Genomic DNA, 56,130 nt, shown 5'->3' with positions numbered 1-56,130 from the left:
GGGCACTGCCGGATACATCCGGCCGCCATTATGACTTCCTCCTGGAGACGCTGGACGAGTTGAGCCAGCAGCTGTGTGCGCTCGGTGCGCCGCTCGTGGTCAAGACCGGCGAGGCGAGGGACGTATTGTCGGCCCTGTTTGCGGCTTATCCGGACTGCCGGCTGCTCTCGCATGAGGAGACCGGCAATCAGTGGACTTACCAGCGCGATATTGCGGTTGGCGCGCTGGCGCGTGAAGCAGGGGTGGAGTGGCTGGAAGTGCCGCCGGGCGGTGTCATCCGCCGCATGAAGTCGCGCAATGGCTGGGCCGCGCGCTGGGACAAGGACCGCGCCGGGCCGGTGTCCGGCGCACCGGCGTTTTGCGGCGTTGATTGGCCGGCCGATCCAATCCCGGATGCAGAACAGCTTGGGCTTAAAGCCGATGCTTGTCCGCAACGCCAGACCGGCGGCCGCGCGGCGGGACTCAACGCTCTCAACAGTTTCCTGACCGAGCGCGGGGCGCCTTACCGAAAGGCGATGTCTGCGCCAGATGCGGCCGCCCGGCACTGCTCGCGCATCTCGCCCTACCTGGCGCTGGGCTCGCTTTCAATGCGCGAGGTAGCCCAGGCCGGCTGGGCACGGCAGGCGGAAATCGAGACAGCGGGACAGCGCGGCGGCTGGTCGGGGGCGATGCGCTCCTTCATGTCGCGCCTGCATTGGCGCGATCATTTCATGCAAAAACTTGAGGATGAGCCGGAAATTGAATGGCGGGACATGCACCCCGGCCTCGAGGGGTTGCGGCCGCGCAGCGCCGACCCGGAGCGCCTTGACGCCTGGGAGAGAGGCGAGACCGGCGTGCCTTTCATCGATGCCTGCATGCGGTGCCTGAACCAGACCGGGTGGATGAATTTCCGCATGCGCGCCATGCTGGTCTCCTTTGCCAGCTATCATCTCTGGCAGCCCTGGCAGGCGACCGGTGAGCGTCTGGCGCGATTGTTCACGGATTACGAGCCGGGCATTCACTGGTCCCAGGTGCAAATGCAGTCAGGCACGACGGGAGTAAATTCGATCCGCATCTACAACCCGGTGAAACAGGGGCTGGATCAGGACCCCGATGTCCGCTTCATCCGGCGCTGGCTGCCCGAGCTGGAACCGGTCCCGGCGGACTTCATTCATGAAGTCTGGCGGTGGCCGGGCTTTGAGGCCGCGCTGGAGGGGCGCTACCCCCGACCGGTCGTGGATGTGATGCAAGCCGCGCGGGAGGCGCGCGAACGGGTCTTCGCGGCGCGCAAACAGCCCGGCTTCAAGGATGCCTCGCGCCGGGTGCTCGCCCGCCATGGCAGCCGGGCGCCCATGCGCCGGCGCTCCAATCCGCCGCCGCAAGCCAAACCCGACAATCAGCTCCAGCTGGATCTTTAAGCCATGGCCCGCCACGCTTCACGCAAACCCAAGCCGACCAAAACCTGTGCCACCTGCGGCCTGCCGTTCGAGTGGCGCAAGAAGTGGGAGAAGGTCTGGGACGAGGTGAAATACTGCTCCGAGCGCTGCCGCCGCAGCCGCTAGAGCTTGGCCAGCACGTCGCGGGCGCGGGCCCGATAGGCGTCCTGCTTGTCTTCGCTCATCCGGTCCCAGTTGCGATAGACCGGGCCCAGCCGGGGGTTGCCGCGCAAGGCTCCCTGATTGCGATCAAGAAAATCCCAGTAGAGCGAATTGAACGGGCAGGATTGCGGGCCGGTCTTGTCCTTCACCTTGTAACCGCAAGAGCCGCAATAATCCGACATGCGGTCAATATAGGCACCGCTGGCCGCGTAGGGTTTCGATCCGAGCAGGCCGCCATCGGCAAATTGCGACATGCCGATCACATTGGGCGCTTCGACCCATTCATAGGCGTCGGTGTAGACCGCCAGATACCACTCGTGCAGTTCGAACGGATCGACACCGGCGAGCAGGGCGAAAGTGCCGGTGACCATCAAACGCTGGATGTGGTGGGCATAGCCGTGCTCAAGCGTCTGGCCGATGGCGGCCGACATGCAGGCCATGTCCGTATCGCCGGTCCAGTAAAACTCCGGCAGGGGCCGATCGGCACCGAGCGCATTGCGGCGGACATAGTCCGGGCCCTCGCGCCAATAGATGCCGCGCACATATTCGCGCCAGCCGATGATCTGGCGGATATAGCCCTCGACCGCGTTCAGCGGTGCCCGCCCGGCCCGATATTCTGCCTCGGCCCGCTTGCACAGATCGAGTGGATCCAGCAGGCCGGCATTGAGATAGGTCGACAGCAGGGAGTGATAGAGGAAGTCCTCGCCTGACAGCATCGCGTCCTGGTAATCACCGAAGGCCGGCAGGGCTCGGGCGATGAAATGATCGCGCGCGGCCTCTGCGTCCTTCCGGGTGACCGCCAGCACAAACGGCTCGAGCTGGCCGATATGATCGGCGAAATGGGTGCCGACGAGATCAAGCACTTCGCGGGTGAGGGCATCAGGCCGATAGCGCGGGGCTTGTGGCATGAAGAGGTCGCCGACAGCGGGTTTGCGATTCTCGGCGTCGTAATTCCACTTGCCGCCAGCGGGCTTGTCGCCCTCCATCAGGAGCCCGGTTCGCCGCCGCATCTCGCGATAGAAATACTCCATGCGGAGCTGTTTGCGGCCGTCCGCCCAGCGCTCGAACTCACCATGTGAGGCGAGGAAGCGAGTGTCCTCGCAGATCAACACGTCCACACCGAAGCGCGCCTGCCAGGTGTCCATCTCCTGTTTCAACCGCCACTCGCCCGGCTCGGTCACGATCAGCCGGTCATAGCGCGTTTGCTCCAGCCGCTCCGAAACCGCGGAGGCCAGATCCGGGCAGGGGGATGTCGGGTCATAGCGGGTATTGTGAACCGTCCAGCCGGAAGCGCGCAGCTCCTCGGCGAAATGGCGCATGGCCGCGAAGGTGAAGGCGATTTTCTTCTTGTGATGGCGGACATAGCGGGCCTCGGCTGCGACCTCCGCCATGACGATCTCGGCGCGCTGTGGTGAGCTGGCTGCCAGGCTGGCGAGGTCGGGGGAAAGCTGATCGCCGAGAACAAGAATGAGATCGGTCATGCCGTGTGCCTTTTTCCAGACGCTGGTTGGATTACGTCTGGCGTGAACAAACGGACCTGCGAGACATGGACGGGCAAGAAATGAACAACAGTCGTGCGATTGTGGTCGGAGCTACGGGCGGGATCGGTGCGGCGATTGCGTCGGCGCTGTCGGCGCGTGGGGGCATCGAGGTGGTGGAGCTGTCTCGCGCCAACGGGTGCGACCTGACCGATGAGGGCTCGATCGAGGCGGCGGCCCGGCGCTGCGCCGAGGCGGAGAGCCCGATTTCGCTCGTGTTCGATGCGACCGGCGTCCTGCATGGCGAGGGCTTCATACCGGAACGCTCCTGGCGCTCGCTCGACCCGGAGCACATGGCCTGGAGCTATGCCGTCAATGCGATCGGCCCGGCGCTGCTGATGAAACACTTCCTGCCGCTCCTGCCGCGCAAGGGCCGCAGCGTGTTCGCCACTCTTTCGGCGCGCGTCGGATCGATCGAGGATAACCGCCTGGGCGGCTGGCACAGCTATCGCGCTTCCAAGGCGGCGCTGAACCAGTTTGTGCGGTCGAACGCGATTGAGCTCGCCCGCAAGGCGCCTGAAGCGATCTGTGTTGCCCTGCATCCGGGCACGGTGGAGAGCGGTCTGTCCGAACCATTCGCAAAGTCGGGCCTGAATGTGCGCCCGCCGGAGGAAGCCGCCGAAGATTTGCTGAATGTCATTGACGGCCTGAGTTCCGCCGATAGCGGACAGCTGTTCGATTACAAGGGGGAGCGTATCCCGTTTTAGCGCCACGGCGCAGTCTGCGCCGCAAGCGCGACTGCGCGCCGGGCTCTAGCCCGCCCCATCGGAGCGGTTCGCAACGCGAACAAGCATGAGATCAAGGAGGTGGAGGCACCGCCCGGAATCGAACCGGGGTACACGGATTTGCAATCCGCTGCGTAGCCACTCCGCCACGGTGCCGAAAAATGCAAGACGGGTTCTATAGCCACCGCTCGCGCGATGGGCAATCGGGCCCGGCAGATAGACCTGCAGTTTTTGATAATTCCCAGCAATGTGTCGCGGGCGCAGTGAGGTGCTTGCCGCAGCGAGGCGGCACAGGATATATGGCTGCTCATTCATCCCGCCGTGCGGCAAGGAGATTCCCGTGAGCGATTTCGCAGAAGCCCGCCAAGCCATGGTCGACAGCCAGATCCGTCCGTCCGACGTGACCGATCGCCGTTTGCTCGCTGCTTTTGAAAGCGTGCCGCGCGACTTGTTCACGCCGCGCTCCAAGCATGCTTCTGCCTATGCCGATGCCGAGGTGGCAACCAGTGACCAGCGCCGCATGATGCGTCCGCGCGATCTGGCCAAGCTGATCCATGCTGCCGATGTAAAGGCTGACGAGTTGGTGCTCGATATCGCCTGCGGCCGGGGCTACTCCACCGCCATCCTGGCACGCATGGCCGAAACCGTCGTCGGTGTCGAGAATGATGAGGACGGCCTGTCCCGAGCCAGTGACATTCTCAGCCAATGCGAAGCCGATAACGCGGTTGTGATCGATGCCGACCCAAAGAACGGCATGCCGGATCAGGGCCCGTACGACGTTGTTTTCGTCAATGGTGCGGTCGAGGAAGTTCCGCAGACCTGGCTCGACCAGCTTGCTGAAGGCGGCCGCCTCGCTGTGGTCGTTCGCAAGGGCCCGGTAGGCAAGGCAACGATTTTTTCCCGCTCTGCTGCGGGAATCGGCGAGCGCGTCGTGTTCGACGCCGCAGTCTCCCCCTTGCCGGGCTTCGAGCGCGAACAAAGCTTCTCGCTGTAGCCCGCCTTTTCAGGCTGCGACGGTTTTGCCTATGGAAAACCGTTCCAAGCCCACGTAAGGCTCATTACGAAAAAATCGGAGTGAACAGTGTTCACTTTTAATGTCGCCATGCCTATATCCACGCCAGCCGGCTTTTGGATGGGGTGCGGCGGTATTTGTGCTAGACAGTAATTTGTGGACAGGGGCCCAGCGCTCCACTCAGTGCGAGGAATGATCATGCTGCGTATGTCGAAATGGGCGATCGCCCTGGCCGGGGGTGTTTCGCTGTTCGCAGTGGGTGTCGATGCCAATGCGCAAACGCTGAGCGAAGCGCTGGCGCAAGCCTATAACTCGAACCCGACCCTGCAGGCCGAGCGCGCCAGACTGCGGGTGACGGACGAGGGACGGGTCCAGGCCCGTTCGGCACGCTTGCCGTCCATCTCGGCCGATGCGTCGATCTCTCGCAACAGCACGGAGAGCGAAAGCACCTTCGTTATCAACGGGACGCCGGTCTCCTCCAACAGTGAAACTGACTCGACCCCGAAGAATTATTCTATCTCCGCCAACCAGGCGCTGTTCCGCGGTGGACGGACCTCCGGCGCCATCGACCAGGCCACGGCCCAGGTCATGGCCGGCCGCGAAACCCTGCGCATTGTCGAGCAGAGCGTGCTCGTTGACGCCGTGACCGCCTTCATGGATGTGCGTCGCGACAGCGAAGTGGTCTCGATCCGCCGCAATAATGTGGAAGTCCTGAACCAGCAGCTGCAGGCCGCCCGCGACCGTTTTGAAGTGGGTGAGATTACCCGCACCGACGTCGCCCAGGCCGAGGCGCGCCTGTCGGGCGCCCAGGCCCAGCTGTCCGCGGCCCAGTCCCAGCTGGCCGCCAGCCGAGCGGCCTATGAGCGTGTCACCGGTCAGCCGGCCGCAACACTGCAGGAGCCGCCGGCGCTGCCGGATCTGCCGCAAAGCCTCGCCTCCGCCGCTGAGCTTGCCTATGCCAACAGCCCGCAGCTCCTGGCCGCACAATATGGCGAGGAAGCCGCACGCTACGGCATCCGTGTCGCGCGTGGCGCCATGCTTCCTGAAGTCTCCCTGTCCGCGTCGGCTTCTGCCGCACGTGATTCGCAGTTTTCCGGCGATAGCCGCGACACGACCTCGGTGACGGCGCGGGTTTCGATGCCGATCTTCACCGGTGGCCTGAACCGCTCGCGTGTCCGCGCCGCCGTGGCGCAGGAGGACCAGGCGCGCTTCCAAGTCAATGAAGCCCGCCGCCAGGTCACCGAAGGCGTGACCAATGCCTGGAGCGGTTATGTCGCCTCCCTGGCTGTGATTGAATCCTCCTCGCAGGCGGTCCGCGCCAACGAGATCGCCCTCGACGGGGTGCAGCAGGAAGCCTTTGTGGGCTTGCGGACAACGCTGGATGTGCTCAATGCCGAACAGGAATTGCTCGATGCCCGCCTGACCCTGGTGACTGCGGAACGCGACAGCTATGTCGCGGGTTTCCGCTTGCTCCAGGCCATGGGGCTCCTGTCCGCTGAAGCGCTCGGACTGAATGTCGACAGCTATGATCCTGCAGCTGGGGATAACTCCCGTGGGCTCTTCAATAACTTTGACTTAACGCCCTGGAATTAACCATATTGGCGAATCTGAGGGGTGGACATGCCCTGTTCACCCCGGTTTATTCGCGTGTAGCGAGAAGAAACCGCCAAAGGATCTGCTGTCATGGCTGAAGCCGCCGAAAACGAACCGTCAATGGAAGAAATCCTGTCCTCGATCCGCCGGATCATCAATGAGGACGAGGACGAAGCCCCTGCGGAGGAGGCGGAAGCTGCTGCCGAGGCTCCGGCCGAGGACGACACCAATAGCCAGGACGACATCGATTCGATGTTTGACGCGGCTCCGGTCGCCGAGGAAGAACCGGCGGCGGACGATGTGCTTGAGCTGACCGACATGGTCGACGAGCCGGACACGGGCACCGACCCGCTGGCGGTTGATGATGATCTGATGATCGTCGACCGCGAGGAAGAGGCCGTTGCCGAAGCCGAGCCGATGGTCGATTTCGACGCAATCGAAACGGAAGCCGCGGACGGCATTATGTCCGACACGGCCGCGACGGCTGCGATGGGCTCCTTCCATACCCTCGCTGACACGATCCGGATTTCCGAAGAGGAAGGCCGCACGCTCGAGGGTGTTGTGCGCGCCATGCTGCGTCCGATGCTGAAGGAATGGCTCGACGCCAACCTGCCGTCCATCGTCGATGAAAAGGTACAGGCCGAGATCGACCGGGTATCCCGTCGCCGCCGCTAATCCTTTCGTCGAAGACTCAAATCATTTAAGGGCATCGACGGAAACGTCGGTGCCCTTTACTTATGCGCGTATCATGATGGACAAGACCTTTAATCCTGCCGAAGCCGAAGCCCGCATCTATGCGGACTGGGAAGAATCCGGAGCCTTCAAGCCGAAGGACGATCCCAATGCCGATCCGTTCTGCATTGTCATCCCGCCGCCCAATGTGACCGGCCGCCTGCATATCGGCCACGCGCTCAATAATACGCTGCAGGATGTGCTGACCCGCTATAAGCGCATGCTCGGCGACAGCGTGCTCTGGCAGCCCGGTACTGACCATGCGGGCATTGCCACGCAGATGGTTGTCGAGCGGCAGCTGGCCGAGCGGCAGGAGCCGTCCCGCCGGGATATGGGCCGGGAGAAATTCCTCGAGCGCGTCTGGGAGTGGAAAGAGGAAAGCGGCGGTCAGATCATGACCCAGCTGCGCCGCCTCGGTGCCTCCTGTGACTGGTCGCGCGAGCGTTTCACCATGGGTGAGAAAGACGCCGAGAACGACCAGATGCAGGCCGCCGTGATGAAGGTCTTCGTCGAGCTCTACAATCAGGGCCTGATGTATCGCGGCAAGCGGCTGGTGAACTGGGATCCCAAGTTCGAGACGGCGATTTCCGACCTCGAGGTCGAGAATATCGAAGTCGACGGCCATATGTGGCACTTCAAATACCCGCTCGCCGGCGGCAAGACCTATACCTATGTCGAGAAGGATGCGGACGGGAATGTCGTGCTGGAGGAAGAGCGCGACTACATCTCCATCGCCACCACGCGCCCGGAAACCATGCTCGGCGACGGCGCTGTGGCCGTGCACCCCGATGATGAGCGCTATGCGCCGATCGTTGGCGAGCTGTGCGAAATACCGGTCGGCCCGAAAGAGCATCGCCGCCTGATCCCGATCATCACCGATGAATACCCGGACCCGGAATTCGGATCGGGTGCGGTGAAGATTACCGGGGCGCATGACTTCAATGATTACGAAGTCGCCAAGCGCAACAATATCCCGCTCTACCGTCTGATGGACACCCAGGCCGCCATGCGCGCCGATGGCGCGCCTTACGCGGAATGTGCCCAGCAGGCCATGGCGCTGGCCAAGGGCGCGGACCTGCCCTCCGAGGCCGAGGTCGACGCCATCAATCTGGTGCCGGAAGATTATCGCGGGCTCGATCGCTTCGAGGCGCGCGAGAAGATCATCGCCGATATCTCCGCTGAAGGCCTCGCCGTCATGGTGACGCCGGACGCCAAGGAGGGTGATAAAGAGCCGCCGCAGCCGGTTCCTTACGTCGAGAACAAGAAAATCCAGCAGCCCTTCGGTGACCGCTCCCATGTCGTCATCGAGCCGATGCTGACGGACCAGTGGTTTGCCAATGCCGGCGAGCTGGCCAAGGAGGCCATCGCCGCGGTTGAGGACGGGCGCACCACCTTCCATCCGAAAAACTGGGAAAAGACCTATTTCGAATGGATGCGTAATATCCAGCCCTGGTGCGTCTCGCGCCAGCTCTGGTGGGGCCACCAGATTCCGGCGTGGTATGGGCCGAGCTATCATGTTGAAGAACGTGATGGGCAGCGCCATGTCGAGACAGATTTCCTGAAGCCGCAGGTTTATGTGGCGGAGACATTCGAGGATGCTGCTAGGCAGGCGCGCGAATATCACAAGGGCTTCGGGCTGGAACCGGAAGAGGTTCTCGAGCTTGGTGGGCCGGATGAGGCCGAAAAGAGCCGAGGGTTGGCTCCGCGAGCGATCGGCCTCTATCGAGACCCCGATGTCCTCGACACCTGGTTCTCTTCCGCCCTGTGGCCGTTCTCGACCCTGGGCTGGCCGGAGAACACCAAAGAGCTTCAGCGCTTCTATCCGAACGCGGTTCTGATCACCGCCTTCGACATCATCTTCTTCTGGGTCGCCCGCATGATGATGCAGGGCCTGCACTTCATGAAGGATGAGAACGGCAAGCCGCAAATCCCCTTCAAGGACGTCTACATCCACGCCCTCGTCCGTGACGAGAAGGGCCAGAAGATGTCCAAGTCGAAGGGCAATGTCATCGATCCGCTCGAACTCGTCGACGAGTTCGGGGCCGATGCCGTGCGCTTTACGCTCGCCTCCCAGGCCGGGCAGGGGCGCGATATCCGCATGTCCAAGCAGCGGGTTGAAGGTTATCGCAATTTCGGCACCAAGCTGTGGAATGCGGCGCGTTTCTGCGAGATGAATGAGTGCGCGGTGCCAGACGGCTTTGATCCCAAGACCGTCAGCCAGACGGTCAATAAGTGGATCCTGTCGGAAGCCCAGGCGACGGTCGCCGCCGTCGAGAAGGGCCTCGCCGAATACCGCTTCAACGAGGCGGCTGCGGCAGCCTATCGCTTCACCTGGAATATCTTCTGCGACTGGCACCTGGAATTCGCCAAGCCGCTGCTGCAGGGCGATGACGAGGCCGCCAAGGCCGAGTGCCGGGCCACCACGGCTTATGTGCTCGATATCGCGCTGAAAATCCTGCACCCCTTCATGCCGTTTGTGACCGAGGCGCTGTGGGAGCAGACCGGCAAGCGTGACACGCATCTCATCGTCGCAGACTGGCCGCGCCTTGAGGGTCTCGACGATGCCGAGGCCCAGTCCGAGATGGACTGGCTGATTTCCGTCATCACCGATATCCGCCGCGTCCGCGCCGAGATGAATGTGCCGGCCGGTGCCCAGCTCAATGCGGTCGCTGTTGGCGCGTTCGACGAGATCGCCGGCTGTATCGAGCGCAATCGTCCGCTGATCCAGCGCATGGCGCGCCTGGCCGAGATCACCCTCGGCGACAGCGTCCCGCCGGCCTCGGCCCAGACCGTGATCGGCGAGACCACCTTCGCCCTGCCGCTGGAAGGCGTCATCGATTTTCGTGCCGAGCGCGAACGCATCGCCAAGGAGCTGAAAAAGATCGATGGCGAGATCACGCGCCTGGAGAAAAAGCTCGGCAACGAGAAATTCGTTGCCAATGCGCCGGAAGCCGTGGTCGCTGAACAGCGTGAAAAGCTGGGCGATTACACCGCCCAGAAAGCCAAGATGGCGGAGGCCCTGTCCCGGTTGGAGCAGGCCTAGGTCATGGCCGGGGATCGCTTTGACACCCTTTGGGAAGACAAGCTCAAGCCCTGGCTGCAATCGGTCGAGGGGGATCGCAAGAAGGCCTTGCGGAACTTCTGGACCTACAGCCTGCTGGGCGTGGCGATGTTTATCGCCGCCCTGATCGCGCTGGAAGTGCTCAATGATGATCTGGGGGGGCTCGTCCTGATGGCCCTGGCGCCCTGCGCCATTGTTTTCATCATCGGCCTGACCAGCCTTGAAAATGTGCGCAAGCGGGTCAAGGCAGAGCTCAATACCCAGATCGCCGAGGTCTGCGGCATGTCTTACTCGGCGAAAGTCTATGAGACGCCGCGCTTCGACGTGTTTCGCGATCTGGGCATGCTACCGGGGCATACGCGGCGCACGTTCGAGGACTCGTTCTCCGGTACGGTGCGGGGCTGCGATTTCGAGCTTTATGAGGCGCATCTGGAACAGCGCCGCCAAAGCGGCAAGCGCAGTTATTACGTCACCGTCTTCCATGGCGCGCTGATCCGCGTCACCTTTCCGCGCCGCGTTGAGGGCGTCACGGTGATCACCCGCGACCAGGGCTGGTTCAATGGGCTCACCGCGCTCGGCCGGTCCTTCGGCTCGCAGAAACTGGAGCGCATCGGCCTCGTCGATCAGCGCTTCGAGCGCGCCTTCGAGGTCTATGGCTCTGACCAGGTGCTGGCGCGTTACATGGTGACGCCGGACTTCATGGAAAAACTCCTGGCGCTGGAGACCGCCCTCAAGGGCAAGAGAATACGCGCCGCTTTCGACGAGAATTCCGGGCAGGGCGAGCTGTTGATCGCGGTCGAGACCGGCGATCTGTTCGAGGCCGGATCCATGTTCAAACCCTTGGCCGATCAGGGCCGGGTGATGTACATCGTCAAGGAAATCCAGCTGGTCACGGAGATTATCCGCGTGCTGGTTGAGCGTGGCGAGACGGAGCTGCAGCGGTAATCCGGTCAGCAAGGTCGTCCAAGGACTGATCGTCCAGCGCGTCTGTCTTCAGGATGGTTTCCGCCCCACCCCGCTGGTGTCGTTGCCGGGCCCGGTCATAGGCCGGGTCGTAGTGCGCCTCAACCAGCTCGGCCGCCAGCGATTCGAAGTCATCGGCATCGCCGAGTTCGAGCCACCGGTTGATCGTTTCGCCGCCGTGAAAGCGTTTAAGGCCTTCAATGGCTTCACGAAGCTGGGCCGAGTTGTCGGCCAGGTCCGGATAGGCCGTCAGCAGGTATCGTGCCCGGGCCTGGACCGGGGCGTCGATTACCAGTCGCGGTGCAGCCTGCATCGCGTCCCAGAGGCCTTGTGGCACGCGCCTTCGGCCGACCAGGCGGCTCTCGGCCTCGACATAGATAGGTCGCTGAAGATCCAGCTCCCGCATCTGCGTCCAGAGCCGGGTGTCGAAGGCTTTCTGGCTCGGTTGCTCGGCCCTGGCGAAACCGCCGAAGACCGAGCCGCGATGCCGGGCCAGGCCTTCCAGATCGATTACCTGCTCGCCGCGGCTGGCGAGAATGTGCAGAAGTTTGGTCTTGGCCGTGCCGGTCTGACCGTCGATCAGGACGACCGGCCAGGGCGTCTCGGCCTCAAGCCCGGCCGAGACCTGCTCGCGCCAGGTCCGGTACCCGCCCTTGATCAGCGTCGCCCGCCAGCCGACGGCGCCGAGCACCATGGCCATGGAGTTCGAACGCATTCCACCGCGCCAGCAATAGATCAGCGGTTTGAAATCCTTGGGCCGGTCGGAAAGGGCCGTCTCGACATGGTGCGCAATATTGCGCGCTGTCAGTGCCGCGCCCATGCGTCGGGCCTCGAAAGGCGAAACCTGTTTGTAATGGGTGCCGATCCGGGCCCGTTCCTCATCGCTGAGGACCGGCAGATTGATCGCGCCGGGCAGATGGTCTTCTGCAAATTCGGCAGGCGATCGCACATCGATAATGCAATCGAAGCGTTCCAATCCGGCCGCGGATAGGTCATCTGTGGTGGCGATGCTGTTCATCGGCAGATCCTGTCTTATCTGAGAGATAGGACATCAGCGGAGATTTTGGGATGATGGATGACACTGCACCGGTCCGGCTCAGCGCCCTGGCCCATGGCGGCGGTTGTGGCTGCAAGCTCGATCCGGCGGTGCTGAGCGATATTCTCAGTGGCGCACCAGCGCTCCCCATGCCCAGCAATCTCATTGTCGACGCCGCAACCCGTGACGACGCCGCGGTCTGGCATATCAATGACGACACGGCCCTTGTTGCGACCACCGATTTCTTCACGCCCATTGTCGATGATCCGGAGGTGTTCGGACGTATTGCCGCGACCAATGCGCTCTCGGACGTCTATGCCATGGGCGCCACACCGATTTTCTGCCTCGCCCTCGTGGGCATGCCGGTCAGCAAGCTGCCGCGCGAGACTGTGCGCGCGATCCTCGCGGGCGGGCGGGCCGTTGCCGAAGCCGCTGGCGCGCCGGTTGCCGGTGGACATTCCATTGATGCCGCGGAGCCGATCTACGGCCTGGTCGCGCTGGGTCTGGTTCATCCGGACCGTTTGAAGACCAATGCCGGTGCCCGGCCCGGCGACAAGCTCATACTCGGAAAACCGCTTGGTATCGGCGTGTTCAGTGCCGCGTTGAAGCGGGGCGAGCTTAGCGAAACGGCCTATGCCCAGATGGTCGCCTCGACCACGCGCCTGAACACGCCGGGCGCGGCGCTCGCGCGGCTTGATAGCGTGCACGCGATCACGGACGTGACCGGGTTCGGTCTGCTGGGTCATCTCAGTGAAATGTGCGAAGGCGCGGGCGCCACCGGGACCGTCGAGCGCGATCGGGTGCCGGTATTTGACGAGGCGCGCACGCTGGCCGAGGATGGCATGAAAACCGGGGCCTCGGGCCGCAATTGGGCCTCGTTGCAGGGCAAGGTCGAAACCCCGTCGGACTGGTCCGTAAAAGACGAGATCCTGTGGTGCGATCCGCAGACGTCAGGGGGGCTTCTGGTCAGCTGCGCACCGGATAGTGTCGATGAGGTTCTGGCGGTCTTTGCCAGTGAAGGACACAGCGATGCGGCGGTGATTGGGGAGGTCACCGCCGGCACGCCGGGAGTGCGCGTCGTTTAGCGCTCTAGCTGTCCCTGTCCGCGAGGAATTCAGCGTCCAGCTCATACACGTCACTGGCCAGGTTGAAGCGGGTCATGAACTGGCCCATCGAGGCAAAGGTGGTGGTCCGGATCGTGCCGCGATGATCATCGAGACGGATACGCTCATCGACGGAGGGGCCGAAGATCCGCTCGACCAGGCTTGTCTGTACCGGCGATGCATCGAGCCAGGCGGCCAGATTGGTCTTCAATAAGGTCCGGTCGGTCGTCTCCCAGGCTGCCGCAGCAACGATATCCAGCATGAATTCATTGCAGTTCTGGAAGCGGCTATCGAGCGGATTGGAGATCAGCGAATAGTCCGGCTGATGCAAGGCGCTGATCTCACCCCGGGCGAACAGGCCAAGCAGGCGGCGCTGCATTTCCGGCGAGGGGATGATGATCCCAACCTCGCCGACGACATCACCCTGGGTGAAGTTCAAGGGCCAGTCCTTGGCCAGATAGGACCGACGCTGGTCCTCCTCGCCGTGATAGAGATTATGCACCGAATAGCCGAAAAGTGTTTCGCCAGTTTCACTGACGACTTCGGAATAAATCCAGAAAGCGCCATGGGTATAGCGAATGCCGTCGGGCAGGTCTTCGCGGGCTCGGCCTGAGCGGAAAACCATGCCGATCCTTGCACCGCGCGCAGCCAGTTCGCGTTCAATCTGCTTGGCGAAATCCGCCGAGTCCTCGATGGCGAAGTGCGTGACAGGGCGGGCCTCGGACCCCGCCTGCGCATCCTCCGCACCCAGCACCAACAGGCAGAGGGCGGCGAGACTAGCGGTTCTCATCGGCTCGGACTTCGAAAGGGACATCGGGCGGTGGTGCGATGATCGTCTCCTCGGTGAGCTTGAGCGGTTCGCTGCCAAAGGTCAGCTCCATCATGTCTTCGGCCAGCTCCGCGCTCTCCTCGATGAAGAACGGGTCTCCGGTGGCCAGGGTCGCACCCGTGCCTGCAATCAGGACGGCGGCGCTCGGCGCCAGAACGAGGGTGCCCGAGGCGATAGTGGCTGCGACTTCTGTCGAGGCTGCGGCGCTGTCTCCGGAGGCTTGGGCAGCCGGCGGTCCGCTGTCATTGGCCTGTGCGGCCGGGCTGATCAGCAGCGCGGCCGCGACACTTCCGGCAATGGCGGTGGGATGCAGATGTTTCATGTCATTCTCCGTGTCACATTGGAAATCATGTGCGCGGAGAAGCAGGCTGGCCGTGAATATCATTCAGGCAAGCGGGAAAATTTGATTCACAAAAAGCCGGGGAACGGCGGCGTGAGGTCTACTCTGCCGCCATGGCCGGCGCTGGCGCTGATGGTGGATAAGCCGTGTCCTCGGCCAGGGAGAAGGGCGCATCGATCTCGAAGATCTGCTCCTCTTCAGCCAGGTCGAAGGCGAGCATGAAGTCCGCAATAGAGGCGAAGGTCGCGGTTCGGATCTCGCCATAATGGTCATCGAGACGCAGGCGCTGATCGATCAGCGGTCCAACCCAGCGCTGGAAGAAATTCAGATTGACCCGCGAGGCGCTGAAATAGGCGTCGAGATTGACCTTGATCTGCTCGCGGCTCGCAGTTTGCCAGATCGCCGAGGAGACGACGTCGAGCATGAACTCATTGCAGTTCTGGTAGCGACCATCGGCCGGATTGGAGAGCAGGGAATAGTCCGGTTGGTGCAGGGCTTCGAAATAGGGCGAGGCGATCACATCGATGATGCGTTGTTGCATCTCGGCATTGGGGATGATGACCCCGACCTGCCCGACAATATCGCCGCGGGTGAAGTCCAGTGGCCAGTCCTGGTAGAGGTTGGAGACCGTAACCGGGTCCAGCTCGTGGTAGAGATTGTATACGGCATAGCCGTATTGCGTTCCGCCGCCCTGGGTCGGGATGGGGGTGTAAACCCAAAAGGCGCCATGGGTGTAGCGAATGCCTTCGGGCAGTTCGGCGCGCTCACGTCCGGTCCGAAAGACCATCGCGACATAGGCGCCGCGCTGGGCCAGTTCGGCTTCGATCTGTTTGGAAAAGTTGGCCATCTCGACCAAGGTAAAACGATCGACCGGCTGCCCATTGCTTTCGCCCGCATCTGCGGACGGAGCCAGAAACAGTGCCGCGATCGCGGCCAAATACACCCCCAACAAACGCATGATCAGTCGCCCCGGTCCGGACCGTCATCATTGTCGACAATGACAGTTTCCCCGATCGGCAGGGGCGCGTTCTGGGTCTGGTTTTCCTGCCCGCCCTGACGCTCGCGCATTATGCGCTGGGTCTCGCGGGCATAGGTGCGCGCCCGTTCACGGTCAGAATCGTCGCGGGCGTAATCCACGCCACGGGACTGGATTTGTTGCTCGGCGGGCTGCGTTTGATTCGCGTCCTGGGCCAGGGCGGGCCCGGCGTAGACGGCAAGGGTGCAAGCCGAAATAAGGATGAAGCGCATCGGCGTGTCTCGTCCTTCTGGTTTCGCGTTAAAAGGACATTAACACACCTGCCGGGTGAACCCAGCCTGAATTTTGCGTGTTTCGGGCGAGGTTAGAGTGCAAAAGTGCCGACGATCGGAATGTGATCGGACGCCTTGGCCTGACCGCGGGTCTTTGTGTGGATCTCGATTTTTTCCAGCGCATCGGCGGCCTGGGCCGAGCACAGGAGATGATCGATCCGGATACCATAGCCCTTCTGCCAGGCACCGCCCTGATAGTCGAAGAAGGTGTATTGGTGGCCGCGATTGTCGAGCTGCTCGAAGGCTTCCGTGAGGCCGAGCCATTTTAGCTTCTTGAACGCGGCGCGGGTTTGCGGCAGGGCGAGGGCGTCGCCGGCCCAGACACCGGGATCCCAGCAATCGCTGTCGCGCGGGATACAGTTGTAGTCTCCCGCGAGAATCAGCGGCTCCTCCAGCTCCAGCAAGCCTTTGGCGTGCTGATAGAGGCGCTCCATCCAGGCCAGCTTGTAATCATATTTCGGCCCCGGGGCCGGATTGCCATTGGGCAAATAGATCGAGGCGACCCGGACCGGACCCGTCTCGGCAGCGATGACCGCCTCCAGATAGCGCGCCTGTTCATCCTCCTCATCGCCGGGCAGTCGCGCTGCACATTCCTCGATCGGATAGCGCGAGAGAATGGCCACGCCATTGTAGGACTTCTGGCCATGGGTCTCGATATTGTAGCCGAGGTCCTCGATCTCCATGCGCGGGAAGCCTTCATCTACCGTTTTGATCTCCTGCAGGCAGGCGACATCGGGTTTGGCCTCGCGCAGCCAGTCGAGCACGTTGGGCAGGCGGGCCTTGATGGAATTGACGTTCCAGGAGGCAACAGTCAGGGTCATGGTCGAATCTCGGCGGCTTCTCGTGGCGAGCATATTGCGTTCGTGCGCCGAGGAAAGCGCGCAGGCAGTGGATGCCCAGGAAATCCCGGTCTGAGCGACGGGCGACCTCCCGGGGGCAAGAGATGACCGACAACCCCATGCAGACACACTCTGTCCCCATGTTCTGGCTGGTCCTGGCCAGTCTTCTGGTCGGAGTGTTGGGGCTGGCCGGACTGGTTTTCTGGTTGCCCGCCGGACTTATTCTGGTGGACCCGAACGCGGTTGCCGCGGCACGGGCGTATGCGGTTTATGGTTCCGCTGGCCCGGTGGTCAGCCTCATTGCCCTTGTGATCGGCTGGGTGCGCGTTCGAGCCGGTAGCCGCAGTGCGGGTCTGAAATGGCTGATTGCCCTGCCATTGATATGGATGGTTGGCCTTCTGAGCTGGAGCTATTTCCTCACCACGGTTTGCGGTGGGGAGTGGAGCTGCCAGATCTAGAAACCGTCGAAGACCGCGAAGTCTTCAATGGGGACACGGCTTGAACGCAGGCTGTTCACGGCAGCGTCCTTGTCGGCATAACCCAGGGCCATGCCGCAATAGACGCGTTCATTGCCGGCAATGCCGAGCGTCTCACCGACAGTCTTGCAACGAGTCATCCAGGCCTCCTGGGCGCATGTCGCCAAGCCTTTGTCTTCCGCCGCGAGCATCAAGGCCATCATGAACATACCCAGATGGGCCCATTGATTGGCGTTCATGCGCTCGTCGAGGGTAAAGAACAGACCGACCGGAGCGTCGAAGAACTCGAAATTCTTCAACATCCAACCGAGGCGTTCCGCCTTGGCTTCGCGCGGGATGCCGAGTGTTTCATACATTGCCTCGCCAAGCTCGAAACGGCGTGAGCGATAAGGCTCCCAGAGCTTGGGCGGGTAGGCGCCGAACGCGTTCTCGTCCTCGAACGGATTGGCCTCGATCTTGGCGCGGACCGCGTCGATCACACGCTGACGAGCGTCCCCCGCGACCACATAGACTTTCCAGGGTTGCAGATTGCCGCCGGAGGCGGCCCAGCGGGCGGTGTCGAGAAGTTCGCTGATATCGCTCGTACTGACAGGCGTGTCGAGAAAGGCGCGCGTGGAAATGCGGGCGCGGATGAGGCGCTCAAACTGGGAGGTATTGGTCATGATCTGGGATCTAGTTCTGCAGCTCTAAAGGTCGACGATTTTCTGGAAGCCGCCAAAAATCAGGCGCTTGCCATCGAAAGGCGGGGTGAAGCTGGGATCGGTCATGCGCGGGTCCTCGCGCATGGCGAGCATGCCCTTGTCGCGGGTCTCCTTGTCCGGCCAGACCACATAGCCGGTGGCAATGGCCTCGCCTGGCTTGCGCTGGACCGCCATGGAGAAGGAGGTCTGCTCGCCTTCCGGAACATCGTCCTCCCAGGCGTCGACGCACATCAGCGCCCCTACATCCTTGAAAATCTGCGCACTGGCTTTGCCCAAAGCGATATAGGCCGCCTTGTTCTCGATCGGCACTGCGGCGATGTAAACATCGACGTATTGCATCCTGCTCCTCCCGGATTTCGGGCGAGCCTAGAATGATTTCAATGCGCTGGCGAGTAGGGGGTCAGACCGAGAAACTGGTGCCGCAGCCACACGCCGCGGTCGCGTTCGGATTGGTGATGCGGAAGGCCGCACCGATCAGCTCATCGACATAATCGATTTCCGAGCCTTCCAGGAACGGCAGCGAGGCTTCGTCGATGACCACTTTGGCGCCATCACGTTCTATCACCAGATCATCTGCCGCGATCTCCTTGTCGAGATCAAAGGTATAGGAGAAGCCTGAGCAGCCCCCACCGACAACACCAATGCGCAAAAGGCTCGCATCGCTTTGGGCGGCGATAATCGTGTTGATCTGCTTGGCCGCGGAGGCGGAGAGGGAGACCTGAACCGTCATCTTGTTTCCGTTGGCATTTCCGTTACGGGCTTTGTCCTTTATATGGACCCTCTACCCCGCTTTAGAAAGACCTGACCCTGATGACAATTGCGGCAACCGACCGCTCGCGCGCGCCTTACGCTTGCCACCCTTCGCAATCGCGGGGCCGATTGTATGCGCAGCCGGACAGTGCCATGCGCAATGCGTTCCAGCGTGACAGGGACCGGATCATCCATTCCGCCGCCTTCCGCCGGCTGAAGGAAAAGACCCAGGTTTTCGTGGCGCATGAAGGCGATCAGTACCGCACGCGCCTGACCCATTCGCTGGAAGTCGCCCAGATTGCACGTACCCTGGCCCGCGCGCTCAACGCTGACGAGGATCTCGCCGAGGCTCTGGCGCTGGCGCATGATCTCGGTCATCCGCCCTTCGGCCATGAGGGCGAGCGGGTCCTGGCCGAGAAGATGCAGGCTTTTGGCGGGTTCGATCACAATGCCCAGACACTGCGCGTCGTGACCAAGCTGGAAGTCCAATATCCCGAGTTCGAGGGATTGAACCTGACCTGGGAAACGCTCGAGGGTGTCGTCAAGCATAACGGGCCGCTGATCGGTCCCGGCCGCGCGCCGGAAGACCTGCCCTGGGCTTTTACCGATTACACTGACTGGCAGAATCTCGAACTGGATACCCATCCCGGGCTCGAGGCCCAGATTGCCGCGCTGTCCGACGATATCGCCTATAATAATCACGATATCGATGATGGTATCCGGTCGGGCCTGCTCGAATTGGGTCCCTTGCGCGAAATCCCGCTGATCGGCGGCATATTCGACCGGATCGAGACGCGTTGGCCGGGACTGTCACAGACCGTGAAAATCCACGAGGCGGTGCGAGAGCTGATCGGTCTGATGGTCGGCGATGTCCTCGAGGAGACCCGTCGACGTCTCGCCCTGCACAAGCCGGAAACCTATGAAGAACTGCGCAAGCTCGATCAGCCGGTCGTCGCCTTTTCGGAAGACATGCTCGAAACGCTTGCCGTTTTGCGCCGCCATCTCTTCGCCCACATGTACACGCACTACAAGGTCAATCGCATGATGAGCCAGGCCGGCCGGGTCATGCGGGACCTGTTCGACCTCTATCTGGGCGACCCGGGCGTCTTGCCGACCGACGTGCAGCTGAAGATGCAGGAGCTGGACGAAGAGGCGCGGGCGCGGGTGATCTGCGACTACATTGCCGGCATGACCGACCGCTATGCGGTTGAGGAGCATCGGCGGCTGTTTACCGTGCAGGGATATTTTTAGGCTGCTGCACACGTGAGCGATCTATCGTGCAAATGCTATCGTGCTGGTGTCCCAGACGATTCGGAATCCACAGGCAGGCAAAGCGAGTTATGACGGACCAGGACGAGGACTCCCGCATCGGCGCCTACGCGCCCCCGGCGGATGAATTCCAGACCTTTGATGCCCGTGAGGAAGAAAGCCGGCGCGGCACCTTGCTGCTGACCACGGCGATCTTCGTCATCGTGCTGTTCGCGGCGGTCGTCTACAAAGCCTTTGATCAAGGCACCCGCGAGCGCGAAGCGGCGCCGCGGATCGTGGCCGATGTCGAGCCCTATCGCGAACGTCCGGCCGACCCGGGCGGCGAGGAAACCCGGGATACCGAGCTCGATGTGTATAACCGCCTGAGTGGTGACAATGCCGAGCCGGAAGCGGTTCAGCCACGCCCGATCCCGGAAGAGCCGCTGGAGGAATCCCGGCCTGCCCTGCGCGTTGAGACCGTGACAGCAGATGCCACACAGGAACCGGCACCGGCAGCGGTCGATACCGCCCCCGAAGTCACACCGCGCCAGGCCCCTGAGCGCCCGGCAACGCAACCCCCGGCGCCCCAGCCACAGACGCAAACAACGCCTGCACCCCAAGCCGAGCCGGAACCGGTTGCCGCGCAGCCGGCCCGAACGGTCGTTGACCCGGCCCCCGCTTCCACGCGAGCGGACGGGGTGAGCGCGACGGGCGGCTGGGTGGTGCAGATCGCCTCCTTCCGCGAGGCCAGCGAGGCCGAAGCCGCCTGGCTTGCTTTCCAGGGGCGTTTTTCCGATATCGCGTCCGGCTTGGGTCCTGATATCCAGACGGCCGAGATTGAGGGGCGTGGAACCTATCACCGCCTGCGTATCGCAGCCTTCACCACGCGCGATGCCGCGACAGCCTTCTGCGCGACCCTGCAGTCGCGTGGCCAGGATTGCCTGGTGCGTAGCCGATGAGTGCACGTTCGGTAATCTACGGCCTGGCCGGACTTGAGCTGACCCCGGACGAACGCGCTTTCTTCCGCGATGCGGACCCCTGGGGGTTCATCGTGTTCGCGCGCAATATCGAGACGCCGAAACAATTGGCGCGCTTGACCATGTCCTTGCGCGATTGCGTTGGCCGCGATGCGCCTGTTCTGGTCGACCAGGAAGGTGGACGGGTGCGTCGCCTGCGCCCGCCGCATTGGCGCGAAATGCTGCCGGCCCAGCCCTATGGCGAGCTTTACCTGCGCGAACCGGAAGCGGCGATCGAAGCGGTACGGCTCAACCATCACCTGATGGCCCAGGAAATGCGCGTGGTCGGCGTGGATGTGGATTGCGTGCCATGCCTTGACCTGCGCGTGCCCGGCGCCGACGCGATCATTGGTGACCGGGCGCTCGGCGAAACGCCTCAGCCGATTATCGATCTGGGGCGGGCCGCCATGGAAGGTGTCATGGCCGGTGGGGTGGCACCGATCATCAAGCATATCCCCGGGCATGGCCGCGCCTCGGTGGACAGCCATTTGGAATTGCCGGTCGTCGATGCAGAGGCCGACCTTCTGCGTGAGACCGATTTCGCTCCATTCGAGGCGTTGAGCGATGCCCCGATGGCAATGACGGCTCACATCATCTACAGCGCCATCGATGCCGATAATCCGGCGACCACCTCAACCGAGATGGTCCAGGGCATTATCCGATCCGAGCTCGGTTTCGACGGATTGTTGATGACCGATGATTTGTCCATGAAGGCCCTGTCCGGTTCATTCCGTGAGCGCGGCGAGGCGTCGCTACGTGCGGGCTGCGATATGCTGCTGCATTGTAATGGCGATATGTCCGAGATGTGTGCGGTTGCTGAGGCGGCAGTCGAGTTGGCCGGGCGTGGACAGGAGCGGGCCGGGGGCGCGCTCGAAGCTCGAGGAAAAGCCGAGGCAATTGACGCTGTGGAAGCCGAATCGCGTCTTAATGGGCTGCTTGACCTGATCGAGGCTTGATTTGGCAGAGAACGACCTTTTCGAGGAAGACGTCCGTTTCGAGGCCGCTGAAAGTGCGGAAACGGAAGCGCTTGTCGTCGATCTCGACGGTTTCGAGGGGCCGCTGCATCTCCTGCTGGCCCTGGCGCGCAAGAAGAAGATTGATCTCGCCCGCATCTCCATTCTCGAGCTCGCCGAGCAATATCTGGAATTCATGGCGGCCGCACGCCGCAAACGCCTCGATTTGGCAGCCGACTATCTGGTGATGGCGGCCTGGCTCGCCTTCCTGAAATCGAAACTGCTTCTGCCCAAGCCACCCAAGGGCGATGAAGACGCGCCGGCAGAGGAGATGGCAGCGGCACTGGCCTTCCGCCTGCGCCGTCTCGATGCCATGCGGGCGGCCGGTGAGGCGCTTTATGCGCGACCAATCGAGGCGCGCGATGTATTCACCCGGGGCGCACCGGAAGGCGTGCGCTCGACCCGCTCGGTCATCTATGAGGCGGACCTTCACGATCTCCTGGCCGCTTACGCCAAGCGCCGGTCAGCCCGAATTCTTTCCACCTACCGGCCGCCGACCCCGAAAGTCTATGGACTCGAGGCGGCGCGCAGCCGGCTCGTCCGCATGATGCCGACCGTTTCCGATTGGCAGGAGCTGGAGAGCCTTCTTCCGGCCGGTGGGGAACTTGGCGCTGATCCACCGCCCTTGCGCTCGGTGCGGGCGAGCTCCATGCTGGCGGCACTGGAGATTACCAAGGAAGGTCACGCCCAGCTCCGGCAGCGCGAGACCTATGCGCCGCTTTACGTGAAGGCGGCGGAACGCGACGAGACCCCGAATGCGTGACGACGAGACCGGTGAGGGCGGTTCCGGCGAGAACAAGCCGGACAGCGATCCCATTTCCGACGCCATTGCCGCCTTGCGCGAACAGGCCGCGCGGCAAGGGCCGGCATCGGCACTGGATGACGCCGAGGCCGCCAAGGATCTCGGCGTTCGTCTGGCTGTGGACACCGAAAAGCAGTACCTGCGCGTGCTCGAGGCCTTGTTGTTCGCCGCATCCGAACCGCTGGACGAAGAAACCCTGATCGGCCGGCTGCCGCTCGAAGCCAATATTCCGGCACTGCTGAAGACGCTTGAAGCCGACTATGCCGAGCGCGGTGTGCGGCTGGTTGAAGTTGGCGGGCGCTGGCGTTTCGAGACGGCACCGGATCTCGCTGGCGTGCTGGAAGAAGTGCGTCAGGAGCCGAGAAAACTCTCTCAGGCCGCGCTCGAGACCCTGTCAATCATCGCTTACCACCAGCCGGTGACGCGCGCTGAGATCGAGGAGATCCGCGGCGTCGCGGTGTCGAAGGGTACGCTGGACCTGTTGTTCGAGCTGCGCTGGGTGAGACCGCGCGGGCGCCGCCGGTCGCCCGGGCGCCCGGTTACTTACGGAACGACTCCGCAATTCCTGGAATATTTCGGCTTGCCCTCGGTGGGCGATTTGCCGGGACAGGCCGACCTCAAGGCGGCCGGACTGCTCGACGCGCGTATCCCGGCCGATTTCGAGATCCCGGATCCCTCGCGCACAGAGGAATTGACCTTGCAGGAAGATCCGATGGATGAGGAAGAGGCGCACGCCTTCCATATCGACTTTATGGAGAGCGACGAGGAAACCGGCGGCGAGACTACCTGACGCAGGGGTTGGACGCGGGCGCGCGTCTGGATTAGACCTAAACAGTAATTGGTGAGACGGAGGGGCAAATGGCTCCAGGTGTATGGCAAATCGCGATTGTGGTTCTCTTGGCTGCCGTTCTGTTCGGCGGTCGTGGCAAGATCGCTGCTGTCATGGGCGATTTCGCCAAGGGTATCACGAGCTTCCGTAAGGGTTTGCGTGAAGATGATGAGACCGATGGCAAGGACGGTGAAGAACAGGCCGGTGCCATTGATGACAAATCCCGCGAAGACGAAAAGACCGGGAGCTAAGCGATGAACCCCGGCATCGGCATGCCGGAAATGCTGGTGGTGCTGGTCCTTGCTCTGGTTGTGGTAGGGCCGCAGCAGCTACCGGTATTGATGCGGCGAGTGGGTCGCATGGTCGGGCAGGCCCGGGCCATGGCCCGCGAATTCCAGCATAGTTTTGACGAGATCGGCCGTGAAACCGAGCTGTCCGAGCTGCGCAAGGAGATTGAAGCCCTCAAGAAGGCCAATCCGATCGAGGAAATTCGCGGCGAGCTCGACCAGGTCGCGCTGGACGCGCAGGATGAGAAAATCCGCCAGCTGAAGCTCTCCAAGGCTGACCCGTTTGAACAAAAGCTGATGGCCCGCAAGGCCCAGGCCGGCGCAAAACCGGCGGTGCCGCCAGCGGCCGAGGACAGTGATCAAACCCAATGAGCACCGTTGAGAAAGACGAGGTCGAGGCCAGCCGCGCGCCCCTGATGGAACATTTGATCGAGCTGCGTCAGCGCCTGATGCTGGTCATCGGTTTTCTGCTGGTGGCCTTTATTGGCGCTTTCCTGGTCTCGAACGTGTTGTATGAGTGGCTTTTGCTGCCCTATCGCGACGCTGCCGCAGTGACACGCGGCGTGCCGGTAGAGGAGCTCGACCTGACGGCGAACTTCTTTGCCCCCCTCGAGTTTTTCTTTGTACGGTTGAAACTGGCCCTGGTCGCCGCGGTTATCGTTATTTTCCCGGTCATCGCCTGGCAGGTGTACGGCTTTGTTGCGCCCGGCCTTTACAACAATGAGCGGGGCGCTTTCCTGCCCTTCATGGTGCTGTCGCCGGGCCTGTTCGGTCTTGGCGTGGCGTTTGTCTATTTCATCGTTCTGCCCATGGTCATGCGCTTCTCGCTTGGGCAGGAACAGGTGGGGGCGGAAACCGGCCTGTCGATCGAGCTTTTGCTGAACGTGTCAGATTACATGAATCTGATCACGACGCTGATGCTCGTGTTCGGGATCTCTTTCCAGATGCCGATCCTGATGATGCTCTTGGCCAAAGCCGGAATAGTTCGCTCACAAACAATGCTCAAGGGGTGGCGTTTTGCCGTCGTCGGTATCGCCCTGTTTGCGGCTTTTGCGACGCCGCCGGACCCGGTCAGTCAGATCCTTCTCGGTGGAGCACTGCTGCTGCTCTACTTCCTCTCGATCGGGGCCATGAAATTCATGGAACCCAAAGAGGACGTTGAAAGCGACAGCTGATCCGGTTTACGGCTCGCGCAGGCACGGCTATAGCCGTTGCAACACACTATCCCGACCGGATCTTCCCCATGCATGACATCAAGATTATTCGCGACGACCCGCACGCTTTTGACGCAGGGCTGGCGCTACGCGGCGTCGAGGCCCAGGCCGGACGCCTGCTCGATATCGACAAGAAACGCCGCGATGCCCTGACCCGGCAACAGGAGGCTGAGACCGAGCGCAATACGCTGTCCAAGCAAATCGGCCGCGCCAAGGCACAGGGTGATGAGGACGAGTTCAATCGCCTGCGCGGCGAGGTCGACCGCCTCAAAAGCGTGCTTGAAGAGGCGGGTGAGGAAGCCCGGCATTACGACGAGACGCTCAATCAACACTTGGCGGCCCTGCCAAACTTGCCGGAAGACGGTGTGCCGCAAGGCGAGAGCGAAGAGGACAATGCCGAGGTGCGCCGCTGGGGTGAGCCCCGGGCCTTTGACTTCGAGCCCAAGGATCACGTTGATCTCGGCGAGTCGCTCGGGCAGATGGATTTCGAAAAAGCCGCGGAACTCTCGGGCTCGCGCTTTGTTGCTCTCAAAGGGCAGCTGGCCCGGCTGGAGCGGGCTCTGGCGCAGTTCATGCTCGATCTGCATACCTCTGAGCATGGCTACACCGAGGTGAGCCCGCCTTACATGGTGCGTGACGAGGCGATGTTCGGGACCGGACAATTGCCCAAGTTTGCCGAAGACAGCTTCCGGACGACCAATGGCTACTGGCTGATCCCGACATCGGAAGTGCCGCTGACCAATCTCGCGCGAGAAACCATTCACGCCGAGGACACACTGCCGATGCGCATGACCGCCTTTACGCCCTGTTTCCGCTCCGAAGCCGGATCGGCAGGACGTGACACCCGCGGCATGATCCGCGTGCACCAGTTCCAGAAGGTGGAAATGGTCTCGCTGACAGATCCGGAAAACAGCGCCGCCGAACTGGACCGCATGACCGGATGTGCCGAGAAGATCCTGCAGCTTCTCGAACTGCCTTATCGCGTCATGCTGCTTTGCACTGGCGATATGGGGTTCTCCGCCAAGCGCACCTATGACCTCGAGGTCTGGCTGCCGAGCCAAGGGACTTACCGCGAGATTTCCTCCTGCTCCAATTGCGGTCCCTTCCAGGCGCGGCGGATGAATGCCCGTTTCCGCAAGGACGGCGAGAAGCGGCCGCAATTCCTGCACACGCTCAACGGTTCCGGTGTGGCTGTGGGCCGGGCCCTTCTGGCGGTGATGGAAAACCATCAGAATGCTGATGGGACCATCAATGTGCCGCAAGTTCTGCGTCCTTACATGGGCGGTGTCGAGACGATCGGGGGCTAGGTGATGATCCCGGACAACCCGCGCATTCTCCTGACCAATGATGACGGCATCCGCGCTCACGGATTGTCATCGCTGGAAAAGATCGCCCGTGAACTGTCCGATGACATCTGGATTGTGGCGCCGCATGAGGAGCAGTCCGGTGCTGGCCGGTCCCTGACCCTGCATGACCCGCTGCGCATTCGGCAGTGGGATGAACGCCGTTTTTCGGTGACCGGCACGCCAACCGATTGCGTCCTGATCGGCGTGCAGGACATCATTCCGGGCAAGCGTCCCGACCTCGTCCTGTCCGGCGTTAATCGCGGCCAGAACATCGCCGAGGACGTGACCTTCTCGGGCACCGTGGCCGGTGCGATGCAGGGTATGCAGCTGGGTATCCCCTCTGTCGCCCTCAGCCAGGCCTATGGGTTCAAGAAGGGTGACCCCATCGAATGGGAAACGGCCGAGCTTTATGGCGCACCGATCCTGCGGCGGCTTTTCGACCTGAAATGGCCCGAGGACGTGTTGATCAACATCAATTTCCCGGACCGCAAGCCCGAGGATGTGCACGAGGTTGAAGTGACCCGCCAGGGCCGCCGGGATCAGCATATCCTGCATGCCGATCAGCGCACGGATCCGCGCGGCGAAGATTATTACTGGCTGGCCTTCAAGGGATTATTGTCCAATCCGCCGGACGGGGTTGATCTCAAGGCCATCTATGAGGGCAAGATTTCGGTGACACCCCTGCACATGGACCTCACCCACGGCGAGACTTTGGGTAATTTGAAGAGCATGCTCGGCGGCGTACCGCCCAAGCACTAGGATACAAGCCTGATGACAATGCCCGATCCGCGCATGATCCAGCTGGTGATGTCGCTGCGCGGCGGCGGTGTGACCAACAAGGCTGTGCTCGGCGCGATCGAGCGTACGCCGCGCGACTTGTTCGTGCCGCAGCGCTTCGGCGACCAGGCATTCGATGACCGTCCCCTGCCGATTGATTGCGGTCAGACCATTTCCCAGCCTCTTATCGTGGCCCTGATGACCCAGGCCCTCGACCTCGGTGATCGCGACAAGGTGCTCGAGATTGGCACTGGCTCGGGTTACCAGGCGGCAATACTGTCGCGCCTGGCCCGGCGGGTTTACTCGGTGGAACGCTATCGCACCCTATCGCGAGAGGCCGAAGAGCGTCTTACGGCGCTGGGCCTGACCAATGTCGTGACCCGTGTCGGGGACGGATCGGTCGGTTGGCCGGAACAGGCCCCGTTTGACCGCATTATTCTGACCGCTTCGGCCCCGCAGCGGCCTGATGCGATCCTCGAGCAGCTCAAGGATGGCGGCATTGCCATTGCTCCCGTGGACCGGCCAGGGCGCCAGGTGCTCGTCCGATACACCCGCACTGACGGCGACATCCATGAGCAGGAGCTCATGGATGTCCGCTTCGTGCCGATGGTGAAGGGGGAAGCCAAGGCGCTTTGATCGCCTTTCATCAAACATGCGCCACGATTTCCGGGCATGCCGGATATGGATAACCGCCGGTTAAGCCTTCTCTGGCTTGATGGCGTGGATTTTGTGTTTGACGTGTGTGGAAGGCGTGCTCCGTTCGATGCGAATGCGTGTCCTCATCGGTGTGTTTGCGGTGGTTTCCACCGTGCTTGTTGGCTGTGCTTCGGCACCGCGCGAGCCCGCACGCGTGGATTATCGCAGCGTCGAAGCATCGGGCCGCTCCAGCGTTCCACGCCCGGTCAACCGCGCTTGCCGAAATGGATATACGGTTCGCTCCGGAGATACCCTGTCTGAAGTGGCAGAGCGCTGCGGTGTCTCCATGCGCGAACTGGCCAGCACCAATGGGCTGAATGCGCCCTACACCTTGCGCGTTGGGCAATCGCTGTCGATGCCGCGCCCGCCGGTGCATGTGGTGCAGCGGGGCGAGAACCTCTATCGCATCGGTCTGCGCTACAATATTCCGTTCCAGACGCTGGCCTCGCACAATGGTATTCGCGCGCCTTATGCCATTGAGGTCGGCCAGCAGATCCAGTTGCCGGCCGGCACCCAGGTTGCCAGTGCTGCCGGCCGCTCCAGCGGCCCGACGCGGCCAAGCGCGACCAGCCGCCGAGATGCCCGGGTGGAGAGCCGTGAGCCGGCAGCGAATGCACCGCGTTTTGACTGGCCCGTCCGCGGCCGCGTGATTTCCGGGTTTGGCCGGACCGATAGCGGCGGCCGCAATGACGGTATCAATATCGAGGTCAGCGCCGGGACGCAGGTCCGCGCCTCTGCCGCTGGCCAGGTCGTCTATGCAGGCTCCGAGCTGGCCGGTTATGGTCAGCTGGTGCTGCTGCGACATTCCAACGGCTATGTGACGGCCTACGCCCATAATCGCCGCTTGCTGGTGCGCGAAGGCGACCAGGTTGAGCGCGGCCAGGTGATCGCCGAAGCCGGATCGTCCGGCACTGTGGATTCCCCGCAAGTCCATTTCGAGATCCGCCGGGGGGTCAATCCGGAAGACCCGATGCGGCATTTGCGCTGATTTCGCACATCCATTCTACCGCTTGGGCTTGTTGCAAGCTGTTCCCACACCGATATAGTCCCGCGCAATCTTTTGTTCGCCGGCGTGTGCCGGCGCCTACGCGGAGCTGAGAACGCCATGAATGCTGAAATCATGAACATGATTGTCATGTTCGGCCTGATGATCGCTGTCTTCTATTTCCTGATCATCCGGCCGCAGCAGAAGCGCCAGAAAGAACATACCTCCATGCTCGAAGCGCTGAAAAAAGGCGATGAAGTCGTCACCCAGGGCGGTCTGATCGGCAAGGTGGCCAAGGTCGCTGATGCCGAGGTGACGCTGGATCTGGGCGATGGCGTCAAGGTCAAGGTCGTGAAGCAAACCGTCATCGACGTGCGCGGCCGTACCGAGCCGAAGCCGGCCAACGACGCCGCCAACTAAGTTCTTTCAAACTCCAGGTCTTCCGCCATGCTCTATTTCGGCCGCTGGAAGCTTCTCGCCATTATCGGGGCCATTGCCCTGGGCGTGATGTATTCCATCCCCAATCTTGTTCCCGAGGAACAGCGTTATCAGCCCAACGCTGCGGGTGAGCCGGTCGCACAGGGCATTTGGGGTTATATCCCCAGCCGGGCGGTCAACCTCGGCCTCGACCTGCAGGGCGGGTCCCATATCGTCTTCCAGGTCGATATGGACGAGGTCCGCGAGCGTCAGCTGGCCTCGTTGCGCGATGATGCGATCCAGGCCATGCAGGGCGATGGACCGCGCCTGTATCGCTCGGTGACGGTGATTGGCGATGAAGTCGTGGTTCTGGTGATCCGCCCGCAGGATCGCCAGGAAGCCTATGACCGCCTGCAATCTCTGCAGCGTCCGGTCCAGTCGCAGCCCACAGCGACCAGTTTCGTCCAGGAAAATGTGCTCGATTTCGCCTCGCTGAGCGACGAGACACCAAACGAAATCCGCATCTCGATCACCGACGCCCAGTTTGAATCGATCCAGGACCGCACGATCGCACAGTCGATTGAAGTGGTTCGCGGCCGTCTCGATGGCCTGGGCACGAATGATCCGACCATTGCCCGTCAGGGGCAGAACCGCGTTCTGGTACAGGTTCCGGGTGCTGATGATCCGCAACGCATCATCGACCTGGTGACTTCTCAGGCGGTGATGACCTTCCACATGGTTGATGACCGCATTGACCCGGGCCCCAATGGTGAGGCGCGCGTGCCCCCTGGGCGCCAGATCGTCCGCCGTTCGCCGTCCAATGGCGGTGGTTTCGTTGTCATCGAAACCCGTGAACTGCTGAGCGGGGAAAATCTGACCGATGCGGGCGTCAGCCAGGACCCGAATACGGGTCTGCCCGCTGTGTCATTCCGCTTTGACCCTCAGGGTTCGCGTATCTTTGCCGACACCACCCGCAATTTCCGCGGCCGCCGCTTCGCGATCAAGCTCGATGATGAGGTCATTACCGATCCGCGGATCAATGATCCCATTCTCAACGGCTCTGGCATCATTACCGGCAATTTCAACTATGAGACCGCCAATGATCTCGCCATCCTGCTGAGCGCCGGTGCGCTTCCAGCCACCCTGACGCCGGTCGATCGCCGCACGATCTCGCCGACGCTGGGCCAGGACCAGATCGAAAGCGGCCGGATCGCGATCATTATCGGCTTTGTCGGCGTGATCATCTTTATGCTCGCCGCCTATGGCGTGTTCGGCATTTTCTCGACCACAGCCTTGCTGGTGAATGTGGTGCTGATCCTGGGTGCCTTGTCCGGTCTTGGCGCCACGCTGACGCTGCCGGGTATCGCGGGTATCATTCTGACAATTGGCATGGCGGTGGACGCCAACGTCCTGATCTTCGAGCGCATACGCGAGGAGGTCAGGCTTTACAAGCGATCACCCATGCTGGCCATCGAGGGCGGATATCAACGCGCCGGGGCTGCTATTCTTGATGCCAACGTTACGACGCTGATCGCCGCTCTGGTACTGATCTTCCTCGGCGCCGGCCCTGTCCGAGGCTTTGCCATTACCCTGGGTATCGGGGTTGTCACCTCCGTCTTCACCGCGTTCGTCTTCTCGCGTCTGCTGGCCGTGACCTGGCTGCGGACCGTGAAGCCGACCAAGCTGCCGCTTTAAGGGGAGGGATCAGACAATGTCCTTTGCTCTCGTCAACTACCTGCCCACCGGCACCGAGTATGGTTTCATACGCCTGCGCCGCATGGCGCTGCTGGTCTCCCTTGCCCTCATGCTGGGCTCGGTCGGCGCCTATTTCGGTTTCGGCATCAATTTCGGAATTGATTTCCGTGGTGGTATCCAGCTGGAAGTGATGACCGATGAACCGGCGGATGAGCTGCGTGCTGTTGCCGATGGTCTCGGCTTTGGTGAATCGGAGATCCAGGCCTCTCGTGCCCCCGCCGGTGAGGTTCGCAGTGTCATGATCACCCTGCCATTGCAGCCGGGTGAGGGCATTGAGGCCGAGCAGGCGCAACAGGCTGCCGGCCTGGCCCTGCGCGAAGCCCTCTCAGCGAGCTTCCCGGGTATTGATCTGCGGGGCGATTCCGTTATCGGTGCGGCGGTATCTGGAGAACTGATCCAGACCGGTATCATCGCCATCGTGGTGGCGCTGATCCTGATGCTGGCCTACATCCTTCTTCGCTTTGACCAGCCGGCCTACTCCTTCGGCGCGGTCCTGGCCCTCACGCACGATGTTATCGCCACGGTCGGTCTGTTCGCCATTACACAAATGACGTTCGACCTGGCGACCGTCGCGGCCATCCTCACCATTGTCGGTTACTCCATGAACGACACCGTGGTCGTCTATGACCGCATCCGGGAGAATCTGCGCAAGTACAAGAAGCGTCCGCTCGACGAGGTTCTGGACCTCTCGTTGAATGACACGCTGTCGCGCACCATCCTGACCTCTGTGACGACACTGATCGCGCTGTTTTCGCTCTACCTGATTGGTGGATCGGCGCTGAAAGGCTTCTCTCTGGCCATGATCTGGGGCGTGGTGATCGGGACGTATTCCTCGGTCTTCGTGGCTGTGCCCCTGCTTCTGACGCTCAATGTTGCGCGCTCCAGCGATGACGCTGAAGCCGAGGGCCAATAGGGCGGGGCTTATCCTGAGAGGCGAATTCGGCTAATTTCCCTCCCCGATACAGGAGTTTGATTCCTCGGGGAGGGGCCTCATGGCTGCAATTCTGACTAATCTTCGTACCACGGTACATGTCTCTATACTGATCGCCATCCTTCTGGTGGCGTCCTATGTCCTCTGGGGCGGGGTCGATGCCGGGCCAGCGCTCTGGCAGGCGATCGCGCGCTGGACGCACGTCGTCGCGGGCATCATGTGGATTGGGCTGCTCTGGTACTTCAACTTCGTCCAGATCCCGAACATGCCGAATATTCCCGATGAGCAGAAGCCGGCCATCGGCAAGGTGATCGCGCCGGCCGCGCTGTTCTGGTTCCGTTGGGGCGCCGCTTTTACGGTCCTGACTGGCCTGATCATCGCAGCGCTGCGCGGCTATATGGTTGAAGTGCTCAGCCTCGGACTGATCGCAGACGTCTATACGCCGCAATATTCCTTCATCGGCATCGGCATGTGGCTGGCCCTGATCATGGCGTTCAATGTCTGGTTCGTGATCTGGCCGAACCAGAAGATCGCCCTCGGTATTGTCGAAGCGGATGCGGACGCCAAGCCGAAAGCGGCGCGGACGGCGATGCTGTTCTCGCGCACCAATACGCTTCTGTCCTTCCCGATGCTGGTCGCCATGTCTATGGCCCAGACGATTTTCGGCTAGGCTTCAAGCGCATCTGAAAAAGAAAAGGCCCGCCGTTTGGCGGGCCTTTTTTATTCGTCCTGCTGGGCGGCCGTCACACCCTGGTAGAGATAGGGCCTGAAGACTGCGCTGGAGCGTGGCCCAGGCTGATGCGGGCCCGGCTGGATCTGGGTCATGATGACGGCGGAAATCCGCTGCGACGGCATGACCACGAAATCGGTATCGAAATAGCCGCCCCAGCTGACATCGCCGGGAATGCCCTGCGGTTCCTCACCCTCGGCCGGCGGGACGACCACGGCAAAGCCGAAGCCATAGCTGGCACCTTCCCAGCCATTGCCTAGCTGCTCTCGCGAAACCTGAGGCGACATCATCTCCGCCAGGGTCTCTTCGCTGATCAGGCGCACATCACCGAGCGCACCGCCATTGGCCAGCATCATGGCAAAACGGATATAGTCAGACGCGGTGGACACCAGACCGCCCCCGCCGGACGCCCAGTCCGGATTAGGCTGGGCGAACTCGACCATCGCGCCGCTCTCATCATGAATGTAGAGCGGGGTCATATCCGCTTCCTCGAAGGCCACATCGTCGAAGAAGAAGCCGGTATTGTGCATGTCGAGCGGCGTGAAGATGCGGGTCTCCATGAAACCCTCGAGGCTTTCACCGGAGGCCACCTCGATCACGCGGCCGAGCACATCATTGGAATAGGAATAGATCCAGCGCGCGCCCGGATCGACATACAGCGGCAACTCGGCCAGGCGGTCCATGCGGGCGGCGAGGTCGCCATCGCCGTTATAGAGCGAGTTTTCCAGGTAGAGCCGGCCCAGGTCCGTATCGGTCTCGAAGATGTAGCCGATCCCTGCCGTATGGGTCAGGAGCTGACGGATGGTGATCGGGCTGGCCGGAGCGCGGGTCTCAATTTCACCCTCGCCATTGGCCATCGGCGAGACGGCGACGCGGACATCGGCGAAAGACGGGATGTAGTCGGACACCGGGTCGTCGAGACCGATCTGCCCCGCCTCGACCAGCATCATCGTGGCCAGCGCGGTCACCGGCTTGGTCATCGAGGCGATGCGGATCGGGCTGTCGACGGTCATCGGCTGGCCCGTCTCAAGGTCGACGAGGCCAACCTCACTGGTATGGAAGACCTGTTCGCCGACAGCGACCATGACCGCATAACCCGGGCGTACGCCACTATCAGCGAGCGCGGTCAATTGCGCTTCAAGCGCGTAGAGCGGTTCAAGATTGAGGACGGGCTGCAGCGCGGCCGGCGTGGCGGCTTCAGCGGGGTGATCGGCGGTAGACGCCGGGGAGCAATTGGCGAGAACAAGAGCACTCGCCAATACGGTGCCAAGACGAAGCAACATGGGTTTCCCTCTGGGGACTTTTATCGACCAGAGGGAAACCTAGAGCGCAAGTCGGGTCTTGGCGACCTATTCTTGACTTATGCGGCGGCTTGCTTGGCGCTCGCCAGGTTGGCCGCGGCAAAGTCCCAGTTCACCAGCTTGTCGAGGAAGGTGGTGATGTAGTCCGGGCGACGGTTCTGGAAGTCGAGATAATAGGCGTGCTCCCAGACATCCATGGTCAAGAGCGGGGTGACGCCATCCTCGGTCAGCGGGGTTTCCGCATTCAGGGTCTTGCGCACTTCCAGCTTGCCATTGACCAGGACCAGCCAGGCCCAGCCGGAACCGAACTGGGTCGCACCGGCATCCGCGAAGGCCGCCTTGAACGCGTCCAGCGAGCCGAAGTCACGATCGATCAGCTCGGCCAGCTCACCGGTCGGTGCGCCGCCACCATTAGGTGCCATCGAGTGCCAATAGAAAGTGTGGTTCCAGATCTGTGCAGCATTGTTGAAAATGCCCGCCTTGGCCGCGTCACCGGCGGAGGCCAGGATGACGTCCTCAAGGCTCTTGTCAGCCAGATCGGTGCCTTCGATCAGGCCGTTCAGCTTGCCCACATATGCATTGTGGTGCTTCCCATGGTGGAAATCGAGCGTCTCCGAGGAGATATGAGGGGCAAGCGCGTCTTTGGCGTAGGGCAGTTCGGGCAGGGTGAAAGCCATGGGAACCTCTCAGGCAAACAGTATCGGGAAAGTCCGGCAGGGCCGGTTCGTCCCCTCCCATATGGGGTGTGGCTGCCGCCTGTCCACAGGAGCAGCTGATGCCAACTGAAGATTTCAACGCCCTGTTACAAAAGTCCGATCCGGATCGGCGCATGGCTGCCCTGTTTGCACCGGCAGAGCTGCGAGACCGGTTGTTCGTGCTCTACGCCTTCAACCAGGAAATCGGCCGCATCGCCGAGGCGACATCGGAGAGCCTGATCGGGGAAATGAAGCTGACCTGGTGGCGTGATGCGGTCGAGGATCTCTATGCCGATCCGGCCAAGGTGCGCCGTCATGATGTGACCGAAGGGTTGGCCGGGCTGACCGGCCTTCTGTCCAGGGAAGACCTGCTCGACATGATTGCAGCGCGGCTCGACGATGTGACGGCGCGGCCCTTCACCGATCTGGGTGATCTCATCGCCTATGTTGACCGGACATCGGGACGACTGATGCGTCTCGCCTTGGGCGCCAGCGAAGTCGCGGTGGACGGCGCGCTGAGCCGGAGTGCCGGGCGGGCCTGGGGGCTGACCGGCTTGTTGCGGGCTTTCCCGCACCGGGCACAGATTGGCCGCGCGCCGCTGGCCGGTGATACTCTAACCGAGGCCGGGGGCAGTGCCGCCATGCTGGCCCAAGGCCTGGGTGGAAACCTGATCGGCCCGGCGCTGGAGGATGTGCGTGCGGTTATTCATGCCGAGCTTGACACCCTGTCGGCATTTGGCGCCCTGCCGGCCGAAGCGGTCCCCGCTCTGGGCTATGTCCGCCTGGTCCCGGGTTATCTCAAGCGACTGCCCGCCAACCCGTTCCAGACTGGCGCCGAACCGCCGCTTCTGGTGCGTCAGCTGCGCCTGAGCTGGCTCTCCCTGACCGGGCGCTAGACCGGCTTCACTGTACAAAAGGCTGACAAGCGGCGGAATTGGAATAGGTTGTGACGGAATCGAGACAGGAGACACGACATGCCCCATGCTTTGATCACCGGCGCCAATCGCGGTCTGGGCCTGGAACATACCCGGCAACTGCTTGAACGCGGCTGGACGATCACGGCGGCATGCCGCAATCCCGATGCAGCCAGCGAGCTCAAGGCGCTTGACCCGGGTGATGGCCGTCTGACCCTTGAAACCTATGACGCAGCCGATCTCGGCGCGGCAGCCGCTCTGGCCCAGCGCGTCGATGGACCGATTGATCTCCTGTTCGCCAATGCCGGCATGATGGCGCCGAGCACGCGGGGTTTCGGCGGAGCGGCCAATGCCGACATGGTCACCGAAATGACGGTGAACTCCATCGCCCCGCTGGCGCTGGCTGAAGCCTTTGCCGATCAGGTCGCGGCGTCGGAGATGAAAATCATCGCCCTGCAATCGAGCCGCATGGGGTCGATCGCGGACAATACCAGCGGCGGTGCCTATGGCTATCGCGCCTCCAAGGCGGCGCTCAATGCCATCGGCAAGTCTCTCAGCCTCGACCTGAAAGATCGTGACATTGTCGTCCTGATCCTGCACCCGGGCTGGGTCCGCACCGATATGGGCGGCCCCAACGGTCTGATGACCGCGCCGGAAAGCGTATCCGCCCAGCTCGACCTGATTGCCCGTGCCTTCAACCAGCCAGCCATGAGCGGCCGCTTCTTCCACATCAGTGGCGAAGACCTGAACTGGTAAGACCGACCCGCTTACTCGCCGATATGCTCGGCGAGGAAGCGTTCGATCTCGGCCATGAATTGCAGGCGCATGGCCTCGTTGTCGACGAGGCTGTGTCCGCCGCCTTCTAGCTCGATATAGGTTACAGGGACGCCGGCCCGGCGCAGCGCGCGTTCCATGAAGCGGCTCTGCGATTCGGGCACTACGCTGTCGTCATCGCCATGGATGAGTAGCACCGGCGCCGTGATCTGATCGGCATTCTGCCGCGGCGAGACCTCGCTCAGCACGCTCATACTGTCGAGGTCCTCATTGCCCGTCATGGCCTCTGACCAATAAGCGTAGGACCAGTGGGTGCGGCCAAAGCGTTCGCGTGAATAGCGCAACATGGCCGGCACATCGCCGACACCGGCAATGGAAATAGCGCACTGGTAGAGGTCTGGCGTGAAAGCCGCGCCGGCGAGGGCAGAATAGCCGCCATAGCTCCATCCCATGATGCAGGCCCGGTCCGGATCGGCGACACCGCTCTCCACCATGGCGGCGAGGGCGTCGGTGACGTCGTGCTGCATCACGCCGGTACCCCACTGCCCGTAGCCCGCCACTTCCCAGGCAGCGCCATAACCGGAAGAGCCGCGGAAATTGGGCTGGATCACCGCATAGCCACGCGTGGCTAGGAAGTGGGCGAGATAATCGAAACCGCCGACATCACGCGAGGCCGGACCGCCATGCGGCAGGACGACGGTCGGGAAGGGGCCTTCGCCTTCCGGCTGGGTCACATAAGCGTAGACCTTGGTGCCATCGCGCGCGTCAAAGGCAATATAATTGCGGGCCGGGAGATTGGCATTGCCGAGCTGGCCATAGGGGCTGCCGACGAGCGCGACCTGTCCGCTATTGACGTCATACATGAAGAACAAGGGCGCATTGCGCTCGTTCTCGACGCTGAGAATGAAGCGAGAGCGATCCTGCGACCAGTTCAGGATGGTGACCTGGTAATCGGGAAAGGCCCCTGCCAGCGCGCTCTGATAATTGGCGATTTCCTCGTCGAACCAGACCGTACGGGTGAAGGCGTGATCATAGGTCACACCGATCGTGCGGTTGGTGTAGGGGTCCTCGATGATGCCATCGACGTCATACTCGTCGCTCTGGAAGACCGGCCGAAGAACCTCCCCGTTTTCCAGCGAGACCGCGAACAGGCCGAGCGTGTGTGCGCCGGTTTCCGTGGTGGCGTAGAAGGTCACGGCAAGATTGCCGTCCGGCAGTAGCCCCCAGGCGCTGAAGGTGATCTGGGTCGCGTTCTCGATGTCCTGCACCGTGACCCAGTCCTCGCCCTGCCGCACCATGAGGCGCTGGCGGTTGTCCGTATTGGAGTATTCCACCCGGGCCACGGGCTCACCGTTCTCGTCGATCACCCAGTCTCGGGTTGTCGGTGTGCCCTGACCCACCGTACCAACGCCGCGGTCGCCAAAATTGGCGGCGAGGAGGTCATACCGGTCCTGGCGGTCGAAGGCCGGAATGAAAGCGCGATTATTGACCCGGTCGACGCCGAGAATACGGCCGAGGAAATAATTGTCGCCCGTGCGGCCGGAATTGCGCAGCAGCTGGCGGAACTCGAAATCATTGTCGAGATCGAAGCTGAGGACGGCGGAGAAATCGACGGTGCCGCGAACCTCGTCATATTCCTGCGCCTCGCTGCCCGATAGCAAAAGCCGGCTATTATTGCCCCAGACAATGCGCTGCGGGCGAATACTGGCAATGTTGACGCCACGGTCCCGGCGCGCGGCAATATCGCGGACGTTGAGTGAGCGATTGCCGTTGACGGTGCTGATGAATGCCAGTTTCTGGCCGTCAGGCGAGATCTGCACCATCGCCATGTGCGGCAGGCGCGCGAAATCTTCCAGCGGCGGCGGGGCCTGCAAGGCAGACGTGGCCGGATTGATCATCAGGGCCGCAAACAGGGCAGCGGCAGCAACGAAGAATTTGGACATGGAATCCCCCCAACTAGCGGTGGGACGATACCCCAAATCCTGAGGGGTGCAATGTCAGGTGCTAGAAATAAATTTATGCAACTATTGCGGTATTTTCGGGCAACCAGTTTGCCAGATCATCCAGTGCGCGGGCCGACATCAGCTTCTTTTTGGCCACGCTTTTCGCTTTGCCGCGAATGCGATTGCCGTCTTCGTCCCGGCTGGGGGCCTGCATTTGCGGGAAGAGACCGAAATTGACATTCATCGGCTGGAAGGAGCCCTTGCCGGCATCGAGATGTCCACCGGTGACATGTTCAATCAAGGCGCCGAGCGCTGTGGTCTCCGGCGGTGGGCTGATCGAATGGCCGAGACGCTCTGCCGCAGCAAAACGGCCGGCCAGGAGCCCCATGGAGGCGCTTTCAATATAGCCCTCCACACCGATCAGCTGACCGGCAAAGCGCAGGCGCGGCTGGGATTTAAGGCGTAGCTGCTTATCCAGCAGTTTGGGCGAGTTGAGGAAGGTGTTGCGATGGATGCCGCCAAGGCGTGCGAAACGCGCCTCTTCCAGACCCGGGATCATACGGAAAATATCGCCTTGGGCGCCGTATTTCAGCTTGGTCTGGAAGCCGACCAGATTGAATAGCGTGCCCAGGGAATTGTCCTGGCGCAGCTGTACAATGGCGTGCGGCTTGATGTCCGGCTGATGCGGATTGGTGAGGCCGACCGGTTTCATCGGGCCGTGACGCAGGGTTTCGCGGCCGCGCTCGGCCATGACTTCAATGGGAAGGCAGCCTTCAAAATAGGGCGTGTTCTCTTCCCACTCCTTGAACTCGGTCTTGTCGCCGGCAATCAGGGCATCAATGAAGGCATTGTACTGCTCCTCATCCATCGGGCAGTTGAGATAGGCGGTCCGGTCGGCCTCGGTCTCGCCCTTGTCATAGCGCGACTGGAACCAGGCCTTTTCCATATTGATGCTGTCGCGATAGAGCACCGGCGCGATGGCATCGAAAAAAGCCAGTTCGCCTTCGCCCGTCTCCTTGAGGATGGCTTCCGACAGGCTTTCCGAGGTGAGGGGGCCGGTGGCAATAATGACGCTGTCCCAGTCTTCCGGCGGCAGGGCCGGGATTTCCTCACGCTCGATGGTGACCAGCGGGTGGTCCGTCAGCCGCCTGGTGACCGCCTCGGAGAAGCGGTCGCGATCGACCGCGAGTGCTCCGCCGGCCGGCAGGCGGTGATTGTCGCCCTCTGCCATGATGATCGAATTGCAGCGGCGCATCTCCTCATGCAACAGGCCGACCGCATTGGTCTGGTGGTCATCCGAGCGGAAGGAGTTGGAGCACACCAGCTCGGCCAGGCCGTCGGTCTTGTGAGCCTCGGTTTCCTTCACGCCGCGCATCTCGTGCAGGATGACGGGTACGCCGGCTCTCGCAAGCTGCCAGGCGGCCTCGGAACCGGCCATGCCGCCGCCGATAACGTGTACAGGTTTGATGTCTGAATGTGTCATGCCCGGCATATCGATCCGGGACGCGGTTTAGTCAAGCGTCCCCGCACGTTGTGTCCGCGGCACACTGACCTGACATCTTGCCTCCCGGCCGCCCCGTCTATTTAACGGGGCAAAGAGAGGTGACATGAACGCGAACGCCCAGACCCCGACGCCGTTGAATCCGACACCCGTGCCGATCCTGCAAAGTGTCGCTGCGGCCTATGCCTTTTTCATCTCGCACTGGCGCCCGGCCATCCTGGCGGCCCTGCCGTTCACACTGACCCAGGCCGCCATTCTGGTGCTCCTGATGCAGATCGGGCCGGACGGTACCCATAATGATGCGCTGGCAACGCTCGCTTTCGGTCTCACCCTGATCAATTTCGTCACCCAGATCTCCTTCACCTCGTCCATGTTCCGCATGGCCGTACGCGGTGATTATGGCGGCTGGCTGCATCTCAAGGTCGGAGCGGATGAGTTCCGCGTCTTCATCGTCAGCGTGCTGGTCGTGCTGTTCACGCTGATCGTCGCGGTTCTGGTGGGCATGTTCTGGCTGGCCTTTTTCAGCTCGATTGTCGGCGGATCGCTTGAACGGGCCGGCGTGGACCCGGAAGCCTCCGGTTTCGACCTGGTTGAAGCCACCGCCTATCTGACAGCGATGGATTGGGGGTTTGTCATCCTGATCGGCGTGGGCTGCCTTGCCGTGATGACCTGGCTGACCGCGCGCTTGTCCCTGGCGCTGCCGGCGACGATCGACAAGGGCGAGATCCAGGTCATGCGGATCTGGCCGCTGTCCAAGGGCCAGGCCTGGCGGATTGCCGCTGCGATCCTGCTGACCACCTTGCCGCTTCTACTGCTCCAGGTCGGCCTGTACGAGCTCATCGGCATGATCAATGGCGAGCGCTTGTTGAGCTCGACGGTGACCATTGGAGACACCATGGAACAGCCGGCAGGTTTCCAGCGCTATGGCGAATATATCCGCTGGTTCGGCTTGATGGCGTTTCTCAACTATCCGGTGATGTCTGGTCTCTACGCCTATATCTACCGTCAGCGCGTGGCCGCGCCGGAATAGGAGCGGGCGCGGGACAGGCTTTCGCGAATTCCCCCTTTTGTTTTCGACCGGATCGGCGAAACTGCCCGCAACACATGTTTCGGTAGTGGGGGACGCCATGAGTGATCGAAAATTTGATATCGGCAGCGGTATTTTCTGGTTTTTCAAACGCTTCGGGGAAAACCCGGCCGGTGTTTTATGGATCGCCCTGTGGCAGATCTTGGTCGGCGGGGCGATTGTCGGCCTGGTCCTGGCCTTTCTGCTCCCGTCCTACCAGGAATTCATCACCACAATTATCGAGCTGGAGAATGGCAGCGTCTCGGATGAAGAGGCGGCCATGGGTATTCTCACGGCGATCTTCACCCTGCTGGCCAGTGCCAGCTGGGGCGCCATTCTCGGAATATTGGCCAGCCTGTCTTTCCAGGGCGCCTGGATGCGTTTCCTGACCCGTCGCCCCATGGCGGCTGTGATCCCGTTGCGCCTGGGCAGCGATGAGTTTCGTCTGCTCGGCGTCAACCTGCTCTACATTGCAGTCGGTATCGCCATGTATATCGGTGTGATCATGGCATTGGTGACCTTCGGTGTTGCCGGCGGCGGCATGCTGGCGGCCAGCGGAGACAATTCCATGGCCGGCGGGATCGGCTTCGGTCTCGTCATGTTCCTGGGTTTCCTCGGGGTATTGCTGTCGGTCATATTTATCGCCGTCAAGCTGTCCGTGGCTCCGGCGCTAACGGTGCATGACAGCAAATTCCGCTTCTTCGAAAGCTGGGAAGCGACCGACGGCGTCTTCTTCCCGACCCTTCTGTCCTACATCATCGTACTCATTCTCTCGCTCATTTTCGGCAGCCTTCTCGGCTTTGTGCTTGAGCTCGGCTTCCTGGGAGCGATGATGCCGGTGATCGAGGAATTCACTCACCTGGCGCAAGGTGCGGAACCGACCGTGGAGGAAGTGTTTGCCACCCTGCAGTCGACCCTTTCGGAGCCGTCTGTCTATATCCCGATGGCGATCGGCGGCACGCTGATGTATCTGCTGCAGATCGTACTCGAGGGCTTCTGGCATGGCGTCGGCGCCTATAACGCCGTGCGTCACCGCGCTGGCGGCGAGGCTCCGGAAGAGGATGCCCCGGTGCTCGGTGCCGATCACCCGGCCGGTGCCAGCCCGAGCGAAGGCTGATCGTCTCGCCCAGTAACATGCGGCCCGGCTCGATAGCCGGGCCGTATTCTGTCAATCAATCGCGTTACCTGGAGTACCCCTGATGTCGACCCCCGCAGAGGATAGCCAGACCTGGCCCGGTGAGCCGGCCTTCGCCCCCATTCCGGCTCACGCCAAGCTCGGTCCGGCCTGGGCGACGTCTCTGGTCCAGTTGATGTTCTTCGCCATCGCGACCCTGGCCTCCCTGGTTCCGGTGATCACCTTCGTTATCATTGCGATCGTCGAGGCCGGCGGAGAAATCGATGATCCGGCGGCCCTGCTCGAGGGGCCGATGATGGGCAAGGCGCTGCTCTACGCCCTGCTGGGTCAGTTCGCGGTGTGGGGCGGGGTCACGCTGATCTGGACGCGGGTGCGGGAGAAGCGCTCACTGGCCACGATTGGTCTGGGCGGCCGCGGTTGGATCAAACGCTATGCGCTGGGCTTTCTCGGTGGTGTCGTTATCGCCTTCACGCTCGGCATGGTGGCCTTTGCATTGACAGAACTGGCGGGGACGACGCCCTCGGATATGCCGGACCTCGATAATCTCGACTATTCCCGGCTCGGTGAGCCGGCCCTGTTCGTGCCTCTGCTGATCGTCGCCGGACTGTTCATGTTCCAGGCCACCGTCGAGGAAGTCACCTTCCGCGGCTGGATGATGTCCTCGCTGGCCGCGCGCAGCGGCATGATGCCGGCCATTTTCGTCAACTCGATCGTCTTCGGTCTGCTGCACGCGCATGTTCTGTCCATGGGCATCGCCTCCGGTTCCATTGCGCTGGGCGGGATCGCCGCGACCGGTCTCTTCCTGTCGGTCCTGGCCTGGAAAGAGCGCTCCATAGCCGGGGCGAGCGGCGTGCATAGCGGTTTCAACGTGTCCATCCTGACCACAGGGCTTGGCGTGGCGATGCTGGCGGAACCGGATGTGGAATGGCTCGGCCTGTTTGCTGAGGTGCTCAACGAGTCGACCGGCATGGCCGAGGACGGAACAATCCCGGTGACGCCGGAACTCTTCACCCAGCTCGCGGTCATGCTAACACTGGCAATTGTGGCGGCGATCCTCTTGCGCCGCCGGCGCAGCTAGACAGGAGACGGGACCGTTCTTGGCAGGAAGTGAGCAGCAATCCGGCGATGGTGCGGGCCTTCACAGTGAGGCCGAGATCGGCAAGGGCCGTCCCGCCCGGCTCGAAACCCTGTTTGATGATTTGTCGGGAGAAGAGGGCGATGAGGCCCTGTGCGTCGGTGATATTCTCAACGCCCTGGCGCACCGCTCCTACGGGCCGCTCCTGCTCTTGCCGGCGCTAATCTCTGTCCTGCCCATCATCGGCGCCATCCCCGGCGTCACCTGGACGATGTCAGCGCTGACCCTGCTGATCTCGCTGCAATTCCTTTTTAACCGGCAATCACTCTGGCTGCCCAGCGGGGTGAAGCAGATCACGGTGCCGCGCGGCCTTTTCGAGCGCTCTCTGGAATGGAGCCGGCCCTGGCTGAAGCGGCTCGACAGCTTCATTCACCCGCGTCTGAACCTGATGATGGGCCCGCCCTGGCCGTTTCTGGTGGCGATCCTGTGCGTGCTACTGTCGCTGGCCATGTTCGTCGCGTCTGTCGTGCCCGGAGGCGTGGTCATCCCGGCTTTCGGCGTGATCTTCCTCGCCATCGGCCTGACGACGCATGACGGTCTGATCCTGCTCACCGGTATCGCCGCCTCCGCCGCCGCCTTCTGGGGCGTGGCCGAACTGGTCTTCTGAACAAATCCACATCTGGTTTCCTCACAACATTGCACGCGGGGCGTGTGTGGTGTCAGATGCGCAGGGCAAGGGTTGGGGGAATCATGTCGACGCGTTTCAATCTTGGTGATGCGGTGTTTTTCATGCCGCGTCTGATGATCAGGCGGCCACTGGCAGGGTTATGGGTCGCGTTATGGGCAATCGCCCCATTCGTCGCCATACCCCTCCTTGTCGTGATTACGTCAGATAATTTCGCGATTTCCGGTTCTACCGAAGCGGTGAACATCGGAGAACCCTCTGTCGGCGTCATTATTGCGCTCGTCGCGGGTCTCCTCATCTCTTCCACCATGGCCTATACGGCCTGGCTCCGTTTCCTGGTACGTGACGAGGTCGGCGGTCTCATCCCACTCCGGCTTGCGGGCGATGAATGGCGCCTGTTCGTGACCGTGCTGGTCTTCATGCTCTTGTACTTTCTGCTCGCCATTGCCTTCCTCATTCCGATCGGCCTCGCGGCGGCTGGCTTGTCGGCGTTTTCTTCGCCATCGGACTCCGGCGTGGGCATGATGGGGGTTGTTCTCTTTGTTCCGCTTTTCCTGTGTTTCTACGCGTGGATCGTGGTGCGTCTCCTTCCAATGCTAGCGCTGAGCATTCAGACCCGGCGTATCGTGGGTGTTAGCGTGTGGGCGGTCACAAAGGGGGTGTTCTGGCCAATGCTTGGGGCGATCGTCGTCGCCTATTGCCTCACATTCGTGTTCCAGTTCGTCCTCATGATCCCGATGGCGATTATTGGAGCTCTGTCCGCCGCCGCGGTCGATGCGGACGGTAGCTTGGCCGGCATGTCGCTGATTTCGGTTGTAGCGACTGGAGTCGCCATAGCTGTGATGGTGGTGGTCTTCTCCATGATGATGGCGATGATCCTCGGGCCGACAGCCTACGCCGTGCGGCGCCATGCCGGCACACTTCCGGAAGACATGGTGGAGCAATCCGGCGGCGCTGCTGTCAGCGCTGAAGCGGAAAATTGAGTTCGGAGAACAACACATGACCAACCGCATAAGCTTCATGGAAATGCTGACCTATGGGTTCAGAACCCTGTTCTGGCGCCCGGTGCACTCCGTCGTTTTCATAGCCGTCTTCGGCCTGATCATGATCGGCTATTACACCTGGGCGCAATCGCCGGGCGGGATGGCGTTCTTCATGGATTATGCGGAAGCGTCGCTCTGACTGTCGACGGGAGCCATTGGTCCCTATTTCGCCGCGCTCGGGCAGATGTTGCTGGTTGGCCTGGTGTTCGGCGCGGTCCATTATGCCAGTGGTTATCGCGTCCTGGTCCGGGAGGATGCCAAGCCTTTCCTGCCGATCCAGCTGGGACGCGATGAGCTGAATTTCCTTCTGCTCTTCCTGGTCGTGGGCCTGATTTTAATCGGTATTGGCTTAGTCGGGGTCATCATTGGCGGCATTGCCGGGGTGGCGCTGGCGCTGGCCCTGTCGGGGGGCGACCCGGACGGTGCGGTCTATGCCGGATTTGTGACCGGCATTCTGGTCATTTTGCCTGTGTTGTATTTCGTGGGCCGGATCGCGGTCAGCTTCCCGCTCTCCATCAAGCAGCGCCGCTTCACCCTCGGCGGCTGGAAGGCCAGCAAGGGCATGGGCTGGTCGCTCTTCTTCGCTCATCTGGCGATCTATGTCGTGTTGATGCTCGTCCAGTTCGTCCTCGCCTATGACGTGATGATGGCCAGCTTCACCCTGGGCGCGGATCCGTCCGCCATTCCCGATGCCGAAGTGCTGGCCGCGCAAATGGCCAACCCGGTCGGCGACCTGATCTGGATCGCCGGCCCAGTTCAGTCGGTTCTGGCCTTGTTGATGATGGGACCGACGGCGGCGATTGCGGCGAAGGCCGAGGTTTGAGGGGGTAGACGTGAGCAAGACGCCTGCCGAGATCGATAGCGATTTCAACATTGTAAACGCGCTCGCTTTGTTCGCGCGTGCGGCCAAGCTTCGGCCGACCGCCTTCTGGACCCTGACGGCATGGACCTTCGGGTTAAACGCTCTGATTTATTGGGCAGGGGTGGGTATCGGGCCCGTTTCGGAGGATGGCGCTGGCGCCGCCTATTCTCTGGCTATGCTGATCGCCTGGCCGCTCGAGCTGGCTCTTTATTTCGCCTGGACGCGGCTCTTGCTGACCGGGCAGATACCAGCGGGCATCCCTTTCAGGATCGGGCCCATGGAAGTTTCAGGCTTGGTCGCCGGTTTACTCACGGCCGTGTTGTTTCTGATGGTCGGTGGCCCGTTAGTCGGCGCGGCGGTGGGGCTTGGTCTCTTGATACCTGGGGCTAATGCTGTCTTGTTTATCGTGATTGGCGTGCTGCTGATTGCGGCGCTTTATGCGTCGCTGCGGCTTGCCGCAGCGGTCAGCCTATCCATGCTAAGGCGAGCGAGTTCGATAAGGCAAACATGGAAACGCGGTGGGGGGCTGGTACTGCCGATTTTCCTCTCGGGCATCTTGCTTTGGCTGTTCGCCCTTGCCTGCTTCGTGCTCGCGGTGCTGGTCATCATGATCTTTGGGCTGGCGGAAGGATGGCGCTCGGTCACATTCGCGCCGTTGACGCTAGCAGATCCCTCACTCGCCATTAACGGCGCCCTGGTTGCGCTTATCGTCTTCCTGTTCGGATACCCAGCCCACCTTATGGGGCTCAGCATTCCCGCCTATGCCGCCATGGCTATGGCCGATGAGCCCGGCGAGTGGTGGGAGGAGATCCGGGCCGACGAAGCCGAAGATGAAGCCCGCGCGGAGGCGGAGTCAGAGCAATAATAGGGTTCTAGCTCGCCTTGACAGCGCGCTCCGCATCCCGCTCCAGCAGCGGTTTGAGATAGCGCCCGGTCCAGGAGCGCTGGACCTCGGCGACATCCTCCGGCGTGCCGACGGCGACGATCTCGCCGCCGCCATCGCCGCCTTCCGGGCCCAGATCGATGATCCAGTCGGCGGTCTTGATGACGTCGAGATTGTGCTCGATGACCACGACCGTATTACCGGCTTCGACCAGCTCGTGCAGGACTTCGAGAAGTTTGCGGACATCTTCGAAGTGCAGCCCGGTGGTCGGTTCGTCGAGAATGTAGAGCGTCTTGCCGGTGGCGCGCTTGGAGAGCTCCTTGGACAGCTTGACCCGCTGGGCTTCGCCACCCGAGAGCTGGGTCGCCGGCTGGCCGACTTTGACGTATCCCAGCCCGACGCGCTTGAGCGTTTCCATCTTGTCGCGCACGGATGGCACGGCCTTGAAGAAATCGGCAGCCTCTTCAACCGTCATATCGAGCACATCGGCGATGGACTTGCCCTTGAACTGGATCTCCAGCGTCTCGCGATTGAAGCGCTTGCCGTGGCAAACATCGCAGGGGACGTACACATCCGGCAGGAAGTGCATCTCAATCTTCACCACACCATCGCCCTGGCAGGCCTCGCAGCGGCCGCCCTTGACGTTGAAGGAGAAGCGGCCCGGCTTGTAGCCACGTGTCTTCGCTTCGGGAAGCTGGGCGAACCACTCCCGGATCGGGGTGAAGGCGCCGGTATAGGTGGCCGGGTTGGAACGCGGCGTGCGGCCGATCGGGCTCTGGTCGATATCGATGATCTTGTCGAGCTGGTCGAGCCCCTCGACCCTGTCATGCGGGCCGGGCACCTGTTGTGATTTCGACAGGCGCCGGGCGGCGGCCTTGTAGAAGGTTTCGATGGTCAGGGTCGACTTGCCGCCGCCGGACACGCCGGTGACGCAGGTCAGGACCTTGAGCGGGAAATGGGCGTCGACGGTTTTCAGGTTATTGCCGGTCGCGCCGATGACGCTGACCTGTTTCTTCTTGTCGATCTTGCGCCGCTTGGAGGGCAGCTCAATCTGCTTGGCGCCGGAAAGATACTGGCCGGTCAGGCTTTTCGGATTGGCCTGGATCTCGGCCGGGGTGCCGGCTGCCACGATTTCACCGCCATGCACACCGGCTGCCGGGCCGAGGTCGACGACGTAGTCCGCCGTCAAAATGGCCTCTTCGTCATGCTCGACAATGATCACCGTATTGCCCAGATCTCGCAGTCCCTGGAGGCTGTCGAGCAGGCGGGTATTGTCGCGCTGGTGCAGGCCGATGGAGGGTTCGTCGAGGACGTAGAGCACGCCGGTCAGGCCGGAGCCGATCTGGCTGGCGAGGCGGATGCGCTGGCTTTCGCCGCCCGACAGAGTGCCGGAGGCACGATCGAGGGTGAGATAGTCGAGGCCGACATCCACCAGGAATTTCAGCCGCTCACGGATCTCCTTGAGGATACGCTCGGCGATCTGCCGGTTCTTTGGCGACAACGTGTCCTCGACCTGGCCGAACCAGTCGCGCGCATTGCGAATGGAGAGCTCGGAGGCCTGGGAAATGTCGTGATCGTCGATCCTCACCGCCAGAGCTTCCGGCTTCAGACGCTTGCCGCCGCAGGTCTCGCATGGCTGGGAGGACTGGAAACGGGCCAGGTCCTCTCGTACCCAGCTGCTGTCGGTCTCGCGCCAGCGCCGTTCCAGATTGGGGACCACGCCTTCAAATGGTTTCTTGGTTTCGAACTTCCGCAGCCCGTCCTCATAGATGAAGGTGACGTCTTCCTTGGTGCCGAAGAGAATGATCTGCTTGAACTTTTCCGGCAGGTCGCGCCAGGGCTTGAACATGTCGCCGCCGAAATGCTCGGCTAGGGATTGCAGCGTCTGCTGATAGAGCTTCGAGGTCGCCCGGCTCCACGGTGCGATAGCGCCGTCATTCAAGGACTTGTCGCGGTCCGGCACGACCAGGTCCGGGTCGAACTTGAGCGACTGGCCAAGACCGTCACAGCTCGGGCAGGCACCGAACGGATTGTTGAAGGAGAACAGCCGCGGTTCGATTTCCGAAATGGTGAAGCCGGAGACCGGGCAGGCGAATTTCTCGGAAAAGACGATACGCTTGGGATTGCCGCGCTCGTCCTTTTGATCCGCGCTTTCAGCCACGGCGATACCATCGGCCAGGCGCAGGGCGGTTTCCAGACTGTCGGCGAGGCGGCTTTCCAGCCCTTCGGCGATCGCGATCCGGTCGACCACAACGTCAATGTCGTGCTTGAATTTCTTGTCCAGTTCGGGGGCGTCCTCGAGCAAGTAGAATTGCCCGTCCACCTTGACCCGCTGGAAGCCGGCCTTGAGCCATTCGGCAAACTCCTTGCGGTATTCGCCCTTGCGGCCGCGCACGACCGGCGCCAGCAGGTAAAAGCGCGAGCGCTGTTCCTGATCCATAAGCCGGTCGACCATCTGGCTGACTGTCTGGCTCTCGATCGGCAGCCCGGTCGCCGGTGAATAGGGTGTGCCGACACGTGCGAAGAGGAGGCGCATATAGTCGTAGATCTCGGTCACCGTGCCAACGGTGGAGCGCGGGTTCTTCGACGTCGTTTTCTGTTCGATCGAGATTGCCGGAGAAAGACCTTCAATGGAGTCCATGTCCGGCTTGGCCATCAGCTCCAGGAACTGGCGCGCATAGGCCGAGAGGCTCTCGACATAGCGACGCTGGCCTTCGGCATAAATGGTGTCAAACGCCAGCGAGGACTTGCCCGATCCGGAGAGGCCGGTGAATACGATCAGGCTGTCACGCGGCAGCTCGACCGAAACGTCTTTGAGATTGTGTTCGCGCGCACCCTGTACGCGGATCTTGTCGAGCGCCATGCGGATAGCCTGCCTTCATCCGGAATCGAGATCGCCGCTCGGAACAATGCGTGAACATTGTTGCCGTGTCCAGTTGCGGCGCGAGGGCGGAGATGTAGGGCTGAGCAGCGACCGCGTCCAGTGTGGATACTGACAGGGTGGTGTCGGGAGAGGGCGTCAGGCCGGCTTCATCCCCAGTTTGCGGTAAAAGCTGATAGCACCATGTGGATTGCTCGCCTCCACCTTGAGCTCGACCTGGCCCGCTCCGCGAGCTCGGAAGGTCTGAAAAATCTGCTGCATCAATGCAGTGCCCACGCCGCTATTGCGCCAATCCAAGGCCACAGCGATGTCTTTGATAAACGCCCCCGTCCAGCAATGGGCGAAGCCGATCAAAGCGTCATCGCTCGCGGCGCTCACCACAAAACAGAGCGCCGGATCATATTCCTCGTCGGCCACCAACCGCGGCCACCAGGCGTCGAATTCTTCAACCCTTCCACCGCCTTCACGATAGGCGGCGTTGAGCAAAAAGCGGGCAGGGCGGGCATGATGTGCTGGCTCGAACCGTACGAACCGGGTGCCCGCGGGAAGCGCAGCAGGAGTGGGACCCATTTGGTCGAGCTGATAACGCAGATGCAGGGAAGCCGGTGTCATGCGATCTGATAGCACGCACCCGGTTCAGGTTGGAGCAAACAACAACGTCTGCGTTTGAAAACATCACTCTAGATGCATTTTTGTTGCAATGCGGTGAATTTCGCGGTCCAAACCATATTCGAGGGATGCGGGAATCGCCGTGGGGGCGGGATTTCGGCAGGGACATGTATGACGATGACAACGCAGCCAGATGGCCTGAAAACCATAGGAGTCTGCGGGGCGGGCCATTCCGGTTCGACCCTGCTGGGCATGGTGCTCGGCTCGCATTCGAGCGCCTTCTACATGGGGGAAGGCGCCAAGGTCCGCTATCTCCACGACGAGACCAAGCCCTTGCGCAAGCGAGTCTGCAAAATTTGCGGCGAGGATTGCCCGATCTGGTCAAAATTCCAGTGGGATAAGAACCGGCCGCTGCATGCCCAGCTGGCCGAATTCACCGGCGCCGGAGTGATCGTCGACACCACCAAGGACGAGCGCTGGATCGAGGCCCGGGCGGAAGAGACGTGGGCAGCGGGCGGCACGCCCTACCTCATCTTCCTCACCCGCGATGGCCGAGCCGTGGTCAATTCGCGCATCCGCAAATATCCCGAGCGCGATCCGAGCGATCAGATCCGGCAATGGGTGGAGAAAATGTCGACTTCCCGTGAGCTTTTCGAAGCGTTCGAGGGGCCTAAGCGCGAATTGCGCTATGAGGACCTCGCCAGCGATACCGAAGCCACGGTCCGGGCGCTCTGCGAGTGGCTGGACCTCGATTTCGAGCCTGGAATGCTCGACTTTACTGCGATGCAGCAGCATGTGCTCGGTGGTAATAACGGGACGCAATACCTCGCCGCGAAGGCGGCGTTCGGCGATCCAGAGGCCGCTTTTGTCTCGCTTACGGAGCGGACCCGGTCCTATTACGGTGAGCATTCCGGTGGAATTGAGCTGGATTTGCGCTGGAAATCGGAACTGTCCGCGGAACACGCGGCCCTGTTCGACACGCTGGCCGGCGATATTAATGCCAAGATCAAATGGGAGGCAGCGTGATGGCCAAGATCGATCTCGTTTTCCGTCAGATTGACGAGCGCACGCGTGACGTGGCGCTGGAGCTGGCGATCGAGCATATCCGTCCGGATGCGACACATATCATCGATGATGTCCGGCCTTTCACCGAATGCGTCAACCAGATGCTTCGTATCGAGCATGACGCCGATTATGTCGTCTATGTGGATGCCGACTGCCTCATCTTGGAAGATGTCCGCGACTTTATCGAGCAGTGTGATGCGCCCTATGTCGACAGCTATGTCACCGACCGGTTCCGGGGCCGCCTGCATTGCGGGGTGCACATTACACGCGCTGACCTCGTCAGGGCGATGGCCGAGACGGAAGTACCGGAAAACGACATGAAATACGTGCTGCGGCCGGAATCCCGGCTGCGCAATCTGGCGATGAAGCCGCGCAAGATGTCGAAACAATTCCGCAATTTTGACATCCTGCACGATCACTTCCAGTCCTATCAGCACATCTTCATGAAATACGCCCTTCGCGAACTGCGCAGCCGCACCAAGATCCAGGCGCCGCGCCTGATCCGCTCGATGGAGAAGTGGGAGGTCGAGCCGGGCGTGATGTGTGATCTGACCATGGCCCGCCATGCGGTGGACTATGCCCGCCAGACCGTTCCAGCCGAGGCCAGCCCGGATGAAGTGCATGCCTTTATCGAGGCGCTGCCGGAACACGCGACATCGCAGATGCAGGCACTGGGGCTGGCGGAAAAGCCGGACTTTACCCGGGACGAGCTCGACGACTGGCTCAAGACCAATCGCTCCCGAGTGGATTATTCCAGCAAGGCCCGGCAGCAGAAGATCTTCGGCCTTGGCCTGTCACGCACGGGAACGCGCAGCCTGACGGCGGCGCTCCAGGTTCTGGGCTATGACTGCAGCCATTACCCCATCGACGAAGACACCTATACCGAGCTCTCCAACGCCCAGTACGACCTGACTTTGCTCAAGTATTATGATGGTCTGACGGATATCACGACGATCCCCTTCTACCATCATTTCGACAAGACCTATCCGGGCAGCAAATTCATCCTGACGGTTCGCGACAAGGAAAGCTGGCTCGGCTCCTGCGCGCGGCATTATTTCAATCGCCCGGCTTTCAAGGATGTCGAGGACCCTGATGAGGAAGTGCATCTGAAAATGCGCCAATTCCTGCGGGCCGCCGTCTATGGCTGCTATAATTTTGACCGCGAGCGGTTCTCCGCCGTCTATGACCGCCATGTCCGCGAAGTGATGGAGTATTTCAAGGACCGGCCGGATGACCTCCTGGTGATTGATATCGTTTCTGGAGAAGGCTTCGAAAAGCTCGCCGGCTTCCTGGATCGTCCGATCCCGACCGAACCCTTCCCGCACAAGGGTGCCGTGCTGTCGCGTAAAATGCTGGCTGAACAGGCCGCGGTCGGCGCTGTGGCCTAGGCCATGGCCGAGGCGGCGCCCGAGAGCGAGACGATCAGCCTACGTACAGGGCTGGGCTATGCCTGGCGTACGCTCAAACTGGCCTTTGTGGCCTCGCCGGGCCTGATCATCTGGGCCGGCGTGCTGACCCTCGCCGTCGCACTCCTGCCGGCGGCGGCGCTCTACATGTCCAAACTCGTCGTTGATGGCGTTGTCGCAGCGATTGAGAGCGGTGCGGTAGAGGACCGCAATCAGGCCCTGATCTGGGTCGGCGTCGAGACCTCTCTGCTGGCCTTGCTCCTGGCTTTGCGCCGTTTGCTCACCTTCGAGAAATCCCGGCTTCATGCCGAGATCGGTTTTGCCGCCAGCTCGGCGATCCTGGAGCGGGCCGAGGCCTTGTCGCTGGAAGAGATCGAGCGGGCCGACGTCCAGCAGCAATTGGTGATCACCAAACAGTTTGCCACCAGCCGGCCCTATAGCCTGATCAACCGGATTTTCGATGGCGGCCAGCAGGCCGTGACCCTGATTTCGGTGGCAGCCCTGTTATGGAGTTTCTCCCCCATCCTGCTCTTGTTCATGCTTGGCGGGGCGCTTCCCCTGTTTCTGGGCAATCTGCGCTTTTCCGATACCGCCTATAATTTCTACAAGGGCCGCACGCCGCAGGTCCGCGAGCGCAGCTACCTCGAGGGGCTGATTTCCGCCGAAGGCAATGCCAAGGAAAGGCTGCACTACCGCTTCGGCAAGACGATCATGGCGCGATACCAGGCCCTGTTCCGTGAGCTCTACCAGGATGATGTCGCGCTCAAGGGGCGCCAGGCGCTATGGGGTGCTGGGCTGGCGATTGTCAGCTCGGCGGTGTTCCTGGGTGCCAAGCTCTGGATCGTCTGGGTTACCATTGCCGGGACCATCACGCTGGGCCAGATGACGATGTTCGTCGGGCTGGTGAAGCAGGGCCAGGCCAATATCACCAATCTCCTGTCCGCCTTCAATGGCGTCGTCGATGACGTGCTCTACGTCTCCAACCTGTTCGCGCTGCTTGATCGTCCGGTCCAACCGGTGGGGCAGGGGGCAAGCGCGGGACCGGACCCCTCGGATGGTTTGCGCTTCGTGGATGTCAGCTTCACCTATCCTCTGTCCGAGCGTCCGGCGCTGGACCAGGTCAGCTTTCATCTGCCACCGGGCACTTCGCTAGGCATTGTCGGTATCAACGGCGCGGGCAAGTCGACCCTGGTCAAGCTGGCGCTGGGGCTCTACCGACCACAGGGTGGCCGGGTGATGCTGGACGGTCTCGATCTGGCCGACTGGGACCGCGATGCCCTGACCCGGCGCTTCGGTGTGCTGTTCCAGCCCTCGACCAATTTCAAGCTCACCGCCCGGGAAAACATCTCCGCCGGGATTGGCTTCTCCGAGCTAAGCGATGAGGCTGCAAGCCGGGCGGCCGAGAAGGGGCTGGCGACCGAGGTGATCGCGGCCCTTCCGCAGGGGCTTGAGACGCGCCTGTCCAAACGCTTCCTCGACGGATTCGAGCTGTCCGGTGGACAGTGGAAGCGCCTCGGCCTGGCGCGTGCCTACGCCAATGAAGCCGCGGATATGCTGATCCTCGACGAGCCGACGGCCGCCCTTGATGTCAAAGCCGAGGCCGCGCTTATGGCACAGCCGCGCGAGGGCAAGAGCCTGATCCTCATCTCCCACCGCCTGTCCAATCTGCGTCCGGCCGACCAGATCCTGGTGCTTGAGGCGGGGCGTCTGGTCGAGGCCGGGCGCCATGATGCGCTCATCGCGGCGGGCGGTGCCTATGCCGAGATGTTCGCCCTCCAGGCCGAGGCTTACCGCTAGAGCGAATTCCCCAGCAAATTTGACGCTTTCGCCGCAGCCGGTTTTGCTCGACGTGTGACCTGCCGGTCCTATAGGGTGCGCGCGCCTACAAGAACATGACATGCCCAACAGGGGAGTTTTCACATGTATCGTACGATTTTGCGCGGCGCTGCGGGGCTTGCCGCCCTAGCCGCTCTGAGCGCGCCGGGCCTGGCCCAGGACGCCTTGACGCTGGAAGACCTGTTCGAGATCCGCCAGGTCGGCGCCATTGCCCTGTCACCCGATGGCGATGATGTCGCCTTCACCGTATCGGTTCCGCGCAATGTCGTGGTCGGTGAGGCCGATGGCAGCGGCGATGTCGAGCTCTACATCGCGACCGGCGCCGGTGAGGCCCGTCCCTACATCACCGGTGAAGGCCGGGTCTGGGGTGTGGAATGGGCGCCCAGTGGCGATGCGGTCCACTTCCTGACCCGCCGTGACGGTGATAGCGGCACGACGCTCTACGCCATTCCGGTCGATGGTGGGGAAGCGACCCGTGTCTTCAGCCATGCCAGCTCGATCCAGTCCTATGCCCTGGCGCCGGACGGCGAGACGCTGTTCTTCATCGCCCGCGAGGCAGAGGACCCGTTCCAGCGCCAGCTGCGTGAACGCGGCTTCCGCGCCAATGTGTATGAAGAAAACGGCGTCTTTTCCTATCTCTGGTCGGTGAACCTGGCCGACGAAGGCGCCGAGCCGGTCAAACATGAGCTGCCGGGCCATGCCTCTTCCATGGTGATGAGCGAAGACGGTTCGCGTCTCGCGGTGGCGCTGGCGCCGACGACGCTGGTTGATGACAGCCTGATGGAGCGCGACTGGCATATCGTCGACGCGGCCACGGGTGAGGTCATTTCCGCCATTGAAAGCCCGGCCAAGATCGGGGGCGGGGCTTTCTCGCCGGACAATTCGCGCTTTGCCTATCTGGCCGGTGCCGATCGCGCCGATCCGACGGCGGGCACGCTGCATGTGGCCGACACCGCGACGGGTGAGTTCACCCAGATCGCGCGCGATGCCGAGCAGCACATCTCCCAGATCGCCTGGCGCGATCGCGACAGCATTATCGCCCTGACCTCTGTTGGGACCGGGACGGCCCTGGTCGATTACAACGTCAATGGCCGCGAGGAGCGTCGCTCCAGCCATGAGGGCATGGTCATCTCCTCGATGGATTATGACCGGGATGACCGCGAACTCGCCGTGACGGCCCATGCGGCTAATCACCCGCGCGAGCTCTTTGTCGCCAGCGGCCGCTCGCTGGAGCGCTGGACCGACCACAACCCGCAGCTGGCCGATATCGCCTGGGGTGACCAGTCCGTCTTCGAATACACCGCCCGTGATGGCGAGCGTATCGAAGGCGTGCTGGTCACGCCGCAGGGCGAGGCGCCGGAGGGCGGCTGGCCGATGATCATGACCGTGCATGGCGGCCCGGAAGCCCATGACAGCAATGGCTGGGTCAATGGCTATTCGCGCCTCGGCCATATCGGGGCCGGTGAGGGCTTCGCCGTTTTCTACCCCAACTACCGGGGCTCGACGGGCCGCGGTGAGCGCTTCGCCAAGCTCGACCATCTTGATGCGCCGGGCGAAGAGTTCTGGGATCTGGTTGATGGCATCACAGCCCTGTCGGACGCGGGCATTGTTGATAGCGATCGCGTCGGTATCACCGGGGGCTCCTATGGCGGCTTTGCCTCGTCCTGGGGCGCAACCATTGCCTCTGAGCACTTCGCGGCTTCTGCGCCTTTCGTTGCCCTGACCGAGCTGATCAGCTTCTACGGCACGACGGAAATCCCGATCGAGATGGTCGATGTCCACTTCATGGAAGCGCCGTGGGAGAACTGGATTTCCTATCTGGAAAAC

56 protein-coding genes and 1 tRNA gene (1 of these 57 only partly in view) are annotated in these 56,130 nt (G+C 62.0%); 40 read left to right on the top strand and 17 right to left on the bottom strand.

Annotation, left to right across the window (positions count from 1 at the left end):
- Together Q1V51_RS08975 and Q1V51_RS08970 are read left to right on the top strand one after the other, a co-directional pair.
- Positions 1-1,397 carry the 3' portion of an FAD-binding domain-containing protein gene (locus Q1V51_RS08975; protein WP_300555524.1) on the top strand. Its footprint begins 124 nt before the window's first position, so 1,397 of the gene's 1,521 nt are visible here — the last part of the coding sequence; its start codon lies beyond the left edge, outside the window; the stop codon is at positions 1,395-1,397.
- A 3-nt stretch (positions 1,398-1,400) separates the two neighbouring features.
- A complete protein-coding gene (locus tag Q1V51_RS08970; protein ID WP_300555522.1) occupies positions 1,401-1,541 on the top strand; it encodes a DUF2256 domain-containing protein in 141 nt (46 codons plus the stop codon).
- Here Q1V51_RS08970 and Q1V51_RS08965 read toward each other — a convergent pair.
- Positions 1,538-3,058 (bottom strand): cryptochrome/photolyase family protein, encoded by a 1,521-nt coding sequence (locus Q1V51_RS08965; RefSeq protein WP_300555520.1) that lies wholly within the window; start codon positions 3,056-3,058, stop codon positions 1,538-1,540. The genes Q1V51_RS08970 and Q1V51_RS08965 overlap by 4 nt on opposite strands.
- Positions 3,059-3,138: 80 nt before the next feature.
- Between Q1V51_RS08965 and Q1V51_RS08960 the strand changes: the two genes are divergently transcribed.
- Entirely contained in the window at positions 3,139-3,822 is a 684-nt protein-coding gene (locus tag Q1V51_RS08960; RefSeq protein ID WP_300555518.1) for an SDR family NAD(P)-dependent oxidoreductase, read from the top strand.
- A 100-nt stretch (positions 3,823-3,922) separates the two neighbouring features.
- Here Q1V51_RS08960 and Q1V51_RS08955 read toward each other — a convergent pair.
- Positions 3,923-3,996: transfer RNA gene (locus Q1V51_RS08955), tRNA-Cys, on the bottom strand.
- A gap of 184 nt (positions 3,997-4,180) precedes the next feature.
- On the opposite strand from Q1V51_RS08955, the gene Q1V51_RS08950 reads away from it, so the two are divergent.
- The 5 genes from Q1V51_RS08950 to Q1V51_RS08930 all read left to right on the top strand — a co-directional run bounded on the left by Q1V51_RS08950 (position 4,181) and on the right by Q1V51_RS08930 (position 11,183).
- Complete coding sequence (locus Q1V51_RS08950; protein WP_300555516.1) at positions 4,181-4,834, top strand: protein-L-isoaspartate O-methyltransferase; 654 nt, start codon at positions 4,181-4,183, stop codon at positions 4,832-4,834.
- A 216-nt stretch (positions 4,835-5,050) separates the two neighbouring features.
- Positions 5,051-6,445: a TolC family outer membrane protein gene (locus tag Q1V51_RS08945; protein ID WP_300555514.1), complete on the top strand. Its 1,395-nt coding sequence runs from the start codon at positions 5,051-5,053 to the stop codon at positions 6,443-6,445.
- 90 nt (positions 6,446-6,535) lie between these two features.
- The gene (locus Q1V51_RS08940; RefSeq protein WP_300555512.1) at positions 6,536-7,120 is read left to right on the top strand and encodes a DUF2497 domain-containing protein; all 585 of its coding nucleotides are present in this window, start codon (positions 6,536-6,538) and stop codon (positions 7,118-7,120) included.
- A gap of 73 nt (positions 7,121-7,193) precedes the next feature.
- Entirely contained in the window at positions 7,194-10,220 is a 3,027-nt protein-coding gene (locus tag Q1V51_RS08935; RefSeq protein WP_366522729.1) for a valine--tRNA ligase, read from the top strand.
- A 3-nt stretch (positions 10,221-10,223) separates the two neighbouring features.
- Positions 10,224-11,183: a DUF3137 domain-containing protein gene (locus Q1V51_RS08930; RefSeq protein WP_300555508.1), complete on the top strand. Its 960-nt coding sequence runs from the start codon at positions 10,224-10,226 to the stop codon at positions 11,181-11,183.
- On the opposite strand, the gene mnmH is transcribed toward Q1V51_RS08930, so the two are convergent.
- Complete coding sequence (mnmH, locus tag Q1V51_RS08925) at positions 11,137-12,219, bottom strand: tRNA 2-selenouridine(34) synthase MnmH (protein WP_300555506.1); 1,083 nt, start codon at positions 12,217-12,219, stop codon at positions 11,137-11,139. The genes Q1V51_RS08930 and mnmH overlap by 47 nt on opposite strands.
- A 50-nt stretch (positions 12,220-12,269) precedes the next feature.
- Between mnmH and selD the strand changes: the two genes are divergently transcribed.
- Positions 12,270-13,322 carry a selenide, water dikinase SelD gene (gene selD, locus Q1V51_RS08920; RefSeq protein ID WP_300555504.1) on the top strand — a complete coding sequence of 351 codons (1,053 nt, stop codon included), beginning with the start codon at positions 12,270-12,272 and terminating at the stop codon, positions 13,320-13,322.
- 4 nt (positions 13,323-13,326) lie between these two features.
- Here selD and Q1V51_RS08915 read toward each other — a convergent pair whose 3' ends face one another.
- The 5 genes from Q1V51_RS08915 to Q1V51_RS08895 all read right to left on the bottom strand — a co-directional run bounded on the left by Q1V51_RS08915 (position 13,327) and on the right by Q1V51_RS08895 (position 16,638).
- Positions 13,327-14,130 carry a DUF2145 domain-containing protein gene (locus tag Q1V51_RS08915; RefSeq protein WP_300555502.1) on the bottom strand — a complete coding sequence of 268 codons (804 nt, stop codon included), beginning with the start codon at positions 14,128-14,130 and terminating at the stop codon, positions 13,327-13,329.
- Positions 14,117-14,491, bottom strand: a complete 375-nt coding sequence (locus Q1V51_RS08910; RefSeq protein ID WP_300555500.1) for a hypothetical protein — start codon at positions 14,489-14,491, stop codon at positions 14,117-14,119. The genes Q1V51_RS08915 and Q1V51_RS08910 overlap by 14 nt, the downstream gene beginning before the upstream one ends.
- A gap of 118 nt (positions 14,492-14,609) precedes the next feature.
- Positions 14,610-15,467: a DUF2145 domain-containing protein gene (locus tag Q1V51_RS08905; protein ID WP_300555498.1), complete on the bottom strand. Its 858-nt coding sequence runs from the start codon at positions 15,465-15,467 to the stop codon at positions 14,610-14,612.
- Between the two features lie 2 nt (positions 15,468-15,469).
- Positions 15,470-15,757 (bottom strand): hypothetical protein, encoded by a 288-nt coding sequence (locus Q1V51_RS08900; RefSeq protein ID WP_300555496.1) that lies wholly within the window; start codon positions 15,755-15,757, stop codon positions 15,470-15,472.
- 92 nt (positions 15,758-15,849) lie between these two features.
- Entirely contained in the window at positions 15,850-16,638 is a 789-nt protein-coding gene (locus tag Q1V51_RS08895; RefSeq protein ID WP_300555494.1) for an exodeoxyribonuclease III, read from the bottom strand.
- A gap of 122 nt (positions 16,639-16,760) precedes the next feature.
- On the opposite strand from Q1V51_RS08895, the gene Q1V51_RS08890 reads away from it, so the two are divergent.
- Positions 16,761-17,114 carry a hypothetical protein gene (locus Q1V51_RS08890; RefSeq protein ID WP_300555492.1) on the top strand — a complete coding sequence of 118 codons (354 nt, stop codon included), beginning with the start codon at positions 16,761-16,763 and terminating at the stop codon, positions 17,112-17,114.
- Here the strand turns inward: Q1V51_RS08890 and Q1V51_RS08885 are convergent.
- The 3 genes from Q1V51_RS08885 to erpA form a co-directional block, all read right to left on the bottom strand.
- Positions 17,111-17,794: a nitroreductase gene (locus Q1V51_RS08885; RefSeq protein WP_300555490.1), complete on the bottom strand. Its 684-nt coding sequence runs from the start codon at positions 17,792-17,794 to the stop codon at positions 17,111-17,113. The genes Q1V51_RS08890 and Q1V51_RS08885 overlap by 4 nt on opposite strands.
- A 24-nt stretch (positions 17,795-17,818) precedes the next feature.
- Entirely contained in the window at positions 17,819-18,172 is a 354-nt protein-coding gene (locus tag Q1V51_RS08880; protein WP_300555488.1) for a DUF1428 domain-containing protein, read from the bottom strand.
- 61 nt (positions 18,173-18,233) lie between these two features.
- Positions 18,234-18,563, bottom strand: coding sequence for an iron-sulfur cluster insertion protein ErpA (gene erpA / locus Q1V51_RS08875; protein WP_300555486.1), 330 nt, complete (start codon positions 18,561-18,563; stop codon positions 18,234-18,236).
- Between the two features lie 80 nt (positions 18,564-18,643).
- On the opposite strand from erpA, the gene Q1V51_RS08870 reads away from it, so the two are divergent.
- The 16 genes from Q1V51_RS08870 (at position 18,644) to Q1V51_RS08795 (ending at position 32,569) form a co-directional block, all read left to right on the top strand.
- The gene (locus tag Q1V51_RS08870; RefSeq protein ID WP_300555484.1) at positions 18,644-19,834 is read left to right on the top strand and encodes a deoxyguanosinetriphosphate triphosphohydrolase; all 1,191 of its coding nucleotides are present in this window, start codon (positions 18,644-18,646) and stop codon (positions 19,832-19,834) included.
- A gap of 89 nt (positions 19,835-19,923) precedes the next feature.
- Complete coding sequence (locus tag Q1V51_RS08865) at positions 19,924-20,790, top strand: SPOR domain-containing protein (protein ID WP_300555482.1); 867 nt, start codon at positions 19,924-19,926, stop codon at positions 20,788-20,790.
- Positions 20,787-21,803: a beta-N-acetylhexosaminidase gene (gene nagZ, locus Q1V51_RS08860; protein ID WP_300555480.1), complete on the top strand. Its 1,017-nt coding sequence runs from the start codon at positions 20,787-20,789 to the stop codon at positions 21,801-21,803. The genes Q1V51_RS08865 and nagZ overlap by 4 nt, the downstream gene beginning before the upstream one ends.
- A gap of 1 nt (position 21,804) precedes the next feature.
- A complete protein-coding gene (locus tag Q1V51_RS08855) occupies positions 21,805-22,623 on the top strand; it encodes a ScpA family protein (protein ID WP_300555478.1) in 819 nt (272 codons plus the stop codon).
- Positions 22,616-23,452: an SMC-Scp complex subunit ScpB gene (gene scpB, locus Q1V51_RS08850; RefSeq protein WP_300555476.1), complete on the top strand. Its 837-nt coding sequence runs from the start codon at positions 22,616-22,618 to the stop codon at positions 23,450-23,452. Before Q1V51_RS08855 ends, scpB begins: the two co-directional genes overlap by 8 nt.
- 68 nt (positions 23,453-23,520) lie before the next feature.
- Complete coding sequence (locus tag Q1V51_RS08845) at positions 23,521-23,742, top strand: twin-arginine translocase TatA/TatE family subunit (RefSeq protein WP_300555474.1); 222 nt, start codon at positions 23,521-23,523, stop codon at positions 23,740-23,742.
- A gap of 3 nt (positions 23,743-23,745) precedes the next feature.
- On the top strand, positions 23,746-24,150 hold the full coding sequence (tatB, locus tag Q1V51_RS08840; RefSeq protein WP_300555472.1) for a Sec-independent protein translocase protein TatB: 405 nt from the start codon (positions 23,746-23,748) through the stop codon (positions 24,148-24,150).
- Positions 24,147-24,953 (top strand): twin-arginine translocase subunit TatC, encoded by an 807-nt coding sequence (gene tatC / locus Q1V51_RS08835; protein WP_300555470.1) that lies wholly within the window; start codon positions 24,147-24,149, stop codon positions 24,951-24,953. Before tatB ends, tatC begins: the two co-directional genes overlap by 4 nt.
- A gap of 68 nt (positions 24,954-25,021) precedes the next feature.
- The gene (serS, locus tag Q1V51_RS08830; protein ID WP_300555468.1) at positions 25,022-26,299 is read left to right on the top strand and encodes a serine--tRNA ligase; all 1,278 of its coding nucleotides are present in this window, start codon (positions 25,022-25,024) and stop codon (positions 26,297-26,299) included.
- Positions 26,300-26,302: 3 nt separating this feature from the next.
- On the top strand, positions 26,303-27,097 hold the full coding sequence (gene surE / locus Q1V51_RS08825; RefSeq protein ID WP_300555466.1) for a 5'/3'-nucleotidase SurE: 795 nt from the start codon (positions 26,303-26,305) through the stop codon (positions 27,095-27,097).
- 12 nt (positions 27,098-27,109) lie between these two features.
- On the top strand, positions 27,110-27,751 hold the full coding sequence (locus Q1V51_RS08820) for a protein-L-isoaspartate(D-aspartate) O-methyltransferase (RefSeq protein ID WP_300555464.1): 642 nt from the start codon (positions 27,110-27,112) through the stop codon (positions 27,749-27,751).
- 127 nt (positions 27,752-27,878) lie between these two features.
- Entirely contained in the window at positions 27,879-28,799 is a 921-nt protein-coding gene (locus tag Q1V51_RS08815; RefSeq protein ID WP_300555462.1) for a M23 family metallopeptidase, read from the top strand.
- Positions 28,800-28,916: 117 nt separating this feature from the next.
- A complete protein-coding gene (yajC, locus tag Q1V51_RS08810) occupies positions 28,917-29,216 on the top strand; it encodes a preprotein translocase subunit YajC (RefSeq protein ID WP_300555460.1) in 300 nt (99 codons plus the stop codon).
- Between the two features lie 27 nt (positions 29,217-29,243).
- A complete protein-coding gene (gene secD, locus Q1V51_RS08805) occupies positions 29,244-30,908 on the top strand; it encodes a protein translocase subunit SecD (RefSeq protein WP_300555458.1) in 1,665 nt (554 codons plus the stop codon).
- 16 nt (positions 30,909-30,924) lie between these two features.
- Entirely contained in the window at positions 30,925-31,881 is a 957-nt protein-coding gene (secF, locus tag Q1V51_RS08800; RefSeq protein ID WP_300555456.1) for a protein translocase subunit SecF, read from the top strand.
- Positions 31,882-31,960: 79 nt separating this feature from the next.
- Positions 31,961-32,569, top strand: coding sequence for a urate hydroxylase PuuD (locus Q1V51_RS08795; RefSeq protein WP_300555454.1), 609 nt, complete (start codon positions 31,961-31,963; stop codon positions 32,567-32,569).
- A gap of 50 nt (positions 32,570-32,619) precedes the next feature.
- On the opposite strand, the gene Q1V51_RS08790 is transcribed toward Q1V51_RS08795, so the two are convergent.
- Together Q1V51_RS08790 and Q1V51_RS08785 are read right to left on the bottom strand one after the other, a co-directional pair.
- Positions 32,620-33,912 carry a serine hydrolase domain-containing protein gene (locus tag Q1V51_RS08790; RefSeq protein WP_300555452.1) on the bottom strand — a complete coding sequence of 431 codons (1,293 nt, stop codon included), beginning with the start codon at positions 33,910-33,912 and terminating at the stop codon, positions 32,620-32,622.
- Positions 33,913-33,989: 77 nt separating this feature from the next.
- Complete coding sequence (locus tag Q1V51_RS08785; RefSeq protein ID WP_300555450.1) at positions 33,990-34,607, bottom strand: superoxide dismutase; 618 nt, start codon at positions 34,605-34,607, stop codon at positions 33,990-33,992.
- A 98-nt stretch (positions 34,608-34,705) separates the two neighbouring features.
- Between Q1V51_RS08785 and Q1V51_RS08780 the strand changes: the two genes are divergently transcribed.
- Complete coding sequence (locus Q1V51_RS08780) at positions 34,706-35,521, top strand: squalene/phytoene synthase family protein (protein ID WP_300555448.1); 816 nt, start codon at positions 34,706-34,708, stop codon at positions 35,519-35,521.
- Between the two features lie 78 nt (positions 35,522-35,599).
- Entirely contained in the window at positions 35,600-36,295 is a 696-nt protein-coding gene (locus tag Q1V51_RS08775) for an SDR family oxidoreductase (protein ID WP_300555447.1), read from the top strand.
- A gap of 11 nt (positions 36,296-36,306) precedes the next feature.
- On the opposite strand, the gene Q1V51_RS08770 is transcribed toward Q1V51_RS08775, so the two are convergent.
- Entirely contained in the window at positions 36,307-38,256 is a 1,950-nt protein-coding gene (locus Q1V51_RS08770) for a S9 family peptidase (RefSeq protein ID WP_300555446.1), read from the bottom strand.
- Positions 38,257-38,329: 73 nt separating this feature from the next.
- Positions 38,330-39,748, bottom strand: coding sequence for a methylenetetrahydrofolate--tRNA-(uracil(54)-C(5))-methyltransferase (FADH(2)-oxidizing) TrmFO (trmFO, locus tag Q1V51_RS08765; protein WP_366522727.1), 1,419 nt, complete (start codon positions 39,746-39,748; stop codon positions 38,330-38,332).
- A 115-nt stretch (positions 39,749-39,863) separates the two neighbouring features.
- Between trmFO and Q1V51_RS08760 the strand changes: the two genes are divergently transcribed.
- The 8 genes from Q1V51_RS08760 to Q1V51_RS08725 all read left to right on the top strand — a co-directional run bounded on the left by Q1V51_RS08760 (position 39,864) and on the right by Q1V51_RS08725 (position 46,488).
- The gene (locus tag Q1V51_RS08760; RefSeq protein ID WP_300555443.1) at positions 39,864-40,787 is read left to right on the top strand and encodes a hypothetical protein; all 924 of its coding nucleotides are present in this window, start codon (positions 39,864-39,866) and stop codon (positions 40,785-40,787) included.
- 97 nt (positions 40,788-40,884) lie between these two features.
- The gene (locus tag Q1V51_RS08755; RefSeq protein ID WP_300555441.1) at positions 40,885-41,940 is read left to right on the top strand and encodes a hypothetical protein; all 1,056 of its coding nucleotides are present in this window, start codon (positions 40,885-40,887) and stop codon (positions 41,938-41,940) included.
- 82 nt (positions 41,941-42,022) lie between these two features.
- Complete coding sequence (locus Q1V51_RS08750; RefSeq protein ID WP_300555439.1) at positions 42,023-43,036, top strand: type II CAAX endopeptidase family protein; 1,014 nt, start codon at positions 42,023-42,025, stop codon at positions 43,034-43,036.
- Positions 43,037-43,055: 19 nt separating this feature from the next.
- Complete coding sequence (locus tag Q1V51_RS08745) at positions 43,056-43,700, top strand: exopolysaccharide biosynthesis protein (protein WP_300555437.1); 645 nt, start codon at positions 43,056-43,058, stop codon at positions 43,698-43,700.
- An 83-nt stretch (positions 43,701-43,783) separates the two neighbouring features.
- The gene (locus Q1V51_RS08740; RefSeq protein ID WP_300555435.1) at positions 43,784-44,701 is read left to right on the top strand and encodes a hypothetical protein; all 918 of its coding nucleotides are present in this window, start codon (positions 43,784-43,786) and stop codon (positions 44,699-44,701) included.
- A 16-nt stretch (positions 44,702-44,717) separates the two neighbouring features.
- A complete protein-coding gene (locus Q1V51_RS08735) occupies positions 44,718-44,900 on the top strand; it encodes a hypothetical protein (RefSeq protein WP_300555433.1) in 183 nt (60 codons plus the stop codon).
- Positions 44,901-44,945: 45 nt separating this feature from the next.
- Positions 44,946-45,584 (top strand): hypothetical protein, encoded by a 639-nt coding sequence (locus Q1V51_RS08730; protein ID WP_300555431.1) that lies wholly within the window; start codon positions 44,946-44,948, stop codon positions 45,582-45,584.
- Positions 45,585-45,594: 10 nt separating this feature from the next.
- Positions 45,595-46,488, top strand: coding sequence for a hypothetical protein (locus tag Q1V51_RS08725; protein ID WP_300555429.1), 894 nt, complete (start codon positions 45,595-45,597; stop codon positions 46,486-46,488).
- A 7-nt stretch (positions 46,489-46,495) separates the two neighbouring features.
- Here the strand turns inward: Q1V51_RS08725 and uvrA are convergent, their stop codons facing one another.
- Both uvrA and Q1V51_RS08715 read right to left on the bottom strand, forming a co-directional pair.
- On the bottom strand, positions 46,496-49,375 hold the full coding sequence (gene uvrA / locus Q1V51_RS08720; RefSeq protein WP_366522728.1) for an excinuclease ABC subunit UvrA: 2,880 nt from the start codon (positions 49,373-49,375) through the stop codon (positions 46,496-46,498).
- Positions 49,376-49,525: 150 nt separating this feature from the next.
- Positions 49,526-49,999 (bottom strand): GNAT family N-acetyltransferase, encoded by a 474-nt coding sequence (locus Q1V51_RS08715; protein WP_300555425.1) that lies wholly within the window; start codon positions 49,997-49,999, stop codon positions 49,526-49,528.
- A gap of 168 nt (positions 50,000-50,167) precedes the next feature.
- On the opposite strand from Q1V51_RS08715, the gene Q1V51_RS08710 reads away from it, so the two are divergent.
- The 4 genes from Q1V51_RS08710 to Q1V51_RS08695 all read left to right on the top strand — a co-directional run.
- Positions 50,168-51,022 (top strand): sulfotransferase, encoded by an 855-nt coding sequence (locus Q1V51_RS08710; protein ID WP_300555423.1) that lies wholly within the window; start codon positions 50,168-50,170, stop codon positions 51,020-51,022.
- Positions 51,022-52,449, top strand: a complete 1,428-nt coding sequence (locus Q1V51_RS08705) for a sulfotransferase family protein (RefSeq protein ID WP_300555421.1) — start codon at positions 51,022-51,024, stop codon at positions 52,447-52,449. Before Q1V51_RS08710 ends, Q1V51_RS08705 begins: the two co-directional genes overlap by 1 nt.
- Before the next feature lie 3 nt (positions 52,450-52,452).
- Entirely contained in the window at positions 52,453-54,264 is a 1,812-nt protein-coding gene (locus Q1V51_RS08700) for an ABC transporter ATP-binding protein (RefSeq protein WP_300555419.1), read from the top strand.
- A gap of 123 nt (positions 54,265-54,387) precedes the next feature.
- On the top strand, positions 54,388-56,130 hold a 1,743-nt coding region (locus Q1V51_RS08695), incomplete at its 3' end, for a prolyl oligopeptidase family serine peptidase (RefSeq protein WP_300555417.1).

Origin of the sequence: Maricaulis sp. (genome assembly GCF_030149235.1) — a bacterium.
Classification (GTDB): Bacteria; Pseudomonadota; Alphaproteobacteria; order Caulobacterales; family Maricaulaceae; genus Maricaulis.
Note: the sequence above shows the minus strand (reverse complement) of the source record. Positions and strands in the feature narration are given on the sequence as shown.

Coding starts and splice junctions, on each gene's coding strand:
- Q1V51_RS08910 (WP_300555500.1), bottom strand. CDS start 14,491: ATGAAACATCTGCATCCCACCGCCATTGCCGGAAGTGTCGCGGCCGCG.
- Q1V51_RS08815 (WP_300555462.1), top strand. CDS start 27,879: ATGCGAATGCGTGTCCTCATCGGTGTGTTTGCGGTGGTTTCCACCGTG.
- tatC (WP_300555470.1), top strand. CDS start 24,147: ATGAGCACCGTTGAGAAAGACGAGGTCGAGGCCAGCCGCGCGCCCCTG.
- Q1V51_RS08820 (WP_300555464.1), top strand. CDS start 27,110: ATGACAATGCCCGATCCGCGCATGATCCAGCTGGTGATGTCGCTGCGC.
- erpA (WP_300555486.1), bottom strand. CDS start 18,563: ATGACGGTTCAGGTCTCCCTCTCCGCCTCCGCGGCCAAGCAGATCAAC.
- Q1V51_RS08880 (WP_300555488.1), bottom strand. CDS start 18,172: ATGCAATACGTCGATGTTTACATCGCCGCAGTGCCGATCGAGAACAAG.
- Q1V51_RS08945 (WP_300555514.1), top strand. CDS start 5,051: ATGCTGCGTATGTCGAAATGGGCGATCGCCCTGGCCGGGGGTGTTTCG.
- Q1V51_RS08965 (WP_300555520.1), bottom strand. CDS start 3,058: ATGACCGATCTCATTCTTGTTCTCGGCGATCAGCTTTCCCCCGACCTC.
- Q1V51_RS08935 (WP_366522729.1), top strand. CDS start 7,194: ATGATGGACAAGACCTTTAATCCTGCCGAAGCCGAAGCCCGCATCTAT.
- Q1V51_RS08770 (WP_300555446.1), bottom strand. CDS start 38,256: ATGTCCAAATTCTTCGTTGCTGCCGCTGCCCTGTTTGCGGCCCTGATG.
- Q1V51_RS08735 (WP_300555433.1), top strand. CDS start 44,718: ATGACCAACCGCATAAGCTTCATGGAAATGCTGACCTATGGGTTCAGA.
- Q1V51_RS08760 (WP_300555443.1), top strand. CDS start 39,864: ATGAACGCGAACGCCCAGACCCCGACGCCGTTGAATCCGACACCCGTG.
- Q1V51_RS08790 (WP_300555452.1), bottom strand. CDS start 33,912: ATGTTGCTTCGTCTTGGCACCGTATTGGCGAGTGCTCTTGTTCTCGCC.
- Q1V51_RS08705 (WP_300555421.1), top strand. CDS start 51,022: ATGGCCAAGATCGATCTCGTTTTCCGTCAGATTGACGAGCGCACGCGT.
- Q1V51_RS08740 (WP_300555435.1), top strand. CDS start 43,784: ATGTCGACGCGTTTCAATCTTGGTGATGCGGTGTTTTTCATGCCGCGT.
- Q1V51_RS08895 (WP_300555494.1), bottom strand. CDS start 16,638: ATGACCCTGACTGTTGCCTCCTGGAACGTCAATTCCATCAAGGCCCGC.
- serS (WP_300555468.1), top strand. CDS start 25,022: ATGCATGACATCAAGATTATTCGCGACGACCCGCACGCTTTTGACGCA.
- Q1V51_RS08970 (WP_300555522.1), top strand. CDS start 1,401: ATGGCCCGCCACGCTTCACGCAAACCCAAGCCGACCAAAACCTGTGCC.
- mnmH (WP_300555506.1), bottom strand. CDS start 12,219: ATGAACAGCATCGCCACCACAGATGACCTATCCGCGGCCGGATTGGAA.
- Q1V51_RS08700 (WP_300555419.1), top strand. CDS start 52,453: ATGGCCGAGGCGGCGCCCGAGAGCGAGACGATCAGCCTACGTACAGGG.
- yajC (WP_300555460.1), top strand. CDS start 28,917: ATGAATGCTGAAATCATGAACATGATTGTCATGTTCGGCCTGATGATC.
- trmFO (WP_366522727.1), bottom strand. CDS start 39,748: ATGCCGGGCATGACACATTCAGACATCAAACCTGTACACGTTATCGGC.
- Q1V51_RS08885 (WP_300555490.1), bottom strand. CDS start 17,794: ATGACCAATACCTCCCAGTTTGAGCGCCTCATCCGCGCCCGCATTTCC.
- Q1V51_RS08785 (WP_300555450.1), bottom strand. CDS start 34,607: ATGGCTTTCACCCTGCCCGAACTGCCCTACGCCAAAGACGCGCTTGCC.
- Q1V51_RS08940 (WP_300555512.1), top strand. CDS start 6,536: ATGGCTGAAGCCGCCGAAAACGAACCGTCAATGGAAGAAATCCTGTCC.
- surE (WP_300555466.1), top strand. CDS start 26,303: ATGATCCCGGACAACCCGCGCATTCTCCTGACCAATGATGACGGCATC.
- scpB (WP_300555476.1), top strand. CDS start 22,616: ATGCGTGACGACGAGACCGGTGAGGGCGGTTCCGGCGAGAACAAGCCG.
- Q1V51_RS08795 (WP_300555454.1), top strand. CDS start 31,961: ATGGCTGCAATTCTGACTAATCTTCGTACCACGGTACATGTCTCTATA.
- Q1V51_RS08870 (WP_300555484.1), top strand. CDS start 18,644: ATGACAATTGCGGCAACCGACCGCTCGCGCGCGCCTTACGCTTGCCAC.
- Q1V51_RS08930 (WP_300555508.1), top strand. CDS start 10,224: ATGGCCGGGGATCGCTTTGACACCCTTTGGGAAGACAAGCTCAAGCCC.
- tatB (WP_300555472.1), top strand. CDS start 23,746: ATGAACCCCGGCATCGGCATGCCGGAAATGCTGGTGGTGCTGGTCCTT.
- Q1V51_RS08710 (WP_300555423.1), top strand. CDS start 50,168: ATGACGATGACAACGCAGCCAGATGGCCTGAAAACCATAGGAGTCTGC.
- Q1V51_RS08845 (WP_300555474.1), top strand. CDS start 23,521: ATGGCTCCAGGTGTATGGCAAATCGCGATTGTGGTTCTCTTGGCTGCC.
- Q1V51_RS08890 (WP_300555492.1), top strand. CDS start 16,761: ATGACCGACAACCCCATGCAGACACACTCTGTCCCCATGTTCTGGCTG.
- Q1V51_RS08960 (WP_300555518.1), top strand. CDS start 3,139: ATGAACAACAGTCGTGCGATTGTGGTCGGAGCTACGGGCGGGATCGGT.
- selD (WP_300555504.1), top strand. CDS start 12,270: ATGATGGATGACACTGCACCGGTCCGGCTCAGCGCCCTGGCCCATGGC.
- secF (WP_300555456.1), top strand. CDS start 30,925: ATGTCCTTTGCTCTCGTCAACTACCTGCCCACCGGCACCGAGTATGGT.
- Q1V51_RS08900 (WP_300555496.1), bottom strand. CDS start 15,757: ATGCGCTTCATCCTTATTTCGGCTTGCACCCTTGCCGTCTACGCCGGG.
- Q1V51_RS08905 (WP_300555498.1), bottom strand. CDS start 15,467: ATGCGTTTGTTGGGGGTGTATTTGGCCGCGATCGCGGCACTGTTTCTG.
- Q1V51_RS08755 (WP_300555441.1), top strand. CDS start 40,885: ATGAGTGATCGAAAATTTGATATCGGCAGCGGTATTTTCTGGTTTTTC.
- Q1V51_RS08915 (WP_300555502.1), bottom strand. CDS start 14,130: ATGAGAACCGCTAGTCTCGCCGCCCTCTGCCTGTTGGTGCTGGGTGCG.
- Q1V51_RS08750 (WP_300555439.1), top strand. CDS start 42,023: ATGTCGACCCCCGCAGAGGATAGCCAGACCTGGCCCGGTGAGCCGGCC.
- secD (WP_300555458.1), top strand. CDS start 29,244: ATGCTCTATTTCGGCCGCTGGAAGCTTCTCGCCATTATCGGGGCCATT.
- Q1V51_RS08865 (WP_300555482.1), top strand. CDS start 19,924: ATGACGGACCAGGACGAGGACTCCCGCATCGGCGCCTACGCGCCCCCG.
- Q1V51_RS08715 (WP_300555425.1), bottom strand. CDS start 49,999: ATGACACCGGCTTCCCTGCATCTGCGTTATCAGCTCGACCAAATGGGT.
- Q1V51_RS08775 (WP_300555447.1), top strand. CDS start 35,600: ATGCCCCATGCTTTGATCACCGGCGCCAATCGCGGTCTGGGCCTGGAA.
- Q1V51_RS08730 (WP_300555431.1), top strand. CDS start 44,946: ATGTTGCTGGTTGGCCTGGTGTTCGGCGCGGTCCATTATGCCAGTGGT.
- Q1V51_RS08780 (WP_300555448.1), top strand. CDS start 34,706: ATGCCAACTGAAGATTTCAACGCCCTGTTACAAAAGTCCGATCCGGAT.
- nagZ (WP_300555480.1), top strand. CDS start 20,787: ATGAGTGCACGTTCGGTAATCTACGGCCTGGCCGGACTTGAGCTGACC.